Genomic DNA, 55915 nt, shown 5'->3' with positions numbered 1-55915 from the left:
CCGAGTTTAATCGTCAGCTTCGAAACTTTCCTCAGCTTCGGGGGCTGACCCTGATGACCCTGCAGGGGGAGGTGCGTTATGAGTACCGCCGCCAGGATACCGCTTTGGCTTGCCCCCGGGATCTGCCCTGGCTGGCTCCCCTGGCCGATGGTTGCATGGTGATACGGCAGAAGCTGGAGTTTGAATCGGCCCAGTGGCTCAACTACGCCATGGAGGTGGACACCAAGGAGTTGCAGACCCAGATCTTTCGACAGGCCATGATGGTGGTGATGGGCACTCTGTTCTGTTTCTGGCTTATCTACCGCAGCATTCGGCGCTGGGTGATTAGGCCGGTGGATGAGCTGGTGGCGGGATTGCCGCTGATGGGCAGCGGTCAGGTGAAGTTTCCCTATGCCGGGGTACACCGCAGTGAGCTGGCGATGTTGGCGCGGACTCTGGAGAGCAGTGACCGGCAACTCTATGAGCGCCAGTTGCAGGCCAAGGAACTCAACAGCCGCCTGGAAGCCTCTTTGCAGGCCAAGAGTGACTTTCTCGCCAATGCCAGCCACGAGATACGCACCCCGCTGAATGCGGTCACCGGTTTTATCGAGTGTCTGGAGGCCCAGCGAGCCCGGCTTACCCCAGAGGGGCAGGAGCAGTTAAAGTTGCTTCAGGGGGCGTCGCAGAGTCTGCTGCATATTGTCAATGACGTATTGGATTTTTCTCGCCTGGAGGCGGGGGAGTTGAAGCTGGATCCCCAGCCAGGTTGTCCCTCTGACTTTTTGCAGCGGGTCCACGCCCATTATCAGGGGATGGCCAGGTTGCACAAGGTGGAGTTTGGCCTTTGTCTGGATCCCAAGTTGCCTGCCAGGGTTGTCATGGATGAAGGCAGGCTGGAACAGATACTGGGCAACCTGCTCACCAACGCCATCAAGTTCTCTCCTGGCGGCCAGGTGGAGCTCATCTGCCGGGCACAAAGCGGCGACAGTGATTATTGCCAGCTGTGCTTCTCGGTTAAGGACACTGGTATCGGCATTGAGCCCCAGAAGCTGGCTGGCATTTTTGATGCTTACACCCAGGCGGATGGTTCTGTTACTCGCCGCTTCGGAGGCACTGGCCTGGGGTTGGCCATTTGTAAACGCCTGTCGCAACTGATGCAGGCCAACCTGGAGGTGGAATCCCAGCCACAACAGGGCAGCTGTTTCACTCTGTCACTGACGCTGCCTCTGAGCCAGCCGGGCAGCGCAGGCGAGAATAGGGGGGCAAGCAGCGAGCTTGAGCGCCCGCTGCAGGGGGTCAAGGTGCTGCTGGCGGAGGACAACATCAGCAACCAGAAACTGATGCAGGTTATGCTGAAGCGACTGGGGTGTGATGCGCTTACCCTGGCATCCAATGGTCAGCAGGCGGTGGATGCCTGTCAGCGGGAGAGCTTCGATCTGGTGTTTATGGACTGTCAGATGCCGGTGATGGACGGCTATCGGGCGACCCGCCAGATCCGGCTGGGCCCCTCGGCAGAGACCCTGATTCTGGCACTGACCGCCAATGCCACCGAGGAGGACCGACAGCGCTGCCTGGACAGTGGCATGGATGATTTTCTGGCCAAGCCTGTGACCTTGGCAACTCTGGGGGAGGGGATTTGTGCCGCTCGCAGGCGTCAGGGAAAACAGGCGTCTCAACTGCCCTAGGACTGGTTTGCTTCTCAGGAGACCCCCTTACCTCGTCCTCGCTGTGCTTGGCCCGGTTTCCCGGCAGCCCGCTACCGGCATAAACCTATAGTAAAAGAACACTATGCCCTAGACTTTCCGCCACTGGTCAGGGAGGGCTGGCTCAGGGTATTATGGGTCGGATTTCACAACCACAATTTGATACCAAGGGCATTAGATACTTGCTCATTCAGCTGAAATTTAACGGGCTGTAGGCAAGGCAGGCAGACGAAGCTCTAGTGGTTTTAAAGTGAGGTTGACTAACGCCGCATAGAGCCCGTTAAAATCAGCCCGGAGGGAACGCCTTACTGCTACTGACTCGTTGTTGTGACGGCTTGAAAGAGGATCACTATTCCGTCGCCGCCACGCCTAGATTCACTAGCAGTGACGCGTTCTGAATTGAACAAATATTTATTGCACTTGGTATAGCACAGGCATAGTGAGAAGAGGCTGGATGCCTCCGTGGAGTAAAAATAAATGGCCGTGATCAGCAAACAGGACTTCATCAGCTCAGTGGCTGATGCCCTACAGTACATCTCTTATTACCACCCCAAAGATTTCGTCGACGCAATGAACGCTGCCTATGAGCGGGAAGCCAACCCGGCAGCCAAGGACGCCATTGCGCAGATCCTGATCAATTCCCGCATGTCCGCCGAGGGGCACCGTCCCCTGTGTCAGGACACCGGAATTGTTACCTGCTTCGTTAAGATCGGCATGCAGGTCCAGTGGGACTCTGACCTGACGGTTCAGGAGATGGTGGATGAAGGGGTACGTCGGGCCTACAACGACGAAAGCAATCCCCTGCGGGCTTCCATCGTGGCCGATCCAGCCGGTGCCCGAAAGAACACCAGAGACAACGCCCCTGCCGTGGTGCACATCGACATGGTGGCCGGCGATCAGGTCGAGGTCTTCCTGGCCGCCAAGGGCGGTGGTTCTGAGAACAAATCCAAGATGGTGATGCTTAATCCCTCCGACGACATTGCCGCCTGGGTTGAGAAGACCCTGCCCACCATGGGTGCCGGCTGGTGTCCTCCAGGTGTGCTGGGCATCGGCATCGGCGGTACCGCCGAGAAAGCGGCGGTGATGGCCAAAGAGTCCCTGATGGAGCACATCGACATCCACGAGCTCAAGGCGCGCGGCGCCGAGACCACCGAAGAGAAACTGCGCCTGGAGATCTTCGAGCGCGCCAACAAGCTGGGCATCGGCGCCCAGGGTCTGGGCGGCCTCACCACTGTGCTGGACGTGAAGATTAAGAGCGCACCGACCCATGCGGCCTCCAAGCCTGTGGTGATGATCCCTAACTGCGCGGCCACCCGTCACGTTCACTTTACTCTGGACGGCACCGGTGCTGCCCAACTGCCAACCCCCAAGCTGGAAGACTGGCCTGAAGTAACCTGGGAGGTGGGTGATAACGTTAAGCGGGTGGATCTCAATACTATCACCAAGGAGGAGACCACCAGCTGGAAGGCCGGTGATACCCTGCTGCTCAATGGTAAGATCCTCACCGGCCGGGATGCGGCCCACAAGCGCATTAAGGATCTGCTGGATTCCGGTGAAGGCCTGCCTGAGGGTGTGGACTTCAGTGGTCGCTTTATCTACTACGTCGGTCCGGTAGACGCCGTGGGCGACGAAGTAGTGGGCCCCGCCGGTCCGACAACCGCCACCCGCATGGACAAGTTCACCGACATGATGCTGGAGAAGACCGGCCTGATGGGGATGATCGGCAAAGCCGAACGGGGCCCCGCGACCGTCGACAGCATCGCCAACCACAAGGCCACCTACCTGATGGCCGTGGGCGGTGCCGCCTATCTGGTGGCCAAGGCCATTAAGCAGGCACGTGTGGTGGCCTTCGAAGAGCTTGGCATGGAAGCGATCTACGAGTTCGATGTGCAAGATATGCCGGTGACCGTTGCGGTGGATTCCACCGGCAGCAACGTGCACCAGACTGGCCCTGCCATCTGGCAGGCCAAGATTGAGGAGCTCGATGCCGAGCTCAGCAAATAACAACACAGGTGCCATACTGGCACCACGATGACTTTGGCGGCCTGTGGCCGCCTTTCGCATTCAAGGGAATAGCAACGATGAAAAACAGCCTACTGCTGGGCGCCGCACTGACGCTTTGTGCGTCGGCCATCGCCAAGCCGGTGACTGCACCTTTCGACGTGAACCAGCTCAACACCCTGAGCAAACTGCACTCTACCGTGGTTCTGCCCGGTGGCGATGCGGTGGTTTATGGAGTGAAGAAGAAGACCGACAAGGGTTACCGCTCCGACCTCTACCTGCAGAAGCTGGGCGGCGAAGCCCGTCAGCTGACCAACCACAAGGGCACCGAGAACAACCTGGTGGCCTCTAAAGATGGCAAGACCCTCTACTTCCTCAGTGGTCGCAGCGGTTCCAGCCAGATCTGGGCACTTCCCCTGGATGGTGGCGAAGCGGTTCAGGTTTCCGATCTGCCCCTGGGCATCGACGGCTTCAAACTGTCCAATGACAACGGCCAGGTGGTGATGCAGCTGCGGGTCAACGTCGACTGCGACACCCTGCAGTGCAGCGCCGATAAGCAGAAAGCCAAGAAAGAGAACAAGCAGAAGGGTCGTCATTACGATCAGCTGATGGTGCGTCACTGGGACACCTGGAGCGACGGTCTGCGTAATCACCTGTTCGTTGCCAAACTCGAGGGCAATACCCTGTCCGAGCCTGTGGACGTGACCGCTGGCCTGGATACCGAGGTGCCGTCTCTGCCTTTCTCTGGCATGGAAGAGGTCTCCTTCACTCCCGATGGCAAGCATGTGGTGTACAGTGCCAAGGCTCCCAGCCGCGACCAGGCCTGGCAGACCAACTACGACCTGTGGCAGGTGCCGGTTACCGGCGGTGACGCCGTCAACCTGACCGCCGACAACCTGGCTTGGGACAGTCACCCGGTGTTCTCCGACGATGGTCGCTACATGGCCTACGCGGCGATGAAGCGCCCGGGCTTTGAGGCGGATCGTTTCGCCGTTATGCTCAAGGATCTGCAGACCGGCGAAACCCGTGAAGTGGCGCCCCTGTGGGATCGCAGTGCCCGTGGCATCGCCTTTGCGGAAGAGAGCCACACCCTGTATGTGAGTGCCCAGGATCTGGGGCAGGTGGCCATCTACGCCATGGACGTACGCTTCGGTGATAAGCGCACCCTGGTGGCCGAGGGCAGTAACGCCATGGTGAAGGTGACCAATGGCAAACTGTTCTATACCCACAACGACCTGTCCGGCCCCAATGACCTCTATGTGATGGGCCTCGATGGCAGCGGCAAGCAGCGTCTGACCGATCTCAACAAGGACCTGCTCAACAAACAGGGCCTGGGTGAGTTCCAGCAGTTCTCCTTCAAGGGCTGGAACAACGAGACCGTTTACGGCTACTGGATCAAGCCGGCAGGCTTTGAACAGGGCAAGAAGTACCCTGTAGCCTTCCTGGTGCACGGTGGCCCTCAGGGCAGCTTCGGCACCCGCTGGCACGGCCGCTGGAACGCCCAGCTGTGGGCCGCCGCCGGCTTTGGTGTGGTGATGATCGATTTCCACGGCTCCACCGGTTATGGCCAGGCGTTTACCGACTCCATCTCCCTGGACTGGGGTGGCAAGCCTCTGGATGACCTGCAGAAGGGCCTGGCCGCAGTGGGCCAGCAGCAGCCCTGGCTGGACACCAAGAACGCCTGTGCGGCGGGTGGCTCCTACGGCGGCTACATGATGAACTGGATCGCCGGTAACTGGAACGACGGCTTCAAGTGCCTGGTGAACCATGCCGGTCTGTTCGACATGCGCAGCTTCTACAACGTGACCGAGGAGTTGTGGTTCCCTGAGCACGAGTTTGGCGGTAGTTACTGGGAAGCCACCGAGACTTACGAGAAGTTCAATCCGGTGAACCACATCGATAAGTGGCAGACCCCCATGCTGGTGGTTCACGGTGCCAAGGACTACCGTGTGCCTCTGGAGCAGGGCTTGGCCGCCTTCACCGTGCTGCAGCGCAAGGGGATCGATTCCGAGCTTCTCGTCTACGACAACGAAAACCACTGGATCATCAACCCGGACAACCTGGTGCAGTGGTACGACGTGGTGCTGGGCTGGATGAAGCGCCACACCGGCCAGGAGCAGGCGATGGACGCCAATGAAGCCCTGCGTCAGGAGATGCTGGGCACTCAGGCGGAGTAATCCGCCCTGAACTCAATGAGGCCACCTAGCGGTGGCCTTTTTTGATCCTGGTTGCCAAAACAGAAGTCGCAAGGGTTTTTGATCTCTGAATAATTCCTTTAAAAACAGCATCTTGAATTTGGGCTTGGTTTTGGTTGATAAATTTCTTTAAGTTTTTCAAAGGATGGGGCGCCTATCTCTCAGTGACAGTACACAACGCATCTCACGGAGATAAATCAATGCTTTCAGTACATACTAACTTCCCTTCACTGGTTGCCCAGAACTCTGTAGGCAGCAGCAACAACGCCCTGAACAGCGCCATGGAGCGTCTGTCCACCGGTCTGCGCATCAACTCCGCCGCCGACGATGCTGCGGGCCTGCAGATTGCCAACCGTCTGAACGCCAACGTAACCGGCATGAACACCGCCCAGCGTAACATCGGTGACGCCACCTCCATGCTGCAGACTGCCGACGGTGGTCTGGACGAAGTGAACAGCATCGCCATGCGTATGAAGGAGCTGGCGACTCAGGCCGCCAACGGTGTGAACTCTGTCGACGATATGGCCGCCCTGGACGCTGAATTCCAGGAGCTGTCCGCTGAAGTGGATCGTATCGTGACCAAGACTGAGTTTGCCGGTAACACCCTGTTTGCCGGTACCGGCCTCTCCAGCGCTGCCGGTGTGAAGTTCCAGATTGGCGCCGACGCCTCTGAGACTCTGTCTGTGTCCATCGATGTGGCTACCGACAAGATTGACAGCAGCCTGTTTACTGCTGACCTGACTACCCAGGCCAACGCATCCACCACCATGGGTGAGATTGACGCCCTGATCGATAACGTGGGTACTCATCGCGCCACTCTGGGTGCCAACATCAACCGTCTGGAGCACACCGCCAACAACCTGGCTAACGTGTCTCAGAACACCCAGGCCGCTTCCGGCCGAATCATGGACGCCGATTTTGCTACAGAGAGCGCGGCCATGACCAAGAACCAGCTGCTGGTTCAGTCTGGCACCAACATCCTGGCCCGTGCCAACCAGAACACCAACCTGGTAATGGGTCTGCTGGGCTAATCACCAGCTCTCTCTGGAAAGCCGGGCTTCTTGCCCGGCTTTTTTTTGCCACTTCGTCACTGGCAAGGAAGTTGCTTAGCCTTGCTGAACTTTAGTCACTGAATGAGCCGAACATGTCCACTGAGAACAGAGTGCAGATTTTTGAGCCGACCTTTGTAAAGAACTTCAGCTGCGTGGGGGATCAGTGTCCGTCCAACTGTTGCCACTCCTGGTCGATTCATCTCGATAAAAAGAACTACAAAGAGATCAGAAAAACCCCTGACAACAACATCAAGGCTTTGGCTAAGAAGCATTTTAAGCGCTTCGCGGCTGATGCCGCAGTTGGCAGTGCGTACGGCTACATTCAGTTAAACAGGCATGGCCTTTGCCCAATGCTCGACGACAAGGGTTGGTGTGAAATTCATAAGCGCCTGGGGGAAAAGGCGTTGTCTTTAACCTGCCAACAATACCCGAGGGCGCCCCAGTATTTCGGTGCTCGGGTTGAGCTGAGTCTGTCATTATCCTGCCCTGCGGTGGCTGATGAGGTGCTCTTCAACCCTGACGCCATGGTGTTCAACCAGGTTAAGGCGAGCCCGGCTCTCAGACCCACTTTCCGCATAGGTGGCACGCCCTCAGGTTCTTTGCCCGCCTGGGCGCTGATTCTTCGAGACTTCAGTTTTCAGATTCTGGTCAACCCTCAACTGACCTTGGCGGAGCGGCTGTTTCTTCTTGGGCTTACCTACCACCAAATCGACTCTCACCTTGATAACCCTTTACTGGTTGAGTCTGTGCTTCGGAGGAACATCAACTGGGCTGATGATGGAACCGCAAGGAAGGGGTTTTCCTCCCTGCCGACCCTGTCGGGGCATAAATGGAACATCTTTTCCCATCAGCTGGGCACCATCCTGGCAGACTACAAGTGCGCAAAGGCGGCAAATGTGGGAGTAAGTCAGTCTGAGTCGAGATACTTGGGGTTGCAGATGCCTCTGTTCCGGCAGATGGCCAGTATCATCGGCCAAACTTCAGAGCATCGAGCTGTTGATGCGTCCGGGATCCTGAGGGGGGAGCTAGAGAGCGCCGTGGCTTCTCAGGCCTTTGAGGCCCTTCTTGAGAAGGCCAAGCCCATGCAGGGAGCTTTTTTCTCAGAGTATCCACAGGTACTGCTGAATTTCTTGCTCTACCAGGTTTATCACTATCAGTTCTTGCTCTCCCTTAAACGTTCCCCCATACAGTTTTTTCAGGTGATGATGGTCGACCTTCTGCTGCTGGAAGCCGGCCTGTCTGGCATTGCCGTGGAAGAGGGGGGCTTAGATCGGGAAAAGGTCGTGGCTCTGTTCTCGGCATACGCTAAGAAGCGTCAACACAACAGGGAGTTTGTAGACAGCATCGAGACATGCCTCGAACAGTCGGCGTCCGATAAGCTCGCGGCGGTCTTTGCCTTGCTTAAGTAGCGAGTCACTATCACCTGCTCGGTATTGGTGTGGTAGTCTGAACCCTCCAATCTAAGGAGGGGAAGATGGCTCAGGGAGTGAGTGAACGGCGCCAGTCTGCGGGGGTCATCGACGCGGCGCTGGTTATGGCGGCCCTGGAAGGTGCGGTGGTCAAGGGCGTGGAGGTAAACACCTTGTTGGCGGCTGTGGGCAGCAGCCAGCGGCGACTGCTGATGGGGGAGGGACTCTCCCCTGAGTGCTTCAGTGCCCTGCTGCGCAGCTTGTGGGATAAGCTGGATGACGAGTCTTCCGGCTTTGGATGCCGGCCTTTGAGGGGCGGGTGCTTCAGGATGATGTGCCACGCCACCATAGGCTGCCTCAATCTGCGGCGTGCCCTGATTCGAGTTGGGGATTTCTTTCGCCTGGTATCCGATGAATACCAGTGGTCCCTTGAGGAGAAGGGGGATCAGGCCAGCCTTGTTCTGGGGGGTGAGCAGGGGAGTGACCGAGCCTTCCTGCTGTTGAGCCTGTGCGTCATCCTGCATCGCTGGAGCGCCTGGATGATAGACGCTCCCATCCCCCTGGTCCGGGTTGATCTGCCCTTTGCCGAGGACAGATTGGATCTGCCTCTGGCGACTCTGCTTCAGGCGCCGATTGAGTTTCAGGCCTCTGTCACTCGATTGGTGTTCCCCAGGGACTTGCTGCTCAAGCCCATCAAGCAATCCCGAGACACTCTGGGCCCCTTCCTGGCCGATTCTCCCGAGCGCCTGCTCAGCCTCTACAGGCCCGATGATTCCCTGGCTCTTCAGGTGAGGCGTTACCTGGAGGAGCACCCGCAGTTGGAAAGCCTGACTCAGGAGCAGGTGGCGGCCCAGTTCAATATCAGTGTGGCAACGCTGGGCAGGCGACTGAAGCGTGAAGGACACCAGTTTCACAAGCTCAGAGACAGGGTCCGCCGGGCCCGTGCGGTCAGGCTGCTGCTGGGGAGTGAGTTGTCCATCTCTGATGTGGCCTTGAGACTGGGATACTCTGAGCCCTCGGTGTTCTATCGCAGCTTTCGCCGCTGGGTTGGCGTGACACCGGCTGAGTTCAGAGAGCGTCACCTCAGAAGTGGTATGACCTCTGATGCTGATTCATGAAATAATAAGATATAACATGAAGTTATATTGTTTGGGGGCCGGTGAAAGTCAGCAAGGGTTTCACCGGTCTCTTGCACCAGGGAATTGAACTCGGCAAGTTAACAGCAAACCAGCGATGACAGCGGCTGGCTGCGGCGCTGGGCGCCATATCAAGGATGAGAGATGAGATCACAAGGAACCCTGCTGGCCGCCTGGATTCGGCCCCTGCTTAATTACTTACACGCCGCCGGGCACGATCCGGACCCTATTCTCAAGAAGGTGGGCATAGTGGCCGAGCCTCTTGGCCTTCCGGGGGCGCGCCTGTGTGTTGACCAGTTGAGGGCCCTCTGGGGCGAGGCCTCAAAGCTGACCGGTAACCCCTATATGGGGCTGATGCTGTCCCGCTGGGGCGATCAGCTCAGGGGGGACACCATGCTGACGGCGATGATCACCAGCCGGGATATGGAGGAAGCATGCCGGCGCATGTGTCGCATCAGCCATCTGGTGTGTGATGCGGTGGACCTGACTCTGGAGGAGGACAGCAGGGACCTGCGTCTGGTCTATGAATTGACCGAGGAGGAGGGGATGGGCTTCTCCGACGCCGGATTGAATCTGGCCCTGCTGCCGGTGCTGACCATGATGGAACAGGGTGTGGTGGACAGAAAGAGCATTCGTCGCATCGAACTCAATCGTGCTCACCCGGGGCAGGAGGGCGCTCAGTACCTGGCCTCTCTGCTGCCCTGTAACATCATCTATGGCTGTGCCCGGGACAGTGTGGTGTTTGACCGGCTGGCCACCAAGCAGCAGAACCCCTTCTGGAACCCGGCGCTGGCTCAGGCCAGCGAGTCGCTGGCCCTGGACGAACTGGCGCAATTGGGGAAGCAGAGCATCGTCAATCGGGTTACTGGCCTGATCACCAAACACCTCTCCGGGGGCGAGCCCCATCAACAATTGGTGGCCCAGGAGCTTTCTATCACCCCCAGGCATCTCCAGCGGCGCTTAAAGCAGCAAGGCTACAGTTTCAGTCAACTGCTGGAGCAGGTACGCCGGGAGTTGGCCTGTCACCACCTGTGTCGCCAAGACCTGTCACTGGCCGAGATCGCCCGTCAACTGGGCTTTCAGGACCAGAGTAATTTCTGTAAGGCCTTCAAGCGCTGGCAGGGGGAGACCCCCAGTCAATATCGTCGCCGCCAGACTCCTCTGCATTAGGATCGTAGGATGTTAAGTTGCGACCAAATCCACTTTCCCTTAATAAAACTAGGTGAAATTTGCTAGAAAACACCTGGCTTTGTAGAATCGCTAATATTAGATATTTCTTTATGGGCTGGGTGTGTGAAGGGAAAGCTGAGCCAGACTCTGTTGGGGGCATCCATCATCGCGTTGGGGATGCTGGGCGTCTATCAGACCTTTAAGTCGACCCAAGGCGAAGTCAGCCAGAGTGCCCAGGCGATGGAGTCGCTGATTCTGGGTGAGAATGCCAAGCCCCAACTGAGCCTTAATCTGGAGATCTACACCGGCGAGTGTCGCTGGATCTATGGCATGTACTACAGCGCCCTCGGTCACAAGGGGGCTCAGCGCCAGATGGCGCTTATTGAGGTGGTTGAAGCTGCCTTGGAGGCCAATGATTTCAATATGGCGCTGCTGGCGGCGCAGCAGATTGAATCGCAGCGGATGCGCAGTCAGTTGCTCAGGCAGGTTGTCGAGCGGGCGATCAAGGTGGCCAAGCATATGGAATACGCCGCTTTGGCGGTCACCATGATACCCACCCCTTCGTTACAGGAAGAGGCGATGACCCGCTTGGTGGAGGCCTACGTTGAGGTGCTGTATCGAAGTGGTGGCAAGCGTCCTGGTGAGAAGATTGAGCTTTAGCACGCTCTGTATGAAGTAACGCAACTCATTAAATTTTATTAAATATTTTGAAATAACTATTGCCTTGACGCAGGCTCGCCCCTATCTTCATTGAATGAATATGCACTACTGACAGACATGACAAGGAGGTTCTATGTCAGTCCAAGAGCAGGAGTCAATGGATGATTTGCTGCCCTTTCCCCAGCGCAATGATATGGCACGGCTTGATGCCCAAATCTGCTATCTGTTGATGTGCGCCGCCCTGGTGATCTCTCTGGTGGGGGTTTTACACAGCTGGTTTTTCTTCTTCTCTCTCATCCTGTGGCTTTGTGGCGGCGGTTGGGGGGTATTGAAGAAACGGGAAGCCTCTCAAACCCTTTGGGAAGACCACTTCGACAACATCATCTTTGTATTGATGCTCAGCGCCTTTGTGGTCCCCGCGGGGGCGGGTCTGGTGTGGTACTTCGGGTCCTGGTGGCCTCTGGCACTGTTGTGGCTGTGGGGAGCTCTTCGAATGACCCTGGCGTTCTACCGCCTGTTGGATCACCGCCGTTTCCATGAGCGTTAACCCCCTTCCCAGGAGAGAGCCATGCCTGTAAAGATCACCGCACTCTATCTGTCGTTGACCGCCATACTGGCTCTGGTATTGGCTTTTCGAGTGGTGCGACTGCGCCGCAGCCGAAAAATTGGTGTGGGTACCGGCAAGGATACCGATCTCACCCTGAGCGTTCGTTGCCACGGCAATATGCTGGAGTACGCCCCCCTGGTATTGCTGATGCTGGGGACTGCGGAACTCAATGGTGCGGATCCGGCCCTGCTGCATCTTTGCGGAGGTCTGTGGATTCTTGCCAGAGTGCTCCACCCCTGGGGGCTGACCCAGGGGGGAGGCGGTTATCACCTGGGGCGCTTCCTTGGCACCCTGGTCACCTGGCTGGTGACTCTGGCCCTGGCCGGCCTCAACCTGGGGCTGATACTAATCTAAGGCATGCCAGCCGGTGAGCACCTGGTGGTGCATCTGCGCCAGTTTGCTGGCGCACTGGTGACCATCGCCGATCAGCAACAGCTCGACACCCAGGGCGTCAGCCACCTCCAGATCATGATCCGTGTCGCCCACCAGTATGGTGTGCTCCGCTTGGATGCCCGTGGTCGCCAGCAACTCTCTCCCCCGGTCAATTTTGCATCTCGCCTGGTTATCGGGCAGGCCATAGATGTGGTCAAACAGAGAGGCAATGCCGTGATGGGTCAGGCACTGCTCCAGAACCGGTTGTGAGCTGGCCGAGAGCAGGGATTGAGTCGCGCGTCCGGCAATGCCTCCCAGCAAAAACCGACTGCCCGGGTGCAGTTGCAGGCGCTCCCTGGCGGCACTGTAGTGTCGGCCAAACTCGTTACACAACTGGTCGAAGGGCAGGCGTTCGAAGTCAAAACCCAGGTTACGGTAGTATTCGATGACCGGGTGACAAAAATCCCGTCGATAACTGGCCAGGTCCGTACTCCCCAGGCTCTGGCTGGCCATCAGTTGGTTGACGATCTCCACCGCCAGGGGCGCATCATTGACCAGGGTGCCATTCCAGTCCCAGACCACATGTTGGTAGTCCCCCAGTTTGTTCAGCAGCGACAGGCGGCCGGTGACATGGCGAAACAGCACTGGCTGAATCTCGGCCCAGGTCAGCTCCTGGGGCAGGGTGTCCATGGCCACCACTTCGGCGATCTCTGACTGGGGGGAGAGCGCTTCCAGGGTTTTCACCTCTGCAAAACAGAGCAGCCCCTCACCGCTGAGCCCGGGTTGTGTCACCCGGTAGCCTTCAACCGGGTGCAACTGGTACTGCAGTGCGCCGGTTTCCTCCCTGAGCTCACGGTGGGCCGCCTCAAGAGGGGTCTCTCCAGGCTCAATTTTACCGCCCGGCAATTCCCAACTGCGGCGTTGGTGGTGGCGGACCAGTAGCCAGCGGCCCCGGTGACGGGTAACGATCACCACGTAGGCCATGGCGTGAGGGGTACTGGGGCTCCAGTTGAAGAAGCTGATGTCGGTAGACATGAAGACTCGGACTGCGGAAATTAGGAGGGAGAGAGTAAAAGTTTCTCCATGGGGATGCAATCCAGGGCGAAACCTCGCGGACTCTGATAGCGTGCGATCTGCTCGCCCCGGTATCCCTGGCTGCGATAGAAGGGGGCGGCATTGAGGGTGGACTCCAGAGTCAGCCTGGTCAGGCCCTGCTCTCTGGCTACCGCCTCCAAGTGTTTCAGTATTCGCTTACCCAGCCCCTGTCCCGAGCACCGAGGAGAGACAAACCGCCCCTCGATCTGGCCATCGATGATGGCGCCGCAGACCAGGGGAGAGCCCCCTCGCTCCAACAGATAGAAAGTTTTGCTCACCTCGTCGGCGAACGCCTGGGTGCACTGACCCGCTGTCCACAGATCCATGGCGGCATCGCTGTAATGACCCCGGCACTGGCCGTTGATGGCGTCGATGCGCAGTTGCCACAGGCCCTCAGCATCCTCAAATCTTGCCTTACGTATGACGGTCACTCTTCCTCACAGGTGCTGTTTCGACATTCTGTTATAGCACGGTTTTACTCCGGTTTACTCCCGATTCAGAAACCCGCGGCCCAGTTAAGAACCGGTTCAGAAACAAAATGTAACATGTGTTTCCAGAATCGGATTCGTCCTCTAGCCGGGCGGCAACAGATCAGTGAGGTGACCAAAAAAATGAGTTTAATCAGTACCCCCTTTGTCGGCACTGGCGCAGACACCGCGCTGCATGTGGTGGCGGCCGTGGTGATGGTCGGCACGGTGGCCGCAGCCCTGTACGGGTTCTGGAAGCTTCATGAGCTGCCCATCAGCAAGGCCCACAATCGCAAGCATCACCAGTTGGGGCTGATTACCGTCCTCACTTGGATAGGCTTTGTCTGGCACTGGGTCTGGGTGCTGGCGGTGATCCTCGCCTTTGTGGATGGGGAAGCGGCATTGCGTCGTATTCGCGACATCTGGCGTGAGCCTGCCCATGGAGGTGATCATGCTTGAGGGATTGGCGGTATGGGCGCTGTTTATCTACCTGCTCCGGCTGGTGGGCATGCCCTGGAACTCCTACACCAAGGGTTTTTCCTACCTGGGCGGGGCCGGCTGGTTGCTGTTCGTCTGGGTAGGCCTGCTTAACTACACCCCCATGGATCTGTCCGGTGGTTCTCTGGTGCAGTCGCCCCATGTTCAGCTTCGTCCCGGTAATACCCAGATTAAGGGGAAGGTGAAGGCGTTGCATGTGGAGCCCAACCAGTATGTTACCGAGGGGCAGCTGATCTATGAGCTGGATGACGAGCCCTATCGCATCACCCTGGCCAGCTCCGAAGCCAGTCTAAAGGCCAAACAGGCGTCCCTGGCCGTTGCCATAGAGGGGGTGGCCATTGCCGAAGCGGAGTTCCGTGAGGCGCAGAAGGACATCGAGATCAGTCAGAATGATCTGGTTGCCGCCAAAGAGGATCTCAGCTGGAAGCGCTCCCAACTGACCCGCTTCAATGAGCAGAACCGGGTGGTGCCTCAGTCGGTGACTGAGAGCCTGTTGGATGAGCAGAACAACAAAGTGGAGAGTGCCCGAGCCAAGGTGGTGGCCCTGGAGGCGGCCATCGAGCGCAATCAGGCCAGTGCTGAGAAAAAGCGCCTCAGCGTGGAGAAGCAGCGACTGTCGGTACAGTCCAGCGCCGCCGAGGTGGAGGTGGCCAGACAGCAGGTGTCCAAGGACAGCTGGAACCTGGAGTCTACCAAGGTGTATGCCCCGACCGATGGATTTATGACCAATTTTATCCTGCGTCCCGGTCAGTACATTGGCGCCGTGGCCAGAATCAACATGTTCACCAGCGAGAAGTACGTGCTGATGCGGGTCAATCACCAGGCGATGCGCAACCTCAAGGTGGGGCAGAGCGCCGAATTTGCCTCGGCGATCTACCCGGGCACCATCTTCCGCGCCGAGGTCACCGGCATCGTCAAGGCCACCGGGGAGTCGCAGGGCAACCTCATCGGTATGGAGGATCGAGTCCGACAGGTGACCGGTGCCAATGTGCAGAACAAGCACCACTTTGTCAGGCTGAAGATTCATGAGCCGGAGGGGACCAACATCCCGGTAGGCTCCGTCGGACTGGCCTGGGTCAGCGGTGAAAAGCCCATCGCCTTCCTCAACTTCCTGGATGTGATACGTGGGATCATCATCCGCATGAAGTCGCAGATCTACTACTTCTACTCCATGTAGCAAAACGGCTCCCTCGGGAGCCGTTTTTCATGGTGCGACGACGGCGTGGTGTTCCTCAGTCGGTTAGAGCCTCAAACAGCGCCGCGTCTTTCATCTGTAGCGTCAGTCCGACAAACTGACCGACCTGATGTTCCATGGAGGCACTGGTGCACAGTACCCGCTCGCCACTGGCCAGCTCCACTTCATACAGAGAGCCCGAGCCGCGAAATTGCCTGGAGGTGATCCTGGCTTTGAGCTCTCCCTCTTCGTCGATGCGCAGATCCGTGGGGCGAATCAGCATCTCCAGGTCGGTGCCCGGGGCAAAGGTGTGCTCCTGGTTCCAGGGGGAGCTGGTCAGTGCCGTCTGCACTCTGTGGTTGGCCATGGCCTGGGCCTTAATCAACCGACCCTGTCCCACGAAGCTGGCGACAAAGCGGGTGTTTGGCTTGTGATAGAGGGCGTAGGGGGTGTCCCACTGTTCGATCTGACCCCGGTGCACCACGGCCACGCGATCGGCAATGGAGAATGCCTCCTGCTGGTCGTGGGTGACCAGCAGGGCTGTGATCCCCTCCTGGGTCAGAATGCGGCGTACTTCGGGCACCAGTTCCTCCTTCAGGTGGGCGTCGAGGCCGGAGAAGGGCTCATCCAGCAGCAGCAGGTCCGGCTTGGGGGCCATAGCCCGTGCCAGCGCCACTCTTTGTTGCTGTCCTCCGGAGAGTTCATGGGGATAGCGTTCGCCATGACCTTCCAGGCGAATCAGGCTGAGCAACTCGTCGACTCTCTGCCGCTGCTCGGTCCGGGGGCGGCGATGGAGTCCATAGGCGATGTTCTGAGCCACGGTCAGGTGGGGAAATAGGGCGATGTCCTGAAAGACCATGCCGATGTTGCGTTTCTCCGGAGGCACCTGAACCTCAGTGGAGGAGAGCAATCGCTGCTCCATCCACAGCTCCCCTGCCATCAAGGGCTGGAAACCGGCGATCGCTTTGAGAAGGGTTGACTTGCCACAGCCACTGGGGCCAAGCAGGCAGGCGATCTCCCCCTTGAACAACTCCAGTTTGACCTGGTGAATCACCAGGGTGCCTGAGTAACCGGCACTGACGCCTGCGGCTCTGAGCTGAACTGCTTTGGGGGGGGAGATGGGCTCCTGGAGACCGGTCAGGGTGGTGCGGGTGGTGTGGGCCAGCATATCAGTGAGCCTCCGTAATGGATCGGTTGAGCAGGATCACCGGGATGATCCCTACGGCGACGATCATCAGCGATGCCGGGGCTGCATCGATGAGGCGTTCGTCTGATGCCAGCTCGAAGGCTCGCACCGCCAGGGTATTGAAGTTGAAGGGCCTGAGCATCAGGGTTGCGGGCAACTCCTTGAGCACATCCACAAAGACGATCAGCAGTGCGGTCAGGGCACTGCGGCGCAGCAGGGGTAGGTGAATCTTCCACAATACCTGGCCCGGGCTGTTGCCCAGCAGCCTGGCGCTGTGGTCCAGGCTGGGCTGTATGGTCTGAAGGCCGCTGTGCACCGCGCCGATGGAGACCGCCATAAAGCGTACCAAGTAGGCGAACAGCAGTGCAGCCAGTGAGCCTGAGAACAGCAGACCAAGATCCACAGACAACCCCAGTCTGGCCAGGGCGGTCTCGACCCCGGCAACCAGGTTGTGGTCCAGCCAGGTCAGGGCGCTGAGCACGCCGATGGCCACTATGGTGCCGGGAAGGGCATAGCCTAAAGACGCCAGTCTGACGGATAAGCGGGTCAGCCGGCGATGCTGAGCCCTCAGGGCATAAGCCAGAATCAGGGCCAGGGCCAGAGAGAGCAGCGCGGCCATGGCGGCCAGGGAGAAGGAGTTCCAGGCCAGCTGCAGAAACTGACTGGTGGCTCCCTGGTCACTGATGAGGCTCCAGCGCAGCAGCAGGCCGGCAGGCAACAGGAACCCCAGCAGCGGCGGCAGCAGACACACCAGGGACGCCAGCCAGCCCTGATAACCTGGGATCCTGTTGCGGCGAACCTGTCCTTGTGATTCCCCTTTGGCAAAGTACTTCACTCTGCGGCGGGAGTGGGACTCCAGGGTCAGCAATACCAGCACAAACCCCAGCAGCATCAGCGACAGCTGAGCGGCGGCATTGCCATCGCCAAAGCCGTAGTAGGTGCGAAAGATGCCGGTGGTGAAGGTGGGGACTCCGAAGTACTCCACGGTGCCGTAATCCGCCAGGGTCTCCATCAGGGCCAGGGCCACCCCAACGACGATGGCGGGGCGGGCCAGGGGCAGAACCATCCGGCGCATCTCGCCCAGGGAGGAGACCCCAAGGCTGCGACTGGTGTCCATCATCCGGTCGGAGAGGGAGAGGAAGGCGGCCCGGCTCATCAGGTACACGTAGGGGTAGAGCACCAGTGACAGCATGGCGATGGCACCGCCCAGGGAGCGTATCTCAAAAAACCAGTACTGGCCGTATCCCAGGCCGGTGAGGTCGCGGATCCACTGCTGAACCGGGCCGGCAAAATCCAGCAACCCGGTGTAGGTATAGGCGATGATGTAGGCGGGCATCGCCATGGGCAAGAGTAACAGCAGGCTTAGGGGGCGACGCCCGGGGAAGTCGCAGCGTGCGGTGAGCCAGGCGGTGGGGACACCAATGAGGGTGACCAGCAGGGCCACACCGAACGCCAGCAGCAGGGAGTTGACCGTGTACTCGGCCAGTACCGTCTGCCACAGATGGCGCCAGACCTCCAGAGAACCCAGCAGGCTTTGGCCGGTGACGGTCAGCAGGGGCACCATCAGCACCAAAGCGATGGTGATGGCGCCCAGAAGCAGCGGGTTGAGTCGGGAGAGGGTCATGGCGGCAACCTTGTCGACTTACTTCCAGCCAGCCCGGTCCATGATCTCAACCGCCTGGCGGTTGAGGGTGCCCAGACGGTTCAGGCTGATGTCGTCAGCCTTGAACTCACCCCAACTGGCCAGCACTTTCGACGGCGAAACTCCGGGCAGGACAGGGTATTCGTTGTTGACCTGGGCGTACCAGTTCTGGGCTTCCTCGGTGAGCATAAAGTCGATCAGTTTGGCGGCGGCCTCCTGGTTTTTGGCGGAGCGGGTAATGCCGATGCCACTGACGTTGACATGGGTGCCGCGATCGGCCTGATTCGGCCAGAACAGCCCCAGTTCCTTCACCACTTTCTGGTTGCTGGCGTCGTCGCTGTTGGCCAGGCGGCCATAGTAGTAGGTGTTGGCGATGGCGATGTCGCACACACCAGCGGCGGCGGCGCGCAGCTGGTCGGTGTCTCCCCCGGCGGGTGGGCGGGCCATATTACCCACCAGGCCTGAGGCGAAGGCCTGGGCTTTGTCGGCACCGTCGGCATCAATCAGGGACGCCATCAGCGACTGGTTGTAGATGTTGCTGGAGGAACGGATGCAGACTCTGCCTTGCCACTTGGCGTCGGTCAGAGCTTCGTAGGTTGACAGTTCCTCAGGGGAGACCTTGCCCTTGACGTAGAAGATGGGGCGGGCGCGCATGGTCAGCCCCACCCATTGATTGTCCTGGTCTTTGAGGTTAGCGGGGACTTGCTTCAGCGCATCGCTGTTGGCCATGGGCTGCAGCAGTTCACCGGCTTTGGCGCGATGCAGGCGTCCGGCATCGGCAGTGATCAGTATGTCTGCGGGAGAGCGATTGCCCTCTCTTTTCAATCGGGTGATCAGGGCATCGTCCTTGCCGGTCACCAGATTGACCTTGATGCCACTTTGCTCAGAAAACTTATCCAGCAGGGGTTTGATCAGCGCTTCCTTGCGTGAGGAGTAGATGTTCAGTTCCTCCGCCTGCAGCAGCGACGGCGTCAAAGCCAGGGGCATCAGCAGAGAGAGGGCCAGGAGCTTTTGCATGTCGTTGTTTCCTTGAGAGCGAATTGGATTGATTGGCAATGACAAGAGTAATGAGAGTGATTGCCATTAACGAGAATAGGTTAGCACTTACCAACACTCAAGGGTATGGCTTACGCAATCTGTTTGAGTCGATGCAGTCTTTGGTTATCAGGTCATCTGATTGACAGTGACTCTGGAATGGCGGGCCCGGTAGAAGGCGAACAGGAACACCAGCATAAACAGGGCGTCATTGGCGCCGTAGATGGTGAAGAACACCCCGGTCAGCCAGTCCTGCGCGAAGATGGATGACAGTTGCTGGCCCTGCTCCCTCATCCAAAGAATCCAGGCACCCACATAGAGGGCCTTTTCCGCGGCAAACACCAGTGACAGCCAGGGAAGTTGCAGATGGCGGTGACTGGCGGCGATGTAGGCGCCGCCCCAGAGCATGATCAGCACCAGGCCAAAGGGGGTGAAGAGTACGGGATCCCAGTGCCACAGCAGCTCATTGGTAAGGCCCTTGGAAAACAGTAGCACCCCGGCAATATTGATGATGCCCGCGGCAATAAAAGCCCTGCTTATCCATACGTTGCTCATGATCCCGTCCTTTGGAACTGTTTTGTCCTAACTTGCCTGATTGGGCGCCAGCCTACAAGTCGCTGCAGCTTTGGCCATTCGCTTTCTCTTCCCTTGGAGAATCTTGGCAGTGACGGTTAGGATTAGGGAACAGCCCCCTATGAGCATGCCTATGAACGCTGAACTGTTGGAGATTCAGGGATTTTTGTCCCAGTTTCCCCCCTTTGATGATCTGCCGGAGGAGACCCTGAGTGAGGTGGTCACCCAGGTTGAGATCGCCTATGTGCGTGAGTCCCAAGCGATCCTTGCGGTGGGGCAGGAGATTCACGATCTCTATGTGGTGCGCAGCGGCGCCGTGGAGCTGTATCGCCGTAATGGTGATCTCTATAACCGTCTGGATGAGGGCGGCGTGTTTGGACAGCTGGGTCTGTTGACCCACAACAAGGTGCGCTTTCCCGCCACTGCCATTGAAGACACCCTGCTCTATTGCATCCCGGAGGAGGTGTTTCACAGCCTGAATGACAAGTTCGACTCCTTCGCTGACTTCGTCGAGGTGGAGAACTCGGTGCGGCTCAGACAAGCGGTCTCCAGTGGTTTCGACACCAACGACATGACCACCTCCAAGGTGGTGACCCTGCTTAGCGGTGATCCGGTGTGGGTGGAGAGTAAGTGCAGCATTCATGCGGCGGCGGCCAAGATGGCGGAGGAGAACCTTTCCTCATTGCTGGTGTGGAACGAAAGCGTTGACGATGAGGGGGAGCAGCTACAGGGGATCATCACCGAGAAGGATCTCTGCAGCAAAGTGGTGGCCCAGGGGCTGGATATCACTCTGCCCATCTCCGAGGTGATGAGCACCGAGGTGATCACCCTGGACAACAACGCCTATGTGTACGAAGCGATGCTCTACATGCTCAGGCATAACGTCCACCACCTGCCTGTGGTCAAGGGCAGTAAGCCCTTGGGGATCATCTCCCTGACCGACATCGTCCGCTACGAGTCGCAGAACAGCTTGCTGCTGGTGAGCTCCATCTTCAAGCAGCAGAGTCTGGAGGAGCTGGAGCAGCTTTCCCATCAGGTGAAAGATTGCTTTGTGCGCCTGGTCAACGAGGATGCCAATGCCCATATGGTGGGCAGCGCCATGGCGGTGATTGGCCGCAGCTTTAAGCAGCGCATCCTGGAGCTGGCTGAGGAGCTGATGGGCCCTCCGCCTGTGCCCTACTGTTTCCTGGCATTGGGTTCCATGGCACGGGACGAACAGCTGATCGTCACCGATCAGGACAACGCCATCATCCTGGACGATGAGTATCGTCAGGAGCTGCACGGCGACTACTTCACCTCTTTGTCCGAGTGGGTGTGCGATGCCCTGGACAGGTGCGGATACCCCAGGTGCACCGGCGGCATCATGGCCACCAACCCCATGTGGCGCATGACCCGCGGGGAGTGGGAGGCGTGCTTCGCCGACTGGATTGATGATCCAAACCCCAAGGCACTGCTTAACTCCTCCATTTTCTTCGATCTCGAGGGGGTGCACGGCCGGGTTAAGTGGGCCGAGCAGCTCAATGGCTTTATCGTGCGCCGGGCCAGAAAGAACAACCGCTTCCTGGCCTGCCTGGCGCGCAATGCCCTGAATCGCACGCCGCCGCTGGGCTTCTTCAAGGAGTTTGTGATGGAGAAGGATGGTCGCCACAACAACTCCATCAACCTCAAGCGTCGGGGCACGGCGCCCCTGGCAGATCTGATTCGGGTCCATGCCCTGGCGGTGGGATCCCGGGCGCAGAACTCCTTCGAGCGCCTGGATGACATCATCGATGCGGGCATCTTGCCCAAGGGTAAGGCAGAGGACATTCGCGATGCCATGGAGTTTATCTCCATGGTGCGTATCCGCCACCAGGCCCGGGATGTGGAACTGGGTCAGGAACCGGACAACAACATCGAGCCTGAAAACATGTCGGACTTTGAGCGGCGCAACCTCAAGGACGCCTTCCAGGTACTGAGTAATGCGCAGAACTTCCTCAAATACCGCTATCAGGCCAGCAGTTTCGCTTAAGGAGTCCCAATGTTTGGCTGGTGGAAACGCCGAAAACGCAATAAGGACTGGGTGATGCTATTTGAGCAGGCCAGTCAACAGGTTCGAGATCCCAGGTTGAAACGCTTCTATGACAAGGGGATAGTGGCGCCGGACACCCCGCTGTCACAAGTGCCCTTTGTGGCCCTGGATTTTGAGACGACCGGACTAAACCCGGAAAAGGACGCCATTGTCTCTGCCGGCTGGGTGCCTTTCGATCTGAACCGGGTCTACTGCCGCAGGGCCGGCCAGTTTCTGGTGCAGCCTGAACATCCACTCAATGACGAGTCTGTGGTGATCCACGGCATCACTCACAGCGACGTGGATGAGGCGCCCGACTTTACCAAGGTGGTTGGCCCCCTGTTGGAGGCCCTGGGGGGCGCCATTCCTGTGGTGCACTTCAAGCAGATTGAGAGACCCTTTCTCGATCAGGCTCTGAAAACCCGGCTGGGGGAGGGACTGCAGTTTCCTCTGGTGGATACCATGGAGCTGGAGCAGACCATACTGCAACACCAGATGGGCAGTCGCTGGAATCGCCTGGTGGGCAAGAAGGCCCCCTCCGTGCGCCTTGGTGCCTGTCGCCAACGTTATGGGCTGCCGGTGTACCAGCCTCACCATGCGCTTACCGACGCCATCGCCACCGCCGAGCTGTTCCAGGCCCAGGTGGCCTACCACTTCTCTCCCCAGACCCCCATCTCAGAGATCTGGGACTGAGCACAAAAAAAGAGGCGCCTGATGCGCCTCTTGTTTTGCTTGTCACTGACGCTTAGCGGAAGCGGGACTCGGTACGCATACCCATCACCAGGCTGACACACATCATCAGCAGGATCACTGTGAAGGGCAGGGCGGTGGAGATGGCGCCCGCTTGCAGAGCCTGGATAGACTCGGTGCCGCCAATCCACAGCAGGGCTGCGGCGATGGCACCTTCGATGAAGGCCCAGAAGATGCGCTGAACCACAGGGGCATCCACCTTGCCGCCGGCGGTGATGCTGTCGATCACCAGGGAGCCGGAGTCGGAAGAGGTGATGAAGAACACCATCACCAGAATGATCGCCACGATGGAGAGCAGGTCACTCATGGGTAGGCTCTCAAACATCTCGAACATCGCCAGGGGCACTTCTCGCAGGCCGTTGGCACCCAGGACGCCCACCTGGTTGATCACCTGATCCAGGGCCAGACCGCCAAAGACGGACATCCACAGCAGGGTGACCAGAGTCGGCACAATCAGTACGGCGACGATGAACTCGCGCACGGTGCGGCCCTTGGAGACCCGGGCGATAAACATGCCGACGAAAGGAGACCAGGAGATCCACCAGGCCCAGTAGAACACGGTCCAACCGTGCATCCAGGCTTCGTCGGGACGGCCGTGGGGGTTACTCAGGGGCACCAGGTTCTCCAGGTAGGCCATCAGGGTGGTGGGGATGGCGCCGAGCACCACACCGAAGCCTAGCAGAGCCACGACCACCACCAGCAGCAGGGCCAGCAACATGTTGATGTTGGACAGTAGCTTGACGCCGCCTTCGATGCCGCGATAAACGGACACCACCGCCAACATGGTCACCACGGCAATCACCAGGATCTGCAGCCCCATACCGCCGTCGATGCCGAAGACATGGTTGATGCCGCTGGCGGCCTGTTGGGCGCCCAGACCCAGTGAGGTGGCGAGACCGAACAGGGTGGCCACTACTGCCAGGATATCGACGATGTGACCGGGCCAGCCCCAGGTGCGGTCCCCCAGCAGTGGGTAGAAGATGGCCCGCATGGAGAGGGGCAACCCTTTGTTATAGGTGAAAAACGCCAGAGAGAGGGCGACCACGCCATAAATGGCCCAAGGGTGCAGACCCCAGTGGAACATGGTGGCACCCAGGGCCAGCCTGGCAGCTTCCGGGGTGTTGGGCTCGACGCCCAGTGGCGTCTCATACCAGCCGGTGAAGTAGGCCACCGGTTCTGCCACACTCCAGAACATCAGGCCGATGCCCATCCCGGCGGCAAAGAGCATCGCCAGCCAGGAGAGGAAAGAGAAGTCCGCCTCCGCATTGTCACCACCCAGGCGAATCCTGCCGAAGGGGGAGACAACCAGAGCCAAACAGAAGATCACGAAGATGTTGCCAGACCAGATGAAAAGTCCGTCGAAGTTGTTGATGATCTTCCATTTGATTCCGTCGAGCGCTGCCTTGGCGGTGGCGGCGTCGGTGACCAGAGTCCCGATGAGAAACAGGATAATCAGGCCGGCACTGATGCCGAACACCGGGTTGTGGACGTCGATGCCCCACTTTTGAACGTTGTCCTGACCTATTGTGTAGTCAGTGCTGTCGATGCTGTATTTATCTATGCCTTTGGTCAAACCTTCCTCCCTAGTTGGGTTGCGATTTACCCTGTGGTGATTCCTGGAAAATCGCTAACGGCGGTTAAAACCAGACAGTCTAACAGTAGGAGTTGTCATCTTACACCGCCAGGATCACAAAACTATTTCGGTTGTTTCTGGCTGGGAATCTGGAGTGTTCTATGGGAACTTATCTGAAATAACACAAGGAGCTAGTAGCATCATGAGTGATAAGCCTTCGGTGTTGGTGCTGTTTGCCCACCCATCCCTTCACCGCTCAGAGATTAATGCGAAGATGCTCCGGGCAACTCAGCAGGTGCAAGGAGTGACAACGGTAGACCTCTACCGTGAATACCCGGACATGAGAATCGATGTGGACCGGGAGCAGCAGCGATTGCTGCAGCACGACGTACTGGTGTTTATGTTTCCCGTCTACTGGTATTCCACCCCGTCGATCCTCAAGGAGTGGCAGGACCTGGTGCTGGAGCACGGTTTTGCCTATGGAGAAGGTGGCACCGCCCTGCAGGGTAAGGGGTTTCTTTGTGCGGCCAGTGCCGGAGGCCCCCAGCACGCCTACCGGGAGCAGGGTTACAATCATTTCACCATTCGTGAACTGTTTCGTCCCTTGGAGCAGGCAGCCCTACTCACCGGCATGCACTATCTGCCTCCCTTTATGCTTTTCGGCGCCCGCACCGCCGTGGAGGAAGGTCGGCTGCCCGCTCACCTCGCCGCCTGGCAACAGATGCTCAGTCGCCTGGTGGCCAAGGAGATCCGTTGGGATTCTGACGATGCTACTCATACCAGTAACCATCTGGCGGAGGAGGCACAGTGACACTCTATTTCCTGCAAGCCTTTATCTATCTGTTGGCGGCGGTGATCGCCGTTCCCCTGGCCAAGCGGCTGGGCTTGGGGTCGGTGCTGGGTTACCTGATCGCCGGTGTGGTCATCGGTCCCATCACCGGCCTGGTGGGTGAAGAGACCATGACCATTCAGCACTTCGCCGAGTTTGGCGTGGTGATGATGTTGTTTTTGGTGGGGTTGGAGTTGCAGCCTAAGATGCTGTGGGAGATGCGCAACCGGCTGATCGGCCTGGGGGGACTTCAGGTGGTGCTGAGTACTGCCCTGGGATGGGGGCTGGCCCAGTACGCCGGCCTGCCCTGGCAGAGTGCCCTGACCATAGGGATGATCTTCTCCCTCTCCTCCACCGCCATCGTGCTGCAGACCTTCAGTGAGAAGCACCTTGGGAACACCGACGGCGGCCGCAGTGCCTTCTCCGTGCTGCTTCTGCAGGACATTGCGGTGATCCCCATGCTGGCCTTCATCCCGTTGCTGGCTCTGCCGGAACTGATCTCCGGGGCTGGTGAGGCGGGCCATGGTCATGACATCAGCCTGGTGGCCGGCTTGCCTGGCTGGGGTTATGCCCTGGTGGTGATCACCACCATAGGCCTGCTTATTGCTGCCGGCCACTTCTTCAGCCGACCTCTGTTCCGTTATGTGGCTTCCTCGGGTCTGCGGGAGATCTTTACCGCGACGGCGTTGCTGCTGGTGATAGGCATTGCCGCCCTGATGGGGCTGGTGGGCCTCTCTCCCGCACTGGGTACCTTCCTGGCCGGGGTGGTGCTGGCCAACTCGGAGTTCCGTCATGAGCTGGAGTCCAACATCGAACCCTTTAAGGGGCTGTTGCTGGGGCTGTTCTTCATCACTGTCGGCGCCGGGGTCAATTTCGGTGTGCTCTGGGCGCAACTGGGACTGGTGTTGATGCTGACCGCCGCGGTGATGCTGGGTAAGCTGGTGATTCTCTATCTGCTGGGTTGGATCTTCCAGGTTCGCGGCAGTGATCGCTGGCTGTTTGCCCTGAGCCTGGCCCAGGCCGGTGAATTTGGCTTTGTGCTGCTGGGGTACTCCCAGCAGAATCAGGTGCTGTCCCAGGATCTGGTGCAGTTGCTCTCCCTGGTGGTCGCCCTCTCCATGTTCCTGACACCCGCACTCTTTATCCTGTTTGAGCGGGTGATTCTCCCTCGTTATGAGCAGCGAAGTAACGAGCGGGAAGCGGATACCATCGATGAGAGAGGCACGGTGATCATTGCCGGGGTGGGTCGCTTCGGGCAGATCATCAACCGCATGTTGACGGTCAACGGCATCCCCACCGTGGTGCTGGATCATGAAGCGGATCAGGTGGAGAACCTGAGAAGCATTCGGGTCAAGAGTTACTTCGGTGACGCCACCCGTCCCGACATGCTGCACACCGCAGGCATCGAGGAGGCCAAGGCCCTGGTGATCGCCATCGATGAGCGGGAGGCGGCAGTAGAGCTGGTTCACTACGTGAAACAAGCCTACCCCAAGGTGAAGGTGCTGGCCCGGGCCTATGACCGCGGTCACCTCTACGCCTTGCGCAGTGCCGGAGCAGACGTGGTGATCAAAGAGACTCTGCACTCGGCCCTGGCCCTGGGCAGCGAAACCCTGGTGGCTCTGGGTAACCACCCCTTCAGGGCCAGGCAGCGTAGGCTGGCTTTCGAGGAGGTGGAGCGTGAACATGACAAGTTGCTGTATGACAGCTGGCTTCAGGGAGATGAAGGCGACAGATTCGGCACCCACTATCGGGATCTCTTTATGCAGCTTGAAGAGCTTCTCGGTGAAGCGATGCGGGGTCAGGACTCCGAGCGTCACTCCAGGGCGGAGCGTAGCTGGACGCCGCCACCAAAGAACTACCTGGATCATTGGAAGGAGGAGGGCTGAGTCCTCGCTCATTTAACGAGTGCTGGTCTGTCGTCATCAGGTGGCAACAAAAGCGGGGGCCATAAGGCCCCCGTATTACTCTCAGTGTTCCGTCAGCTAAGCTGGGTGAAGATCTCGGTCTCGGGCAGGCGTGATTTTGGTAGAGCGGCGTTGAAGTCGTTCTCCTTGCGATACCCCAGGGCAACCATGGCCACGGCGGTATAGCCCTTCTCCAGCAGACCAAACTCCTCGTTCAGCACCTTGGTATCCAAGCCTTCTATGGGCAGGGCATCAATGCCCAATGCTGCGGCACCCAGCAGCACGGTGCCCATATTCAGGTAGAGCTGCTTCTCCATCCAGTGCTGGGCATCTTTCAGATCGAAGCGGTGAATGTTCACAAAGGTGGAGCGGCCCATGTGTACCATCTCCCTGTGCTCTGGCTCGGCAAAGCGGCCATCGCGCTCTTCGGTGTCTAGCAGGTGCCGAGTGTAATCGTCATCGATGCCGGTCTTGGCACAGAACAGAACAACATGGGAGGCGTTCAGAACTTTGGCCTCGTTGAAGGCGAAGAAGCCTTGGGTGCCTTTGGCGATTCGTTGGCGCCCCTCTTCGGAATCAGCAATCACAAAGTGCCAGGGCTGAGAGTTGACGCTTGAGGGGCTGAAGCGCAGTAGTGCCTTAACCTGGTCAAACAGGTCGGTGGGGATGGTCTTATTGCCATCAAACTCCTTGGTGGAGTAGCGGGATTGAATGATCTCTTTCAGATCCATGGGAAGCTCCTAACAGCATCATAGGTTGGCGTATGCTGTGTATAATAGGGATACATTCTTTTTAAACAAGTACGCACAGAAATGTGCTATAGGCACAAAATGGATACTGTAAAACGCACAAGATACTCCTCCTATCAGGGCAAAGGCTGCCCGGTAGAAGCGACCCTGGAACTGTTCAGTGGCAAGGGGAAAGGGATGATTCTCTATCACCTGCTGGATGGGACCTTGAGGTTTAATGAACTCAAGCGACGGGTGGGATGCATTACCCAGAGAATGTTGACCAAACAGTTGCGTGAGCTGGAGTCTTATGGCTTGGTTCATCGTGAGGTCTATCCGGAAGTGCCCCCGAAGGTGGAGTACAGCCTGACCGATACCGGCCGAAGTCTGGAGCCGATTTTGCTCTCACTAAAACACTGGGGAGAGCAGCACGCCATGCCAATCTTACTGGAGCGCCAGCAGCAGGAAGAGCCTGTCGATTAAGGGGCTGGTTATACCCCAAAGTGTCTGGTGGCTTTGGGGGAGTCTGCTGTTTTTGGGTGTGTTGACCTTTGTTGAACGATTTTGTGGTGCAGTCACCTTGTCGGGACATCAAGGTGTTCAGAGATTGTTTGAGGTGGGCCTGCACCCAAGTAACGCATCGTCTGTTACGGCGACAGCCTGAACACATTCACTCGGCGTGGATCGATGCCGACGTAGGCTCTTGGTGCGGTAGTCTTTAATTTAAAAGAGTAAATACACTTAAGGTCTAACAGTTAAGGCTATTCTGGACGACGAAGAGAGAGGGAATGGCTGAGTGCCAGTGAGAAAATTTTTGGCCGGAGAAGTGGTGAGTACTTTGGTCTATATCGGTTGGATGAGCGAGAGTTGAATGGGCGCAGATGAGGGTATCATCTGCGCCGCAATCGATATTAGAGCACTACTACGTTAGCAGCTTGAGGGCCCTTCTGGCCTTGCTCTACATCGAAGGAAACTTTCTGACCTTCAGACAGGCTCTTGAAGCCGTCGGAAGCGATGGAGCGGAAGTGTACAAACACGTCAGAACCGCCGTTGTCTGGGGCGATGAAGCCAAAGCCTTTCTCGTCGTTGAACCACTTCACCTGACCAGTTGTTTTGTTAGACATAATGTGTCCCTCTTATATTGGATAAAAACTTTACAATTTCAATGCACTGAAAACTTGAATTATTAAAGATGACTATGAAGTTAAGGGAAACACTTAGGACTACAACAGCAATGAAGATGTTCTGAAGGTTTTGCTTTACATAATGTGTCATTAATAACCCTGATAACAGAGCGGCGTAAGTATGAGGTCTAATACCGGGGAAGTAAAGCTTTTTTGAAGTCTGTCCCCACCCATGAATTAAGGTTCTGAAAAATAGAGTTAAAACGGTATTCATCTGTGCCTTGAACTGGTTGCGGGGCGGGGGCCGAAGCCGAAGCCTCTGACCCGGTGAGAGGCGCCGCCGCCAACTGGTTAAGGTCATGAAAATTATAAAAAATAGCCAGATACAGGCCAGTCATTTTCTATCTCAGCGGTTCCTGGGGCAGAGGAATGGGCGCCAGGTAAGTGCCGGATGAAAGCGGCTGGCGTAGACGCGGCAGTAGGCGGGGGCCGTGGTCATCAGTTGGGTAGATCCTTCGATCATCAGCAGGGACTGGGTGAATTGAGACCGCCACAGAGAGATATTCCGGCTCAGTCCCATCTCTGTCAGTTTGTCGTCCAGGGCCCACAGGACCAGGGCGAAGCAGCAGAGCAGCATGGGGATCATGGGGCGTCCCAGTCGTAGAGAGTGACAACAATCTAACTGGCGGCATTGGCGTGAGCCCAGCGCCCCTTAGGACATGGGTGTTGTCCCAAATGGAAAAGGGTGTGTCTATCTAAGAAAAGAAAAGGGCGGCCCGGAGGCCGCCCTTGCTGTCACTGGAGTGAATTACCCGAGAGTAATTACATGGACTCAGTGAAGGTACGGGTGATGACGTCCTGCTGCTGCTCTTTGGTCAGAGCGTTGAAGCGTACGGCGTAACCGGATACACGGATGGTCAGCTGAGGGTACTTCTCAGGGTTCTCAACAGCGTCCAGCAGCATCTCGCGGTTCATCACGTTGACGTTCAGGTGCTGGCCGCCTTCGCGAGCCTGGGTGTTCTTGAAGTAGCCATCCATCAGGGCAGCCAGGTTGCCGCGGCGACCATCTTCATCTTTACCCAGGGCGCCAGGTACGATGGAGAAGGTGTAGGAGATGCCGTCTTTCGCGTGGGCGAAGGGCAGTTTGGCCACGGAGGTCAGGGACGCAACAGCACCGGACTCATCACGACCGTGCATGGGGTTGGCACCGGGCGCGAAAGGCTGACCGGCACGACGGCCGTCAGGGGTGTTACCCGTCTTCTTACCGTACACCACGTTGGAGGTGATGGTCAGGATGGACTGGGTCGGGGTGGAGTCGCGGTAGGTCTTCAGAGAACGGATCTTCTGCATGAAGCTCTCAACCAGCTCACAGGCGATCTCGTCTACGCGCTTGTCGTTGTTACCGAACTTAGGATAGTCACCCTCGATGGCGAAATCGGTAGCGATGCCGTCTTCGTCACGTACAGGTTTCACCTGGGCGTACTTGATGGCCGCCAGGGAATCCGCCGCGATGGACAGGCCGGCAATACCGCAAGCCATGGTGCGCTCAACGTCGCGATCCATCAGAGCCAGCAGAGACGCCTCGTAGGAGTACTTGTCGTGCATGTAGTGGATGCAGTTCAGGGCGGTGACGTACTGCTTGGCCAGCCAGTCCATCAGGGTGTCCAGGTTGGCGTAAACGGTGTCGTAGTCCAGAACGTCGTCGGTGATGGCGTCCATCTTGGGGCCGACCTGTGCCTTGGAGATCTCATCCACACCGCCGTTGATGGCGTACAGCAGGGTCTTGGCCAGGTTGGCACGGGCGCCGAAGAACTGCATGTGCTTACCCAGAACCTGTGGGGATACACAGCAGGCGATGGCGTAGTCGTCAGACTCGAAGTCCTTACGCATCAGGTCATCGTTTTCGTACTGGATGGAAGAGGTGTCGATGGATACCTTGGCGCAGTACTTCTTGAAGCCTTCTGGCAGGTGCTCAGACCACAGAACGGTGATGTTCGGCTCTGGGCTTGGACCCATGGTGTACAGGGTGTTCAGGTAGCGGAAACTGCTCTTGGTGACCAGGGTGCGGCCATCCAGGCTCATACCGGCCATGGACTCGGTGGCCCAGATTGGGTCGCCGGAGAACAGCTGATCGTACTCAGGGGTACGCAGGAAGCGAACCATACGCAGCTTCATGATGAAGTGGTCCACCATCTCCTGGGCTTGGGACTCGGTGATCAGGCCCGCTTTCAGGTCACGCTCAACGTAGATGTCCAGGAAGGTGGAGGTACGGCCCAGAGACATGGCAGCGCCGTTCTGAGACTTGATGGCCGCCAGGTAACCGAAGTAGGTCGCTTGAATCGCTTCCTGAGCGGTTTCGGCAGGCTTGGAGATGTCACAGCCGTATTTGGCCGCCATCTCTTTGATTTGGCCCAGGGCACGGTGCTGCTCGGCGATCTCCTCGCGCAGGCGCAGAGTGTCTTCCAGCTTGCCACCTTGCTCCAGCTCTTGCTGCAGGCTGTGGAACTGGTTCAGCTTGTCCTGCATCAGGAAGTCGATGCCGTACAGGGCAACACGACGGTAGTCACCGATGATACGGCCACGGCCGTAGGCATCTGGCAGACCGGTGATCACACCGGACTTACGGCAACGCAGGATGTCTGGGGTGTAAACATCGAAAACGCCAGCGTTGTGGGTCTTACGGTAATCGGTGTAGATCGCCTTGGTCACAGGGTCCAGCTCACGGCCGTAGGCCTTGCAGGAGCCCTCAACCATGCGGATACCGCCGTTGGGGATGATGGCACGCTTCAGAGGCGCTTCGGTTTGCAGGCCAACGATCGTTTCCAGATCCTTGTTGATGTAACCGGCGTCGTGAGAGGTGATGGTGGAAACTTTGGAGGTGTCGAAATCTACGGGGGCGTGGGTGGCGTTCTCTTGACGAACACCTTCCATCACCTTGGCCCACAGCTCGTCAGTCGCTGGGGTGGAGCCCGCCAGGAAGGACTCATCGCCTTCATAGGGGGTGTAGTTTTTCTGGATGAAGTCACGTACGTTAACTTCGGATTTCCAGTCACCTGCAACAAAGCCTTCCCAGGCCTTTGCAAATTGGGCGGTATTTTCACTCATAGACGTTAGCCTTAGATAGAATGTGAATAAAAGCCTCGCCAAACACGACAGGAATAGGGGCCGCTCTATGGCGAAGTTAGTATCCAGGCACCTGCCTTTGCTAGAAGGCGTGTACCCGGTTTTGCAAAATTGAGACTGAATTCACCACAGGACATACGTCCATGGGCTTATTAACCAGAGTCTTCGCTGGTTTCAGATTTTCGGAATCGGAAAGCTCAAATTTCACACCTTGGCTCAAGGTGCTTGGTAGCTTGCCGGCCCTTTAGGGTGGCGGCCTGTCGGCTCGAGGGGCAATTGGTCTTACCATTGCTTGAGCGCAGATCTAGCCATCCGTCATTGATGAAATACTTTTGATCATTCATGACTCTTAGTCAATAAAGAAACGGTAATTTGCGATAGTTTTTTATTACGAATGCACTGTTTTTGGCTTGTTAGGGTTTTGTATTGCGCCGGATGCATAAAGAGTATTTCTTTATTGCATTCAAACTTTGCTTGAATAGGGCTTTATTTTGCTGTGTTGATAAATAAGTTGGCTCAATGTTAAATGAAGCGCTTTATTTGAACGCATCGAATTAATTCATGCTTGGATTAATTATTGGCATTTATTTGCGCCGAGATGATGGCTTTGGCTTTCCATTACAGCTATTGCCCACAGCTATGCTGCTGCTGCCTGCCCCGGCCCAAGGTTGGAAGCGGTGTTCGGCAATACACAGCGGTTAAAGCGGTTGTTGTTGATCGCGCAGTGGATCACACAACTGAGAGCATCCGCTTGTTGCTACGATCCCAATTAGGCATTGTGGTACCACAATACCTAATTGGTTGTGGCTATGAACAGTCTGATCAACATCTCCGAAGGCACGTCGTTGGCCATTCATGGCCTGGGGTTGCTGGCTGAATGTGCTCCTGAACGCCTGAGCACCAAGGCGGCTGCCCAGCGACTGTCCGCTTCGGAGGCTCATCTGGCAAAAGTCTTCGGAAAGCTGCAGAAAAAGGGCTGGGTCAATTCTACACGGGGCCCGGCAGGCGGCTTCACCCTGTCCATCTCTCCCGACGAAGTGACCTTCTTGGACGTGTACGAACTGTTTCAGGAAAAGATTGAGATGCAAAGCTGTCCCCTGGGACGCTCCTCCTGTCCGTTTGACAACTGCATGTTTGATGGTCGTATCCATCAGCTGAACCTCGAGGTCTACAAGACCCTGAAGAACACCACCATTACCGATCTGAGATCCAAGAACTGAGGCAAAGATGATTGAACAACAAAGCACGCTGTTCGAGATAACAGAGAAGCACCCGGAGACCATTCCGGTGTTTGTTTCCAATGGTTTTCCTCAGATGGAAGATGCGGCCAAACGAGCGGCTCTGGGTAAGAGCATTACCCTCAGTGCCGCCGTTGCCATGAAGAAGCTGGATATTGATTCTTTTATCCGCTTGCTGGAGGAGGCGATAAGTCGGTACACCGATGATACCGACATTACCTTGGTTCAGACCACGGCGGCAGCGGCACAGAGTAAAGGGTCCAGTGTTGTGGGGATCTTGCCCTGTCCGGTGCGCATCCCTCTGATGGAGAAGTGGAGTGCCTATCTGGCCGGCCGTCAGCAGGCGGGCAAGTCGGAGGTGACCCATGAACTGAAAGCGGCATCCATGGGGCTGGATTGGGTTCAGAACAATATCGACGGTATCGAGGAGCCGAATAAGCTGCCGGATCTGTTTATGTCTGCGGGTTTTGATATGTTTTTCGACCAGCAGCGCTTCGGCCGTTTTCGCCGTGAGGGGGTGTTTACCGACCTGACGGGCATGGACAGTTACAACTCGGACTTTGCTGAGCTGGGCATCAAGGATCCCCTGGGGCACTACTCCATTCTGGCGGTGGTGCCGGCGCTGTTCCTGGTTAATGGCGACGAGCTTGGTGACAGAGAGCCACCGCGATCCTGGAAGGACTTGCTGGACCCCAGGTTTGAGAAGAGCGTATCGCTGCCGGTGTCCGACTTCGATCTCTTCAATGCCATTTTGCTCAACATCCACAAGATGTATGGAGATGATGGCGTTCAGGCGTTAGGCCGTAGCCTGCTGGAATCGATGCATCCTGCCGAGATGGTCAGAAGTGAGCAGCGTAAACAGAATAAGCCGGCGGTGACCATCATGCCCTACTTCTTCTCCAAGATGGTGAAGGAGGGGGGGCCATTGCAGGCTGTCTGGCCGGAGGATGGCGCCATCGTCAGCCCCATATTCATGTTGGCGAAAAGCGCCAAGGCCGATGAGCTGAAAGAGATCGCTGATTTCTTTGCTTCCGAAGAGATTGGCAACCTGCTTGCCCGCCAGGGGCTCTTTCCCAGCACCCACCCGGATGTGTTCAACATTCTTCCTGAGCACAGCCGTTTTATGTGGCTGGGGTGGGACTACATCCAGCAGCACGACTTGTCAGAGCTCATCAACCATTGCAAAGGGCTGTTTAACGACTCCAGCTGTGCCGCTCAGGCCGTCTGCGGTGGAGGGTGTTGCCAATGAATCTGGTGACCGTGTCAGGTCCTCCCTCGTCGGGAAAGACCGCCGTTATTCTGAAAACCGCCAATGCTCTGATGGAGCGGGGCCTGAAAATCGGGGTGGTGAAGTTCGACTGCCTCTATACCGATGACGACGAGCTGTATCGCAAGGCGGGCATTCCGGTGAAAAAAGGGCTCTCTGGCTCCATGTGCCCGGACCATTACTTTGTCAGCAACATCGAGGAGATTGTTCAGTGGGGGCTGTCCGAGGGGATGGACCTGCTGATCAGCGAGTCCGCCGGGCTGTGCAACCGCTGTTCTCCCTACGTCAAAGAGGTCAAAGCGGTGTGCGTCATCGATAACCTCAGTGGCATCAATACCCCGAAAAAGATTGGCCCGATGCTGAAATCTGCGGACATTGTGGTGATCACCAAAGGAGACATCGTCAGCCAGGCCGAGCGCGAAGTGTTTGCCTCCAAGGTGAACCTGGTCAATCCGGCGGCCACCATCATGCACATCAATGGCTTGACGGGGCAGGGCTGCTTCGAGCTCAGTACTCTGTTGCATCAGGAGCAGAAGGCGGTGACCACCCTGGTAGGCAGTGAACTGAGGTTCACCATGCCGTCAGCGCTGTGTTCCTACTGCCTGGGTGAAACTCGCATCGGAGACAGCTACCAGATGGGCAACGTGCGCAAGATAGATATGGAAGACAAGGCATGATTGAACTCAATCAGATAGAAAGGCGCACCATAGGCTCGCTTCTGCAGGATTACCCCTTTCTGGAGGGCTTCTTCAGTGACAACCGGCTGGACATCAGCGGTGCACACCACAGCTCCGTTGCCGATTACCTGGACAGTTTCGACTCCCTGACCCAGGAGGAGACAGCGCTGGATCCCTCGGCGATAAAGCAGCAGATGGTGGGCTTTATCAATCAGATGCTGTTGTTTCTCGGTGAGGACGATGAGGTTCGCGCCATTACCCTGCTGCCCGGGACGGACAAGTCCGGCACTCCGGAAGGCTTTGATTCGCTGATTATCCGCAGCGGAGAGGTGATCTCCATTGTCGGCCCTACAGGCTCTGGCAAAAGCAGGCTGCTGGGAGACATCGAGTGGGTGGCTCAGTGCGACACTCCCACCGGACGGCGAATCCTGATTAACGGTGACACGCCGGATAACTCCTGGCGTTTCTCCACCTCCAAAAAGCTGGTGGCTCAGCTGTCCCAGAACATGAACTTTGTGATGGATCTGGAGGTAAAGGAGTTTGTCTCTCTCCATGCGGAGAGTCGCCTGGTGCAGGATGCCGATGAGGTGGTGGACAGAATCATCGCCGAAGCCAATGAGCTTGCTGGCGAGCCCTTCAGTGCCGAAACCCCCATCACCAGCCTTTCAGGAGGTCAGTCGCGGGCACTGATGATCGCCGATACCGCGATTCTGAGCAGCACCCCCATAGTGCTGATTGATGAGATTGAAAACGCCGGTATTGACCGGAAGCGGGCTCTTGAGCTGCTGCTGTCAGAGGACAAGATCGTCCTGATGGCCACTCACGACCCCATACTGGCCCTGATGGCGGACAGGCGTCTGGTCATCAAGAACGGGGGCATTGCCAAGGTTCTGGAAACGACCACGGAAGAGCGCAAACTGCTTGGCACCCTCGAACAACTGGATCAGACCCTGATGGGCTATCGCAATCAACTTCGCTTCGGGGACTCGCTGACCCTGATCGACAACGAAAAATAGAGGTACTCACTATGCATGACGGATGCTCTGCTCAATTTGAAAACGGTAAGCAGGTGGTTGATAAGGTGCGGATGATGGGGTTTGCTTCAGCGCCCATGCCGATGCCCCTGACACCAAACTGCAAAAACTGCGGCAAGCCGTTCGAGATGGAAACCTTCGAGACAGCCTGCCCCGAATGTGGCGCAGTACACGCGGTGACCCCCTGCCACGCTTTCGATCCTGAAAACGTTCAGTCAGCCGGAGTCGGCTACTAGACGCTGGCCATGACGGCAGTCAATCCAGGTACAGCAAAGCCCAACAGCCCTTTTCTGGGGCTGTTGGGCTTTGAGTTTTCTCCTAGGGCCAGGAACCTCTCTGGGGCTGAGCTCCCTGTTTATCTCAGTGTGTCCAGCATGTCGGCACTGTAGCTGATCAGAGGCTGGTTGCTGCGCACCTTCTCAATGTAATCCGGATTGGCGATAAGTGGCCGCCCGATGGCAATCAGGTCGGCGTCTCCTTGTTGCAGGGTCTGGCGTCCGCTGTCGGTGTCGTAGCCACCACAGGCGATCACTGTGCCGTCATAAAGGCGGCGAATGTATTGGGTGACGGTGCCGCCCAGGTGAGGGTATGGGTTGTCCTCAAACATGCCAGTGTGAACATAGGCGAGGGGGTATTGATTCAGTCTTGGTAACAGGTAGTCGAAGACCGCCCTGTCTCGCTCGTCGTGTTCCAGATGAAGGTAGGCTACCGGTGACAGCCTCAAGCCCACCTGAGGGATCTGCTGGGTGACTGCATCCAGCACCTCCAAGAGAATACGGGCCATGTTTTCTTCTGTTCCACCCCATTGGTCCTCGCGACGGTTGGTGTCCCAGTGGAGGAACTGATCCAGCAGGTAGCCATTGGCGGCGTGAACCTCCACACCATCAAAACCGGCCTCACGAGCATTGATGGCTGCCTGGGTGAAATCTTGAATCATCTGTCGGATCTCAACCTCGCTCATCTCTCTGGGGATTCCGTATTGCAGGTCATCGGTACGGGGCACACGACCTGACAGGGCAACGGCGGAGGGGGCGTAGGGTTTCTCTCCGTTGAGATAGATGGGGTGGGACACCCGGCCGGTATGCCAGATTTGCGCAAAGATCTTGCCGCCCTGGTCATGGACCCGTTTTACCACTTTTCTCCAGCCGTCGATTTGTGCCCGGGTAAAGATGGCTGGGGTATTGGGGTAACCCTGGGCAGTGGGTGAGATCATCAATGACTCTGTGATGATGAGGCCGGTGCCCGCTCGCCGGGCATAGTATTCGGCCATGGCCTCTGTGGGGACCAGGTTGTCGTCTGCCTTGCTGCGATTCATGGGGGCCATGACAATGCGGTTGTTCAGGGTCAGGGTGTTCCCGAGTGTCATTGGGTCAAACAGGATATCTTGGCTCATTTAACGCTTCTCCTAATCTCTTATCAGGTTGTAAACCGCTGGCGCTCAATGGTTGGTTGCCGGCGGAAAGTGGGGCTGCTTGCCATCGATGGTCTGGCTGTGGGTTTAGCGCTCATTGACTGGTACCCAACGTTGATTCATTGCGAAGCCGTCAAGATCGGTGCCTACCAGGTGGTTGGTGTAATTGCTCATGGTTTTGAGGGCGATAAGGGCAATGACTTCGAGGGCATTGCGCCTGCTATAACCTGCATTGAAGAAGTCGCTGACCAGTGCTTGAGACACCACCCCTCGAGCCTCAACCAGTTTGAGAGTGAAGTTACGTAGCACCACAAATTTGGGGTTACTCAGGGGGCGGTCATCGCGAATGGCGTCGATCACCTCCATATCGACGCCATGGGCTTCTGAGAATTGGCTGTGGCCCGCCATGCAGTAACGGCACTCGTGGAAGCGATTGACCGTCATCAGTACCACCTGGCGTTCCGTCTGGGTCAGATCCGTATGGTTTACCTGTTCTGACAGAAAGAGGTAACTGCCCAGCAGGGAAGGTGACTCAGCCATGTAACCGAGCAGGTTTGGCAGGAATCCGTGCAGCTCTTGCGCTTTATCAAGATGAGGCAGTGACTCCTGAGGTGCGTTGTACCGGTTGTATTTGGTGAACCGACTCACAGAGCCTCCTCGTTAAATGGTTTGTAGATGATGGAGGAGGTTAACCAAGAGGATTTGGGAATAGAACGTAGGGCGATTGAATACTAACTATTCCAAATGGGAACTTTTAAATGGCCGGTAAAAAGGTGCAAGGGCAGAGGAACTCTGCCCGGTTGCTTGTGTGACTGAGGGGCTGAACGTCACTGGAACATTGGGTTGTCGCTGATTTTCTGCCTTAGAAAGTCGATGAAACACCTCACCTTGAGGGGGACATATCGGCTTTGGGGGTAGATGGCATTCACCGGCAGGGGGTGGCCTTCATAGTTGGGTAGCACCTGTTTCAACAAACCGCTCTTCAGATGATCATTCACCATCCAGATGGGCAGTTGCACAAGCCCGACACCATCCAAAGCCAGCTGCAAGAGGGCGTCGCCGCTGTCACTCTGGAAGTTGCCGCTGACCGCCACCGCATGGTTTTGGTCCTGTTGGCTGAAGTGCCAGATATTGATGCTTTTCAGCATTGAGTAGATCAAGCAGTTGTGCCGTTTCAGATCCTCAGGCTCCTTGGGTTCGCCATGATGCTCGAGATAGCTGGGTGCCGCTATCAGCAGCAGGGGGTTATCGAACAGGTGCCTGGCAATCAGCGAGGAGTCTTCCAACTCCTTGGCACGGATAGCAACGTCGACACCTTCGCTGATGAGGTCCACGTGTTTGTCGGTCAGTGCCAGGTCCACCTTGATGTCGGGATAACGAGTCAGAAATTCGGACAGGATGGGGGCGAGAATCTGGCAGCCAAGGGCCACGGGGGCTGAAACTCTGAGTACTCCCTTGGGGGAGGCCACTTCGGCGCGTGCCAGCGCATCTGCTTCGTCCAACTCTGCAAGAATGGCCACGCACTTATCATAATACTCGGCTCCGACCTGAGTCAGCGCCAGTTCGCGGCTGCTGCGGGTCAGCAGTTTGCCAGTCAGTTTGGCTTCCAATGCGGCAACTTTCTTGCTGATGGTTGCCTGCGTGGTGTTCTGTTCTCGGGCTGCAGCGGAAAAGCTGCCGGTCTGTACCACACGAACGAAGGCCCTCATTGCACTGAGCTGATCCATTCTGATTCCTTCATCTCTCTACTGTATTCCCACTGGGAATTCATGCTATTCAAATTGAGCTTCTTATATTCCACAGTGACCGTATCTATCATTGCCATCAGTGTCAACGACCGAAGGGGCTGACAGTCTGCCCTGGCAGAGGATCTTGCTTAAGTCGTTGCCGAGTCAGATTGCAGCTGAAAGCCCGAAAGAGCGGGCTCCGGCGAGCAGGCCAAATGAGCATTTTGAGAGGTACTGAACCATGACTAAGCAGCTTGTTTTCTACGTGGAGTTCGACGTTAAACCCGAGTGCGTCGAGCAGTTTGTCCAGGGCGCGACAGGCGTCCTCGAAGCGATGTCCAAGGAGGATACTTTCGTGTCCACCTATTTCCACCGGGATGCCAACAATCCCAATAAATTCACTCTGTATGAGCGCTGGAATGAGCCCTCTATGGATGACTTCATGAAGAACCAGTTGCAGGGCAAGTCCTATCGCGATGAGTACGAAGCCTATCTGCCGGACCTGTTGGCCAGCCCGCGTAAGTTCACCGTTCTGGACCCTGTAAACCAATGGGAAAGCAAATAGTTTTCTCAGCCCAATTTGACCATAACCCACCTTGGCGTCGGCCAGGGTTGAAAGAATAGGAGTTGACCATGGATATGCAGCAGAAATTGCAGCAGTTGCTTGATAAGCAGGAGATGACCGAGGTGATGTACAAGTTTGCTCGGGCCCTGGACCGGGTGGACGGCGAACTGATGAAGTCCACCTACTGGGAGGATGCCATCGAAGAGCATCAGGACCCCATCTTTCCGGACCTGTTTTTCTACAATGATAACGCCCATGCCTTTGTTGACCCGGCGATGGAAGGGTTTCGCGCCCTTAAGGTGACCCAGCATCGCATCAGCAACCCCTTGATAGAGATTGATGGCGATAGCGCCACTGCCGAATGTTATGTCTGGGCATACCACGTTCATCAAGAGGACGGGGTGGATAAAGAGGGGATCCTGGGGGGCCGTCACCACTTCAGGTTTGAGCGTCGCAATGGGGTTTGGAAGATCAAGCATCGCTCCACCACCTTTGACTGGAACCAGAACCAGAATGCCACCGCCGTCTGGGCTGAGAACTACAGCGACAAGCTGCGTGGCAAGCGCGATAAAGCGGACGACAGCTACAACTACCTCAGCTTCTAATGACCCATAACGGGCAGCCCCCAGTTAGTGACCTGTCGCTGCGGTTGAGTGCGCTGCCTGTACTCTTTAACAGCCTGCCGAAAGGGGGCAAAGGTAATCTCTATGAGTTCTAAGAAAATTGCAGCTGGACAGCTGTTTCCGGCCATTGAAGTGACTACCACAGGGGGGGAACTTATCACTCTGGGTGTTCCCCAGAGTGGCGCTGACTGGCAGATGGTGGTGGTCTATCGCGGTCGGCACTGTCCGCTGTGTACCCGCTACCTCAATGAGATAGAGAAACTCAAACAGGAGTTTTTCAAACTGGGCGTCGACATAGTCGCAGTGTCCGCAGACAGCAGGGCCCAGGTTGCCGCCCACCTGCCTGAGCTTAACGTCAGCTACCCCATCGCGTTTGGTCTGAGTGTAGAGCAGATGCAGCAGCTGGGGCTGTATATCTCCCACCCCCGTTCAGCTCAGGAGACGGATCACCCCTTCGCCGAACCTGGCCTTTATGTGGTGAATGAACAGGGGCAGATACAGGTGCTCGATCTGTCCAATGGTCCTTTTGCCCGCCCAGAGCTGGGCATCCTGCTGTCCGGGCTGGCTTTTATCCGCAATCCGGACAATAACTACCCGATTCGCGGCACCTACGACTGACGCCGACACAGACAGGGAAGGGATGACGAAAATCCATTCCAAGTTAAGGCAAATCTATTGTCGGCCGCTTGAGAGACAACGGCTGACTCTTCGAATGATGAGGATGTTATGAAACCAGTTTCGCCGAAAAAGTGGTTGGTTACCGCCTTGGCGCTGACCGCTCTGACTGGGTGTGCCGCCGAGCACAGCGACATGGCAGAGAGTGATTCAGCTGCCAGCCTGTCCCACAACGTCAGGTCATTTATCGATCCTGAGATCCGTGCTCCCCTGCAGCATTTGCCGCCAGAGCTGGCGGTGATCACTGAAGAGACGGTTCTTGACGCCAGAGCCACGGTGCACAGCATGTTGAAATTTCCGGATACCCCGGGAGTCACAGTGGAGCGTAGGCCGGTGGTCACCCCGGAGAGGGAGGTACCTGTGTTTATCTACCGCCCAGAGCATGCTCCGGCAGTTACCCCGGCCATCCTGTGGATTCACGGTGGTGGCTACATCATGGGGCGGGCCGACAGCAATGATTTTGCCGGGGAGTTTGCCCAGGTCCTGGGGGCGACCGTTATCTCGGTCGACTACCGGTTGGCGCCGGAGCATCCATTCCCTGCTGGGCATAACGACGTTTATGCGGCGTTTCTCTGGGCTGTAGAGAACGCTAAGGAGTTGGGAATCGATCCCACTCGGATCGCCGTCGGCGGTGACAGCGCCGGCGCTGGTATGGCTGCGGGAATGGTACTGCGCAACCGTGATGAGCAGGGGCCGCAGATAGCACTGCAGCTGCTGATCTACCCCATGCTGGACAACCTGCATGCCACCCCTTCTGGCGCGGTGGAGGATTACCCGGTGTGGAACCGTCAAACCTCTTTCAACGCCTGGGAGATGTACCTTGGTGGCACACCTGGCCTGGAGGCCTCCCCCTACGCCGCTCCGGCCAGGGCAAAAGCGATGGCTGGGCTTCCGCCGACCTACCTGACCATTGGCGCCGTCGACCTGTTTCGTGACGAGGTGGTTGATTATGCCCAGCGGCTGATGGCTGAGGGAGTGCCCACGGAACTGGCCGTATTCCCGGGCATGTATCACGGTGGCCAGGTCTTTGTGCCCGGTGCTGCCGTGAGCCAGAAGATGCGGCAGGGTTACCTGTCAGCTCTGAAACAGGCAATTTCCGACTAGTGCAAATATGCCCCCCCAGTCATTCAAGTGGCTGGGGCCAAACAGTTTTTTTGAGGCTCGGCTTCAATACGGAAAACAATTTAAGGAAACTCATTCGATGAAATTAGCTAATCGATTCTCCAGCCTACAGGGTTTGGCTGGTGCGGCTCTGCTGTGCCTGACTATGGGAGCCAGTCACTTGGCTGTGGCAGGTGAAACCGCTGCAGGTGGCGGGTTTGACCGGGCATTTACCGACAAGAGTGCCAACGGCAAACAGTGGCGTCGAAGCACGGAAAATCGCCTACAGGACCTGCTCGATAAGCAGGCCATTACCGAAGTGATCTATCACCTTGGGCGCTCTTTGGATCGCATGGACCGCGGCCTGATGCGCTCTGTGTATTGGCCGGAAGCCATTGAAGAGCATCAGGACCCCGAATTCCCGGTGTTCTTCACCGATGCCGAGAGCAACCCGGCACCAGGGACCTATAATAACTTCCCCTGTCAGGCAATGGCTGGCTTTGCCGGCCTCAGAATGACGCAACACCGCATCAGCAACATCCTTATCGACTTGCTCGATGAAAATACCGCCAAGGCCGAAAGTTATGTTTACGCCTATCACCTGGCCGGTGAAGGGGATAAAGCTCGGGAAGTTACCCTGTATGGCCGGATGCTGTTTGATTTCGAGAAACGCGGTGACGAGTGGCGGGTGATGCGCCGGTTGACGGTGTTTGACTGGTTCACCAATGTACCGGCGACTGGACACTTCAGCGACGATTACATGGATAAGTTCAAGGGCGGTCGTGACAAAAACCAGGATGGAAGATCCAGCGAATGGCACGATGGCAGCGATATTGGCGGCAATGATCCCAGCTATGAGTTCCTGAACCTGCCTTCCGACCCCGATCCCATGCCGGGCAAAGGAACCTGTAAGTTCCCATTGAGCAATTGATGGTCGTGGTTTAGCTACAGCGCCAGGTATGCTGAATACCACAAAGCAAAAAGCCCGCACTAGGCGGGCTCCTTTATGTATGTCGGAGGCAGTTAGAAAGGGCGGATTGATACCCTGATTTCGTTCGGCCGCCTGCGGCGCTACTCACTGCGCTCGTTGCGAGGCCAGACTAGGCTTACGCCCTCGTGGACTCGGTTACCCTTCGGGTCGTCGCAGGCTCCTTGCTGCATTATCTCTCGTTTTCTTCGAGCACAGAAAAGCAAAAAGCCCGCACTAGGCGGGCTTCTTTATGTATGGCGGAGAGATAGGGATTTGAACCCTAGAAGGGCTATTAACCCTTGCCGGTTTTCAAGACCGGTGCTTTCAACCACTCAGCCATCTCTCCAACGGGGATGCATGTTAGTGAACCGGCGGGATGCTGTAAAGGGGCAGGGCGTTCAACCGCCTAAGCAGTGAACAAAACCCGACGGCGAACGGGTTGAGTGCTCTAACTTTGTCCACCTGAGCCAAGGGACTGTCTACACTTTAGCCTCAGATTGCCCCCTTTAAGGAGAGAATCATGAGCTCACCCTTTGAGACCCACGGTGCCCATAGCTGGCAAGAGTTGTCTACTTCTGATCCGGCAGGTGCGATGGCGTTCTATGGCCCCCTGTTTGGCTGGACCTTTAAGGAGCAGCAGATGGAGATGGGCGCCTATCACATCATCGAGAATGGTGGTGCCGGGGTCGGTGGCATCATGCAGACGCCCGAACCGGGCATGCCTGCGGCCTGGACCGGTTATGTCACGGTAACCGATGTGGACGCGTTGGCCGCCAAGGCGACGGAGCTGGGCGGCGAGCTGCTCTACGGGCCCCAGGACATTCCCGAAGTGGGGCGCTTCTGCTGGATAAAGGATCCTCAGGGGGCGGTGATTGCCGCCATCAGCTATGTGATGGGATAGTGCGTCTGGCGGCTCTCTGGGTGAGAAGATACACTGGCTCACTCAGTAGATTTATTGATGGAGCCGATGTGAACCCGGTTGAATTGACCAAGGAGCAGCGCGAGGCGCTGGTTGAAGCGCTGCAAGAGTACAGCGAACAGGAGATGGACCAGGAGTTGGGTCAGTTTGAGGCGGGCTTCTTGCTGGATTTTATGCTGCAGCGCCTGGGAACCCTGTGTTACAACAAGGGGCTGGAGGATGCCAGGGTGGCCATCTTGGGCAGAATGGAGTTGGCCACCGAGGTGGTGTATGAAATGGAGCAGCCCTGCGATTTATAAAAGAAAACCCGCCAGCTGGCGGGTTTTGCTTATTTACGGCGTTTGCGCTTTTTGGCGGCGCGAAGCTCTTCCTTGATCTTTTTCTCTTCGGCGGCCTTGGCGGCGCGAACCTCCTCTTCGGCCTTCTCCTTCTCTACCAGTTCCGGGGTTTCCAGGGTCAGGGCACCCAGGGAGCCGGCGCGCAGCTCGTGCAGCAGGATCTCGGAGACCTTGTGCAGGTCGGCAATGCCGCCTCGGCGCAGGAAGCCGCGCTTGGCGGCAATGGCGTCCAGGACACCGATGTCGTCTTCCGGGAGCTCTTCCAGGTTGTAGCGTTTGCACAGGGCTTCAGGGTAAGTGGTGCGCAGGTACTCGGCGGCAAACATGGCCACCTCTTCATACTCCACCACCGTGTCTTTGATGGCACCTGTGGTGGCCAGGCGATAGCCACACTCCTCCGGGCTCAGCTTGGGCCAGAGGAAGCCTGGGGTATCGTGCAAGACGATGTGGTCTTCGAGACGGATGCGCTGCTGAGCCTTGGTGACCGCGGGCTCATTGCCGGTCTTGGCTATGGTACGGCCAGCCAGGGTGTTGATCAGGGTGGATTTGCCCACGTTGGGGATCCCCAGGATCAGGGCGCGCAGCGGGGTCTTGGGCACCATCTCTTTGGCCAGGATCAGCAGGCTTTTTACCTGGGATTTGTTTTTCTGGGTCAGGGCGATGGTTTTCACACCATTCTCCTGCTCCAGGTAGGCCTGCCAGCGCTCGGTCATCTCCGGGTCGGCCAGATCGCTTTTGTTGAGGATCTTGATGCAGGGGGTGTCGCCTCTGAGTTGGGGGACCAGAGGATTTTCGCTGCTGAATGGGATGCGCGCATCCAACACCTCGATGATGAGGTCAATTTGCGGCATCAGCTCGGCGATCTCTTTTCTCGCCTTATGCATATGGCCCGGGAACCAGTTAATCGCCATGGGTCATGCTCTTGTTAATGGGTCAAAGGCGCCATTTTACGTGATCCCACATCAGTTTGCTTGGTCAATTGTCCGCCATAAAAAAGCGCGCCATCCCAGGCGCGCTTGATTGGACCGGGCAGGATTAGAACAGGTCTTCGTGGTAGCGGCCCTGTTCGATCAGCTGGTTGAGCTGCTGTTGAGCTTGCTCTGGCCCGGCTCCCTGAGAGACAAAGGCGGACAGCAGTGCCTGGCGAACTCCTTCACCCAGGGCGAGATGGCCGCAGACATAGACATGGGCTCCCAGCTCCAGCCAGGCGCATACCCGCTGGGGGCTTTGCTCCAGTCTGTCCTGGGCGTAGATCTTCTGCTGCTGGTCCCGGGAAAAAGCCAGGTCCAGGTGATCCAGGGCTTTGCTCTCCTGGTGCTGGAGCAACTCCTCCCCATAGAGGAAGTCGCCCTGCTGATGGCGATTGCCAAACAGCAACCAGTTGCGCAGCTGTGGACGCTGACGAATAAAGCCCATGAAGGGGGCAATGCCGCAGCCAGCGGCCACCATGATGATGGGGGAGGAATCCTCCGGCAGTCTGAAGCCGGGGTGGGCGGCGATGCGGCCTTCGAGCGTATCGCCCACCTGTGATTCATGACACAGCTGTCCGGACATCAGGCCGGTGCGGGTTTCACCATCGTGCTGCCACTGGTGCAGGGTCACGCAAATCTCCAGGTCGTTGCCATTTGGTGCCGAAGCGATGGAGTAGGCGCGCTCAGTGCCGCCCTGGGCTGGGCGCAGCTTCAGCAGATCGCCGCAGCGATAGTTGAGGGGCTCCGCGCTGCTAAAGCGCAATCGCCAGGTCTCCCGGGTCCGTTCCTGGCCCTCATCCAGTCGCTGCCTGGCCTCCAGGCGCAGTGATACCGTATTGGCCATAGATTGGGGCTGTTCATTGTCGGCTGCACCGATCCAGCTTTGCCACACCTGGGTGGGGTCGCCGTCGGCCAGAGCCAGTCCGCCCACCAGTGAGGCGCCGCTGTGTCTCAAGGCACTGTCCAGGTCATGGGCCGCCTGGCAGAATTTGGCATAGCGGCTGTCACCCAGACCCAGCAGTTGATAGCTCACCCCCTTGAGGCTGACCCGCTTCAGGCTCTCCAGGAAGCCCTGTCCCTGAACTGGCATCTCGCCGTCACCACAGGTGGAGACCAGCAGTCGCACCGACAGGTACTGGGTGAGATCTTCCGCCTTGAGCTGGGCCAGGGAGCACAGATGCACCTTGTCACCGCGGGATTCCAGCAGAGAGCCGGTGTCTTTGGCCAGTTCGGCGGCGCCGCCGGTCTGACTGGCGTAGGCTACCAGGTGGCAGGCCCCTTCCGGTGCCTTGGTTGGTCTGCTCAACCGGGCACGGCGTAGCCAGTTGTAGAAGCCGGTGCCCCAGAGCACCAGGGCGCTGATACACAGCAGGGCATAGATAAAGGCCACAGGCCGACCGCCAAAGCTGCCGTCATGAAGAATGCGGGTCCAGCGAGTGGGTTGGGTGACCGCATTCTCTTGCTGATCCGGTTGCCACTGCCAGCGGGTGCCCTGGTCGTTTTCCCAGTAAAGGGTGATGCCCTGAGGCGTGCGCCGCACCATGCGCATCGCAGCCACGTCGATCTCATCCAGTTTATCGAAGGCCTGGTCCAGGCTCATGGGGGAGGGGTGAGGTTCCTGCTTGGGCCGCTCACCGCCCATGGGGTGGAGCATCAGCAGGCCGGTGACGGTGACCACCAGCATCAGGGGCGCACCATACCAGCCCAGGGCGGTGTGCCAGCCCATGACTCCCTTGGGGGATTTGGGTCGGGCCAGGAACAATCCGGAGAGGCTGAGGAACAGCATCACCCAGGTGCTCAACTCCACCAGCCAGTTGGCGTCCACCAGCAGGTTGACGTGCAGTCCTTTAGCGAAGCGGCTGAGCTGAAACTGCCAAGGCAGCTCGGCGGGTTCCCCGCTGTAGAGGTCGAGAAACTGGCGCCCCTTCTTGCCTTCGAACGCCACCATCACCAATTGGTGCTCGGGCAGGGCGAAGGCGAAGCGGATGGGGCCCTGCTGCTGTTCCAGGATCTCCAGGGTCTGCTGATACTGGGCCGGCGTCGGCTTGGTTTCAGCGTCTGGAGTGAGCAGGGGAGTGAGTGCCAGCAGCAGGCCCGAGAAGATCACCAGCAACAGGGGCAGGGCGACCAGGGCAGCCAGGTAGCGATGGAGTTTGGCCAGCATGGGTAGGTTCCTTTAACGCAAACAGGCAGGCCACCTTGGGCCTGCCTTTATTGGGGTAAAAATCAGTAGTTGAACTGGGCGGACAGGCGGAAGCTGCGCTCGGCACCGATGCTCAGATCGGAGTAGGAGCCGCCGGCCTTATAGTCTTTATCAAACAGGTTTTCAACGTTGAGCCTGAGGTTCATCTCCACCTGTTTGATCATCACCTTGAAGGAGGCGCCGGCGTCGAAGCGGACGTAGCCATCTTTGGTGATGGTGTTGTTCAGATCGGCGTAGCGATCGCCCTCGTAGAAGGCGCCTAGGTTGAATGCCCATTGGTCGTTCATTTTGTAGCGGGTCCAGGCGGAAGCGGACCACTCTGGCGCATCGATAGGACGTTTGCCCTGGTAGGTGTCGTGGTGGGTGTACTCTGCATCCAGATACATCAGGGAGGTCATCACAAACCAGCGCTCGGAGGCCTGGCCCTGGGCGGAGAACTCAAAGCCGCGGTGTTGCTGCTCGCCTCCCTGGGTGGTCTTGGTCTGGCCGTTACCCAGGTCTTCGGTTACGGCGATGTCGGTCTTGGTGATGTCAAACAGGGCGCCGTCCACCATCAGGCGACCATCGGCCAGCTCCCATTTGGTGCCCAGTTCCCAGGATTTGCCGGTTTCAGGATCCAGATCCATGCCGTCGTTGACGTCATCCTCCTTGGCCACCACACCCTGGGGCTCGAAGCTCTCGGAGTAGCTCAGGTAGATGCTGCTGTTCTCCTGAGGGTGATAGATGGCGCCCACCTTGGGCACAAAGGACTCGTTGTTGTTACCGGGGCCATCCTTGCGCTGGATGTCGAAGCGGCCGCCGAGCAGCAGTTGCCACTGTTCGTTCAGGGTGATCAGATCCTGCAGGTAGAAGCCGTAGTACTTGTACTCGGACTCATACAGGCTGGTGTCGCGGTTGTAGTCCAGGTCGGGGCGAGGCGGCAGGGGCTCGCCGGGCACATAGGTCTGGGTCTGGTCCTTGTCGCGCAGTTGACCATAGTAGTAATCCAGCATGTTGGCGCCGATAAGGATCTGGTGCTCCATGCCGGCGATGTCCAGGTAGCCATTGAAGTCGGCGTAGTAGGTCTTGTACTGCCAGTCGTCATAACGGTCGAAGGCGGTGTAGTCGTAACGACCGTCGGTATAGCCCGCTTCCTGGTAGGCCACGTAGGAGTCGTAGCTGGGGCTGGAATCCAGGCGCTGGCGGGAGAACATCTGGTGGTTGAAGCCCAGAGTCAGGGTCCAGTCGCTGTTCAGGTAGAGGTCCATATCCAGGCCGTAGTTCTCCACCTCGTTATCGGTGAAGGCCCAGGGCATGTCCCAGATGGTGTCCTTGTCACCGATGATGTTGCCGTCGCTGTCCAGCCAGGCACCGCGATCAATGCCGGTTTTATCCTGGGTCATGTCGTAGTGGGCGGATAGTTTACCCCAGTTGCCCAGATCGTATTCCAGGGCCAGGGCGCCCAGGAAGCGGTCTCGCTCCTGACTGCTGCCATCCTGGTACTCGCGCCAGTATTCCGCGTCCTGTTTTACCAGAGTGGCGCGATAGCGCAGGGTCTCGGCCTGGTTCAGAGCGCCGCCTGCGTCCGCCTGGAAGCGGGTAGAACCGTGCTCATCCACATCGAAGGCGAACTCAAACATGGTGTCGTAGGTGGGTTTCTTGGTCACCATGTTGATCAGGCCACCTGGGGCGGACTGGCCATAGAGCATGGAGGAGGGGCCCTTGAGCACCTCGATGCGCTCCAGCGTCTCGATGGGGTGCACGTAGTGAGACCAGGCCTGCTGACCGTTTCTAAGGTAACCGCTGCCGGAGGAGAGTTCGAAGCCGCGCAGGCTGAACACCTCCCGGTTCCATTTCTGGGAGCCTGAGGTGACGCTGGCGTCGTTGATTAGCACTTCACTCAGGGTGGTGGCCAACTGCTCATCGGCGATCAGTTCGGGAATCACCGTGATGGACTGCGGGGTGTCCAGCAGTGGAATGTCGGAGCGCATGGCGCCTTTGGCAGAGTCGGACTTGTAGTTGTCAAAAGAGATGGCGGTTATCACCATTCGCTCATCGACCCGTTCAATGGAGGAGGTGTCCGGGGTTTGAGCAAAAACGGGAGCGGAGCCCAGGGCGACGAGTACGGCGAACGCCAGGGGGCGAAGAGGGTGAGACATTGAGATCTCCTGACAACGAAACAGTAGGTTAAATGCGGAACGCAGCGAAATTTAAATGAGAATCACTGTTATTTAAACTCTGTGCTCGCTAGTGGATGCACGCTTGTGATCGAGATCTCAAAAACGATACTGATACCCATTCGCATTTACATTTGTGAAATGCGAAAAGGTGATGAAAGCTGGAAAAATCGAGGGGGAACAGTGAAAAAGACGAGCTCTGCCGGAGGAGGCAGAGCTCGGTTAACGGTCAGCTCATCAGAGATTCGATCTCTTCGCGGGTTTTGGGGGCACTCTTGGAGAGGACTTGGTTACCATCGGCGGTGATCAGGATGTCATCCTCAATGCGGATGGCGATGCCGCGCCAGCGTTCTGGGACGCGCAGGTCGGTGGCGCCAAAGTAGAGGCCGGGCTCGATGGTAAGCACCATGCCGGCTTCCAGGGGCCGCCACCGTCCCTGCTCGTCTTGATAGGGGCCCACATCGTGAACATCCAGCCCTAACCAGTGCCCGGTCTTGTGGACGCTGAAGGGCTTATGAGACCCCTGTTTCAGCACCTGCTCCCAGGACCCCTGGAGAATGCCCAGTTCGACAAGGCCTCTGCTGATCACTTCCATGGCGGTGTCATACAGTCTATTCCACGGAGTGCCTGGCTTAGCCTGCTCGATGGCGGCATTGAGGGCATCGAGAACCAGGTCGTAGATGATCGCCTGCTCTTCCGTGTATCGGCCGCTGACCGGGTAGGTGCGGGTGATGTCCGCCGCGTAGTGCCGATATTCTCCGCCAGCGTCGATCAGCAGCAAGGTTCCGGCATCCAGTGGCTGGTTATTGTGGTCATAGTGCAGGCACATGGCGCGCTCGCCGCCTGCAAGGATATTGGGGTAGGGATCGCTGACACAGCCGTGACGGGCCAGTTCCAGGTTAAACAGGCTGGAGAGTTCCGCTTCGTTCATCTCGGGTTTCAGGTGGGTAATCACCTGACGGTGGGCCAGGCAGCTGGCGGACACCGCATGGCGAATGCGGCCAATCTCCATCTCATCTTTAATCACCCGCATCGGGTGCAGCACTTCGGCCAGGGGGCGCAGGCGGCGATACACCTTGGGTTGGTCGAATCTGGTGTTGCGCCTCTGGTAATTACACCACTGCCACACCTTATGTCCCAGCCGTTCCTGCTCATCGCCCAAGAGAATGTCAGTGCGCTGGTCCAACAGTTCCGGCAGCCTGACATCCAGCTCATCGAGGGAGTAAGCCGCATCGGCTCCGAAGTCGTTGATGGCGCCCTCTATGCCGGCTCGTGCACCGAAGCTGGTCTCCTGATCCGGGTCCTTGGGGCGGCTGAACAGTATGAATGATTGCGGATGGCCGGGGCGAAGCAGGGCTACGGCGTCTGGCTCTTCGAAGCCGGTCAGGTAGTAGAAGTCTTTGTCCTGGACAAAGCGGTAATGGATGTTCTTAGAGCGGGTGCGTTCAGGGTAGGCGGTCAGGATCACTGCGGCATCGCTGCCCAGTGCGTCCATCAGCCGTTGCCGGCGCTGCTGATAATGATGTTGTTGGTTACTCATGGTGGTTACTCGGTTGTACTGTGCTGGCGACCAGTTTGGCGGCGGCCAGGTCCTCTAAAGCGTGGCCCACAGACTTAAACAGGGTGGTCTGCTGAGCGTCGGTTCTGCCCGGGTGCTGCCCCCGGCAGAGATCAAACAGATCGGCCTCGATCGATTCTGGGACTATCAACCCCTGGGCCAGTGGGATCACCAGGTCCCCGGTTTCCTTCAGCGCACCTTGTCGGGTGTCCACAAACAGCTGGCATCGGCGTATCACGTCGTCATCGGCTTCGCGCATGTCGGGACGGTATGCACCCACTAGATCCAGGTGTTGGCCGCTCTGCAGCCAGCGACCTTTAATCAGCGGTTCCTTAGACAGCGTGGCGACGGAGATGATCTGGGCTTTTTGGCAAGCGGCTTCCAGATGAGAAACCGCGCAGGCCTCAAGCCCCAGTTGGCGAGCTTGTTCGGCCACGGAGCTGGCCTTTTTGTGCTCGCGTCCCCATACCATTACTTCACTGATGGGGCGCACGGCGCAATGGGCCTGGATCAGTTCCAGAGACAGGGCGCCGGTGCCCACCATCAGCAGGGTTGAGGCATGGGTGGGTGCCAGATGGCTGGCGGCCAGGGCAGAGGCGGCGGCGGTACGTCTTGCGGTTAACACCGGCGCGTCCATCATCAGTTCCGGGGTGCCGGTGGCCAAGTCCATCAACAGATAGATACCCTTGATGCTGGGGGCATGCTCCGGTGCCACTGTGACTATTTTGACGCCGGCCTTGCCGCCACTCTCCCAGGCAGGCATCAGCAGCAGGGTAGTTTCCCGCTGGCCTGGATTGACCATGTCGTGGTGGTGGCGCATGGGCACAGTCAGCTCGCTGCAGAAGGCGTGAGACAAGGCGTCTATCAATTTGGGGTAGGGCAGGGCCTTGCGAATGGTGTGGCCGTCGATGATGTCCATGGTAATTGTATACAATATCCGTTTTCTCGAGGGTAGAGTAAACCATGGCCAATGTCACGGCTTTTGCTCCTGGACTTCGGCGGGGCGTGGCTCGGTTCTCAGTTAAGGTCGCTTCAGGGAAGGACTCAGGGTGTGAAGAGCGAAAAAGAAAATGGGAGCCGAGAGGCTCCCCAAAGGGCCGTACAAGATTTTGCGCTAACAAAGATAACTGACTGGTATTGAATCTAGTTTCGATTCCTATTGCCGTCATCTACCATCTGGTATAAAAAACAAACAATGGATTGTGCTAAGGCGGGCAAGGATGAAATCGGAACTGATCAGGATGATCTATCAGGCTGTTGAGGAGCCTCACTTATGGATCGAAGTGCTGAAGGGGGTAGCTGGGTTCAGTGAGTCCAATCACTGCTTCCTTTTAGCCCGGGAGGGGCTGCACTCCCAGCCCCTGGGATTTTACGATTATGGGTTCGATGAGCGCTACTTTGAGCGGTATAACCAGTACTTCTACCAGGTGGATGTGTGGAGTCAGGCTCTGCTGCCCCACGCTCCAGGCCAGTTCCATGCAAGTCATTGGGTCTATGAAGACAACCTGTTTCTGAACTCAGAGATCTACAATGACTTTGCCCGCCCCTCCAGGATTCGCCACTCCATAGGTTGCCTCATTACCCATGATGATGGGTTGATCACTGAATTGGGGTTTATGCGTAGCCAGGATCAGTCTCACTACACCGATGAGCAGGTAAGAACCTCCAACCTGTTTGTGCCTCACATCGAGCAGGCCATCACCATGGCGCGGCGCCGGGAATTTCTGGAAACCCAAAGGGCGCAGCTCATCGGCTTGTTTGACAGCAGCAGCATCCCGACTTTTATCTGCACACCCGGTGGTAAGCTTCTTTACCGTAATCATCAGGCAGAGCTGTTTGCCAAGGGCGCGGGAGTGTTGGCGGGGCGAGAGAGTGAATTCCGCTTCACCGAGACGGATCACCAGTTGCTGTTCAACCGCCTACGCCATGAGTCGATGCAGTTTATGGATGGCAAGGGAAATGAAGCCCCTGGCCGTGAGTTGCTGACGTGGCCGAAAGGCCGGGTATGGTTGCATGTTCGTCCCTGGAACTGGAGCACCGGTGGAATCTGGGGAGAGCAGAGCGGTTGTGCGCTGTTGGTGACCTTTGAGCCTTGCAGTGGTGGCAGGGTTCCCCAAACAGAGTGGATTGCGGAGCTGTTTGCTTTGACTCAGGCGGAGGCAGGGATCTGTCACTCTCTGTGCAGCGGCATGACCAGCGAGCAGATCGCCGTGGCTCGGGGTGTCTCGGTGAAAACCGTCAGGCAGCAGATAAAGAGCTGCCTGAAGAAGACGGGCACCAGCAGTCAGGTACAGTTGGTGTCCACCATGCTGCTGGCATCCATGGAGCCAAACCGGGCGTATTGACTCTGACTAACTGGAGGAAGAGGCCTCTATATATTGTACTCCTCGAGTGCCAGGTCACCGGGGGCGAAGTTACGACTGAGGGTCAGCAGTGCGTCGGCAGCGGGAGTCAATGGCAGAGATTTGCGCCAGATTAGGGCCAGGTCCCAATACAGGGCAGGCTCCATGGGGCGGAAGGTCAACTTGGCGCTGTTAAGCTTCTGACAGATGGGGGCGGGCAGCAGGGCCAGGCCCATTCCGTTCTCCACCATGGTTGCCAGGAAGTCCCACTGACCGCTGCGGAATGCCACCTTAAGTTTCACGCCATTTTGCTGACTGAGCCGGCTGATCAGTTGGGCCAGGGAAAAGTCCTCGTTGTAGAGGACAAAGGATTCGTTGTGGAAGTCCTGCCACTGAATGGAGGTCTTTTCGGTCAAGGGGTGAGAGTGAGGCAGGCACACCCACAGGGGGTATTGGGCCAGTTGCTTGTAATCCAGCTGCTCTGAGTGGGTGACCGGCAGGGCGGTGAAGGCGATATCCAGTTTATCGGCGATGAGTGCCTGCTCACAGCCATAGCCACCATACTCAGACATCTTCAACACCACCCCGGGATAGCGTTGGCGAAACTGGGACAACAGTTCGATCATCAGGCTGCTGAGCATGGGGCAGATGCCCAGGCGCAAGGTGCCTGACGTGAGGTCGGTCAAACTTCCCAACTCTTGTTGCAGCCTATGCCACTGGCCGACGATGCTCTCTGAGGTCTGCTTCAGGTGCTCTCCGGCGGGGGTCAGCCGAATACCCTGATTGCTTCGAACCAACAAGGGCGTCCCAAGACTCTCTTCAAGTCTTTGAATCATCTTGCTTAGCGTCGGCTGTGTCATGAACAACTGGTCAGCTGCTTTGGTGTAGTTGCCACATTTCACCAAAGCCAGGAAACAGTTGAGGGAGCGTATGGTTGTGTTCATGCCAAAATGGAATCTACTTCATGGTGTCAATTCATTTTACTCATTTGCCAGGGCTCCGTACAGTTGGTGCCTGTATGAGAGCACGTTGGGATTTGCACACAGAGGCCCCTTTCCCTACGTAATGGCTCCCCCATCAACAAAATGACTGCTTTGTGTCTGGTGGTCTGATGGGAGCGGAGCCTTACGGCAGCGATGGTATCTTGGAAAGAACTCTCCCCAATTGTGATTGAGCCCGCGCTAAGCGGGCTTTTTTTTAACCTCAATTCCTGCCCCTATCCCTTGAGTTCACAAGGGCTTTATCGATAATACCCCCATTGAGATTTGAGCAGACAGGTATGCCTGTGCGTAAAGCAGTGTTTTTGGATAGGGACGGCGTGATCAACCTGGATCACGGCTATGTCCATGAGATCGATGAGTTTGAGTTTGTTCCTGGCTCACTGGAAGCCTGCGCCCGCCTGTATAAGGCAGGTTATCAGTTGGTGGTGGTAACCAATCAATCGGGCATCGCCCGAGGCTATTACACTGAGGAGCAGTTCCATACCCTGAGTCAGTGGATGAGCGAGCGTTTTGCCGAGGCGGGGGCGCCCCTGCTGGGAGTGTACTTCTGTCCTCATCATCCCGAGAAGGGGCTGCCTCAATACGTAGGAGAGTGCCAGTGCCGCAAGCCCAACCCTGGCATGCTGCTGCAGGCGGCGCAAGAACATCAACTGGATGTGGCTGCTTCTGTCATGGTGGGTGATAAGCCAGGTGATGTAGAAGCGGGACGAAATGCCGGCGTGGCGACCTGTATCCAGGTGCGCAGTGGCAAACCGGTGGATGGGTCCAGTGGCGCAGACTGTATTGCCGATGATCTGGCGGGTGCTGCACAGTGGCTGTTGGGTAAAAATTAACCAAACGATTCAAGGGGGGGATTTTCCTGTTGCCAACAGAAATTCCCTCCCTATAATGCGCTTCCTGTCGACGGGGCAAAGCGGAAGGAAAACGGACGCTGAGCAAAACTTCGACACTCGGCGCCAAGGCAGCGAATTAGCCCTTGACCGCCGGAGAGGGTCGCGTAGAATGCGCCTTCTGTCTCGATGGGAGACACGCTCTTTAACAATTAGTCAGACAATCTGTGTGGGCACTCGCGCAGGATTGATATCTCATATATCAATGTTGCACTGA

51 protein-coding genes and 1 tRNA gene (1 of these 52 cut by a window edge) are annotated in these 55915 nt (G+C 57.5%); 31 read left to right on the top strand and 21 right to left on the bottom strand.

The features are described 5' to 3' along the window. The 10 genes from ACN0RV_RS15275 to ACN0RV_RS15230 all read left to right on the top strand — a co-directional run. Window positions 1-1664: the 3' portion of an ATP-binding protein gene (locus tag ACN0RV_RS15275; protein WP_417348864.1), read on the top strand. 193 nt of this gene lie to the left of the window's left edge; only the last 1664 of its 1857 coding nucleotides appear in the window; the start codon falls outside the window, past its left edge; it ends in the stop codon at window positions 1662-1664. Between the two features lie 495 nt (window positions 1665-2159). Next, window positions 2160-3686: a fumarate hydratase gene (locus ACN0RV_RS15270; RefSeq protein ID WP_417348863.1), complete on the top strand. Its 1527-nt coding sequence runs from the start codon at window positions 2160-2162 to the stop codon at window positions 3684-3686. 77 nt (window positions 3687-3763) lie between these two features. Further along, window positions 3764-5860, top strand: a complete 2097-nt coding sequence (locus ACN0RV_RS15265; protein WP_417348861.1) for a S9 family peptidase — start codon at window positions 3764-3766, stop codon at window positions 5858-5860. 218 nt (window positions 5861-6078) lie between these two features. Further along, complete coding sequence (locus ACN0RV_RS15260; protein WP_417348859.1) at window positions 6079-6909, top strand: flagellin; 831 nt, start codon at window positions 6079-6081, stop codon at window positions 6907-6909. A 113-nt stretch (window positions 6910-7022) separates the two neighbouring features. After that, window positions 7023-8339, top strand: a complete 1317-nt coding sequence (gene fliB, locus ACN0RV_RS15255; protein WP_417348858.1) for a flagellin lysine-N-methylase — start codon at window positions 7023-7025, stop codon at window positions 8337-8339. 65 nt (window positions 8340-8404) lie between these two features. Then, window positions 8405-9457, top strand: a complete 1053-nt coding sequence (locus ACN0RV_RS15250; RefSeq protein WP_417348857.1) for an AraC family transcriptional regulator ligand-binding domain-containing protein — start codon at window positions 8405-8407, stop codon at window positions 9455-9457. A 162-nt stretch (window positions 9458-9619) separates the two neighbouring features. Beyond that, entirely contained in the window at window positions 9620-10645 is a 1026-nt protein-coding gene (locus ACN0RV_RS15245) for an AraC family transcriptional regulator ligand-binding domain-containing protein (RefSeq protein ID WP_417348855.1), read from the top strand. Between the two features lie 123 nt (window positions 10646-10768). Continuing rightward, the gene (locus ACN0RV_RS15240; protein ID WP_417348853.1) at window positions 10769-11305 is read left to right on the top strand and encodes a hypothetical protein; all 537 of its coding nucleotides are present in this window, start codon (window positions 10769-10771) and stop codon (window positions 11303-11305) included. 133 nt (window positions 11306-11438) lie between these two features. Continuing rightward, window positions 11439-11852 carry a hypothetical protein gene (locus ACN0RV_RS15235; RefSeq protein WP_417348852.1) on the top strand — a complete coding sequence of 138 codons (414 nt, stop codon included), beginning with the start codon at window positions 11439-11441 and terminating at the stop codon, window positions 11850-11852. Window positions 11853-11873: 21 nt separating this feature from the next. After that, the gene (locus tag ACN0RV_RS15230; RefSeq protein ID WP_417348851.1) at window positions 11874-12266 is read left to right on the top strand and encodes an MAPEG family protein; all 393 of its coding nucleotides are present in this window, start codon (window positions 11874-11876) and stop codon (window positions 12264-12266) included. On the opposite strand, the gene ACN0RV_RS15225 is transcribed toward ACN0RV_RS15230, so the two are convergent. Continuing rightward, the gene (locus tag ACN0RV_RS15225; RefSeq protein WP_417348850.1) at window positions 12258-13319 is read right to left on the bottom strand and encodes an NUDIX domain-containing protein; all 1062 of its coding nucleotides are present in this window, start codon (window positions 13317-13319) and stop codon (window positions 12258-12260) included. The two genes, ACN0RV_RS15230 and ACN0RV_RS15225, sit on opposite strands and share 9 nt — an antisense overlap. A gap of 20 nt (window positions 13320-13339) precedes the next feature. Continuing rightward, window positions 13340-13810 carry a GNAT family N-acetyltransferase gene (locus tag ACN0RV_RS15220; protein WP_417348848.1) on the bottom strand — a complete coding sequence of 157 codons (471 nt, stop codon included), beginning with the start codon at window positions 13808-13810 and terminating at the stop codon, window positions 13340-13342. 180 nt (window positions 13811-13990) lie between these two features. Between ACN0RV_RS15220 and ACN0RV_RS15215 the strand changes: the two genes are divergently transcribed. After that, entirely contained in the window at window positions 13991-14305 is a 315-nt protein-coding gene (locus ACN0RV_RS15215) for an MFS transporter (protein ID WP_417348847.1), read from the top strand. Then, window positions 14298-15521: an HlyD family secretion protein gene (locus tag ACN0RV_RS15210; protein WP_417348846.1), complete on the top strand. Its 1224-nt coding sequence runs from the start codon at window positions 14298-14300 to the stop codon at window positions 15519-15521. Before ACN0RV_RS15215 ends, ACN0RV_RS15210 begins: the two co-directional genes overlap by 8 nt. Window positions 15522-15576: 55 nt before the next feature. Here ACN0RV_RS15210 and ACN0RV_RS15205 read toward each other — a convergent pair whose 3' ends face one another. The 4 genes from ACN0RV_RS15205 to ACN0RV_RS15190 form a co-directional block, all read right to left on the bottom strand. Further along, window positions 15577-16686: an ABC transporter ATP-binding protein gene (locus ACN0RV_RS15205; protein ID WP_417348844.1), complete on the bottom strand. Its 1110-nt coding sequence runs from the start codon at window positions 16684-16686 to the stop codon at window positions 15577-15579. 1 nt (window position 16687) lies between these two features. Continuing rightward, window positions 16688-18328: an ABC transporter permease gene (locus ACN0RV_RS15200; RefSeq protein WP_417348842.1), complete on the bottom strand. Its 1641-nt coding sequence runs from the start codon at window positions 18326-18328 to the stop codon at window positions 16688-16690. 18 nt (window positions 18329-18346) lie between these two features. Further along, on the bottom strand, window positions 18347-19363 hold the full coding sequence (locus tag ACN0RV_RS15195) for a Fe(3+) ABC transporter substrate-binding protein (protein WP_417348841.1): 1017 nt from the start codon (window positions 19361-19363) through the stop codon (window positions 18347-18349). Window positions 19364-19510: 147 nt separating this feature from the next. Continuing rightward, window positions 19511-19936, bottom strand: coding sequence for a hypothetical protein (locus ACN0RV_RS15190; protein ID WP_417348839.1), 426 nt, complete (start codon window positions 19934-19936; stop codon window positions 19511-19513). Between the two features lie 151 nt (window positions 19937-20087). Here ACN0RV_RS15190 and ACN0RV_RS15185 point away from each other — a divergent pair, with 151 nt between their 5' ends. Next, window positions 20088-21962 carry a putative nucleotidyltransferase substrate binding domain-containing protein gene (locus ACN0RV_RS15185; RefSeq protein WP_417348838.1) on the top strand — a complete coding sequence of 625 codons (1875 nt, stop codon included), beginning with the start codon at window positions 20088-20090 and terminating at the stop codon, window positions 21960-21962. Window positions 21963-21971: 9 nt separating this feature from the next. After that, window positions 21972-22694 carry a 3'-5' exonuclease gene (locus tag ACN0RV_RS15180; protein WP_417348836.1) on the top strand — a complete coding sequence of 241 codons (723 nt, stop codon included), beginning with the start codon at window positions 21972-21974 and terminating at the stop codon, window positions 22692-22694. 52 nt (window positions 22695-22746) lie between these two features. On the opposite strand, the gene ACN0RV_RS15175 is transcribed toward ACN0RV_RS15180, so the two are convergent. Continuing rightward, window positions 22747-24324 (bottom strand): BCCT family transporter, encoded by a 1578-nt coding sequence (locus ACN0RV_RS15175; RefSeq protein WP_417348835.1) that lies wholly within the window; start codon window positions 24322-24324, stop codon window positions 22747-22749. A 202-nt stretch (window positions 24325-24526) separates the two neighbouring features. Between ACN0RV_RS15175 and ACN0RV_RS15170 the strand changes: the two genes are divergently transcribed. Then, on the top strand, window positions 24527-25135 hold the full coding sequence (locus tag ACN0RV_RS15170; protein ID WP_417348833.1) for an NAD(P)H-dependent oxidoreductase: 609 nt from the start codon (window positions 24527-24529) through the stop codon (window positions 25133-25135). Further along, window positions 25132-27039: a monovalent cation:proton antiporter-2 (CPA2) family protein gene (locus tag ACN0RV_RS15165; RefSeq protein WP_417348831.1), complete on the top strand. Its 1908-nt coding sequence runs from the start codon at window positions 25132-25134 to the stop codon at window positions 27037-27039. Before ACN0RV_RS15170 ends, ACN0RV_RS15165 begins: the two co-directional genes overlap by 4 nt. A 92-nt stretch (window positions 27040-27131) precedes the next feature. Here the strand turns inward: ACN0RV_RS15165 and nfsB are convergent, their stop codons facing one another. Continuing rightward, entirely contained in the window at window positions 27132-27788 is a 657-nt protein-coding gene (nfsB, locus tag ACN0RV_RS15160; protein ID WP_417348829.1) for an oxygen-insensitive NAD(P)H nitroreductase, read from the bottom strand. A 99-nt stretch (window positions 27789-27887) separates the two neighbouring features. On the opposite strand from nfsB, the gene ACN0RV_RS15155 reads away from it, so the two are divergent. Further along, window positions 27888-28268 (top strand): winged helix-turn-helix transcriptional regulator, encoded by a 381-nt coding sequence (locus tag ACN0RV_RS15155; protein WP_417348827.1) that lies wholly within the window; start codon window positions 27888-27890, stop codon window positions 28266-28268. A gap of 428 nt (window positions 28269-28696) precedes the next feature. On the opposite strand, the gene ACN0RV_RS15150 is transcribed toward ACN0RV_RS15155, so the two are convergent. From ACN0RV_RS15150 to pflB, 3 genes are all read right to left on the bottom strand, one after another. Further along, the gene (locus ACN0RV_RS15150; protein WP_286342323.1) at window positions 28697-28909 is read right to left on the bottom strand and encodes a cold-shock protein; all 213 of its coding nucleotides are present in this window, start codon (window positions 28907-28909) and stop codon (window positions 28697-28699) included. Between the two features lie 406 nt (window positions 28910-29315). Next, window positions 29316-29555, bottom strand: a complete 240-nt coding sequence (locus ACN0RV_RS15145; protein ID WP_417348825.1) for a hypothetical protein — start codon at window positions 29553-29555, stop codon at window positions 29316-29318. A 176-nt stretch (window positions 29556-29731) separates the two neighbouring features. After that, window positions 29732-32014, bottom strand: a complete 2283-nt coding sequence (pflB, locus tag ACN0RV_RS15140; RefSeq protein WP_417348823.1) for a formate C-acetyltransferase — start codon at window positions 32012-32014, stop codon at window positions 29732-29734. Between the two features lie 827 nt (window positions 32015-32841). On the opposite strand from pflB, the gene ACN0RV_RS15135 reads away from it, so the two are divergent. The 5 genes from ACN0RV_RS15135 to ACN0RV_RS15115 are packed head-to-tail and all read left to right on the top strand — an operon-like array spanning window position 32842 to window position 36484. Then, window positions 32842-33252 (top strand): RrF2 family transcriptional regulator, encoded by a 411-nt coding sequence (locus ACN0RV_RS15135; RefSeq protein ID WP_417348822.1) that lies wholly within the window; start codon window positions 32842-32844, stop codon window positions 33250-33252. Between the two features lie 7 nt (window positions 33253-33259). Beyond that, a complete protein-coding gene (locus ACN0RV_RS15130; RefSeq protein WP_417348820.1) occupies window positions 33260-34519 on the top strand; it encodes an ABC transporter substrate-binding protein in 1260 nt (419 codons plus the stop codon). Beyond that, window positions 34516-35214, top strand: coding sequence for a GTP-binding protein (locus ACN0RV_RS15125; protein ID WP_417348818.1), 699 nt, complete (start codon window positions 34516-34518; stop codon window positions 35212-35214). The genes ACN0RV_RS15130 and ACN0RV_RS15125 overlap by 4 nt, the downstream gene beginning before the upstream one ends. Next, on the top strand, window positions 35211-36230 hold the full coding sequence (locus tag ACN0RV_RS15120) for an ATP-binding cassette domain-containing protein (protein WP_417348816.1): 1020 nt from the start codon (window positions 35211-35213) through the stop codon (window positions 36228-36230). The genes ACN0RV_RS15125 and ACN0RV_RS15120 overlap by 4 nt, the downstream gene beginning before the upstream one ends. A gap of 11 nt (window positions 36231-36241) precedes the next feature. Beyond that, window positions 36242-36484, top strand: a complete 243-nt coding sequence (locus tag ACN0RV_RS15115) for a hypothetical protein (RefSeq protein ID WP_417348815.1) — start codon at window positions 36242-36244, stop codon at window positions 36482-36484. 119 nt (window positions 36485-36603) lie between these two features. Here ACN0RV_RS15115 and ACN0RV_RS15110 read toward each other — a convergent pair whose 3' ends face one another. From ACN0RV_RS15110 to ACN0RV_RS15100, 3 genes are all read right to left on the bottom strand, one after another. Continuing rightward, window positions 36604-37641, bottom strand: coding sequence for an alkene reductase (locus ACN0RV_RS15110; protein ID WP_417348813.1), 1038 nt, complete (start codon window positions 37639-37641; stop codon window positions 36604-36606). Window positions 37642-37746: 105 nt separating this feature from the next. After that, entirely contained in the window at window positions 37747-38307 is a 561-nt protein-coding gene (locus ACN0RV_RS15105; RefSeq protein ID WP_417348811.1) for a carboxymuconolactone decarboxylase family protein, read from the bottom strand. Window positions 38308-38486: 179 nt separating this feature from the next. Beyond that, complete coding sequence (locus tag ACN0RV_RS15100; protein WP_417348810.1) at window positions 38487-39386, bottom strand: LysR family transcriptional regulator; 900 nt, start codon at window positions 39384-39386, stop codon at window positions 38487-38489. A 241-nt stretch (window positions 39387-39627) separates the two neighbouring features. Between ACN0RV_RS15100 and ACN0RV_RS15095 the strand changes: the two genes are divergently transcribed. From ACN0RV_RS15095 to ACN0RV_RS15075, 5 genes are all read left to right on the top strand, one after another. Further along, window positions 39628-39951, top strand: a complete 324-nt coding sequence (locus ACN0RV_RS15095; protein ID WP_417348808.1) for a putative quinol monooxygenase — start codon at window positions 39628-39630, stop codon at window positions 39949-39951. A 68-nt stretch (window positions 39952-40019) separates the two neighbouring features. Next, window positions 40020-40556 (top strand): nuclear transport factor 2 family protein, encoded by a 537-nt coding sequence (locus ACN0RV_RS15090; protein WP_417348806.1) that lies wholly within the window; start codon window positions 40020-40022, stop codon window positions 40554-40556. A gap of 102 nt (window positions 40557-40658) precedes the next feature. Beyond that, window positions 40659-41192, top strand: coding sequence for a redoxin family protein (locus tag ACN0RV_RS15085; protein ID WP_417348805.1), 534 nt, complete (start codon window positions 40659-40661; stop codon window positions 41190-41192). A gap of 108 nt (window positions 41193-41300) precedes the next feature. Continuing rightward, window positions 41301-42353 (top strand): alpha/beta hydrolase fold domain-containing protein, encoded by a 1053-nt coding sequence (locus tag ACN0RV_RS15080; protein WP_417348803.1) that lies wholly within the window; start codon window positions 41301-41303, stop codon window positions 42351-42353. Window positions 42354-42450: 97 nt separating this feature from the next. Beyond that, complete coding sequence (locus ACN0RV_RS15075; RefSeq protein WP_417348801.1) at window positions 42451-43281, top strand: nuclear transport factor 2 family protein; 831 nt, start codon at window positions 42451-42453, stop codon at window positions 43279-43281. Window positions 43282-43575: 294 nt separating this feature from the next. Here ACN0RV_RS15075 and ACN0RV_RS15070 read toward each other — a convergent pair. Next, window positions 43576-43666: transfer RNA gene (locus tag ACN0RV_RS15070), tRNA-Ser, on the bottom strand. A gap of 174 nt (window positions 43667-43840) precedes the next feature. Here ACN0RV_RS15070 and ACN0RV_RS15065 point away from each other — a divergent pair. Both ACN0RV_RS15065 and ACN0RV_RS15060 read left to right on the top strand, forming a co-directional pair. Next, on the top strand, window positions 43841-44221 hold the full coding sequence (locus ACN0RV_RS15065) for a VOC family protein (protein ID WP_417348799.1): 381 nt from the start codon (window positions 43841-43843) through the stop codon (window positions 44219-44221). A 68-nt stretch (window positions 44222-44289) separates the two neighbouring features. Beyond that, window positions 44290-44538, top strand: coding sequence for a DUF2164 domain-containing protein (locus ACN0RV_RS15060; RefSeq protein WP_417348797.1), 249 nt, complete (start codon window positions 44290-44292; stop codon window positions 44536-44538). 29 nt (window positions 44539-44567) lie between these two features. Here ACN0RV_RS15060 and ylqF read toward each other — a convergent pair whose 3' ends face one another. The 5 genes from ylqF to ACN0RV_RS15035 form a co-directional block, all read right to left on the bottom strand. Then, window positions 44568-45488, bottom strand: coding sequence for a ribosome biogenesis GTPase YlqF (ylqF, locus tag ACN0RV_RS15055; protein ID WP_417348796.1), 921 nt, complete (start codon window positions 45486-45488; stop codon window positions 44568-44570). A gap of 124 nt (window positions 45489-45612) precedes the next feature. After that, window positions 45613-47712 carry a PepSY domain-containing protein gene (locus ACN0RV_RS15050; RefSeq protein WP_417348794.1) on the bottom strand — a complete coding sequence of 700 codons (2100 nt, stop codon included), beginning with the start codon at window positions 47710-47712 and terminating at the stop codon, window positions 45613-45615. 62 nt (window positions 47713-47774) lie between these two features. After that, window positions 47775-49889: a TonB-dependent receptor gene (locus tag ACN0RV_RS15045; protein WP_417348792.1), complete on the bottom strand. Its 2115-nt coding sequence runs from the start codon at window positions 49887-49889 to the stop codon at window positions 47775-47777. Between the two features lie 247 nt (window positions 49890-50136). Further along, complete coding sequence (locus ACN0RV_RS15040; protein ID WP_417348791.1) at window positions 50137-51447, bottom strand: aminopeptidase P family protein; 1311 nt, start codon at window positions 51445-51447, stop codon at window positions 50137-50139. Next, complete coding sequence (locus tag ACN0RV_RS15035) at window positions 51440-52399, bottom strand: ornithine cyclodeaminase family protein (RefSeq protein WP_417348789.1); 960 nt, start codon at window positions 52397-52399, stop codon at window positions 51440-51442. The genes ACN0RV_RS15040 and ACN0RV_RS15035 overlap by 8 nt, the downstream gene beginning before the upstream one ends. 286 nt (window positions 52400-52685) lie before the next feature. On the opposite strand from ACN0RV_RS15035, the gene ACN0RV_RS15030 reads away from it, so the two are divergent. After that, complete coding sequence (locus tag ACN0RV_RS15030) at window positions 52686-53810, top strand: helix-turn-helix transcriptional regulator (protein ID WP_417348788.1); 1125 nt, start codon at window positions 52686-52688, stop codon at window positions 53808-53810. Between the two features lie 26 nt (window positions 53811-53836). Here ACN0RV_RS15030 and ACN0RV_RS15025 read toward each other — a convergent pair whose 3' ends face one another. Further along, window positions 53837-54751 (bottom strand): LysR family transcriptional regulator, encoded by a 915-nt coding sequence (locus tag ACN0RV_RS15025; RefSeq protein ID WP_028108359.1) that lies wholly within the window; start codon window positions 54749-54751, stop codon window positions 53837-53839. Between the two features lie 341 nt (window positions 54752-55092). Here ACN0RV_RS15025 and gmhB point away from each other — a divergent pair, with 341 nt between their 5' ends. After that, the gene (gene gmhB, locus ACN0RV_RS15020) at window positions 55093-55641 is read left to right on the top strand and encodes a D-glycero-beta-D-manno-heptose 1,7-bisphosphate 7-phosphatase (protein ID WP_417348904.1); all 549 of its coding nucleotides are present in this window, start codon (window positions 55093-55095) and stop codon (window positions 55639-55641) included. Window positions 55642-55915 lie beyond the last annotated feature (274 nt).

The sequence above is a fragment of the Ferrimonas sp. genome (genome assembly GCF_048263965.1).
GTDB lineage: Bacteria > Pseudomonadota > Gammaproteobacteria > Enterobacterales > Shewanellaceae > Ferrimonas.
Note: the sequence above shows the minus strand (reverse complement) of the source record. Positions and strands in the feature narration are given on the sequence as shown.

What these genes read in the sequence shown, in the direction of transcription:
- ACN0RV_RS15270 (WP_417348863.1), top strand. Translation starts at nt 2,160, where the DNA reads ATGGCCGTGATCAGCAAACAGGACTTCATCAGCTCAGTGGCTGATGCC.
- ACN0RV_RS15265 (WP_417348861.1), top strand. Translation starts at nt 3,764, where the DNA reads ATGAAAAACAGCCTACTGCTGGGCGCCGCACTGACGCTTTGTGCGTCG.
- ACN0RV_RS15260 (WP_417348859.1), top strand. Translation starts at nt 6,079, where the DNA reads ATGCTTTCAGTACATACTAACTTCCCTTCACTGGTTGCCCAGAACTCT.
- fliB (WP_417348858.1), top strand. Translation starts at nt 7,023, where the DNA reads ATGTCCACTGAGAACAGAGTGCAGATTTTTGAGCCGACCTTTGTAAAG.
- ACN0RV_RS15250 (WP_417348857.1), top strand. Translation starts at nt 8,405, where the DNA reads ATGGCTCAGGGAGTGAGTGAACGGCGCCAGTCTGCGGGGGTCATCGAC.
- ACN0RV_RS15245 (WP_417348855.1), top strand. Translation starts at nt 9,620, where the DNA reads ATGAGATCACAAGGAACCCTGCTGGCCGCCTGGATTCGGCCCCTGCTT.
- ACN0RV_RS15235 (WP_417348852.1), top strand. Translation starts at nt 11,439, where the DNA reads ATGTCAGTCCAAGAGCAGGAGTCAATGGATGATTTGCTGCCCTTTCCC.
- ACN0RV_RS15230 (WP_417348851.1), top strand. Translation starts at nt 11,874, where the DNA reads ATGCCTGTAAAGATCACCGCACTCTATCTGTCGTTGACCGCCATACTG.
- ACN0RV_RS15225 (WP_417348850.1), bottom strand. Translation starts at nt 13,319, where the DNA reads ATGTCTACCGACATCAGCTTCTTCAACTGGAGCCCCAGTACCCCTCAC.
- ACN0RV_RS15215 (WP_417348847.1), top strand. Translation starts at nt 13,991, where the DNA reads ATGAGTTTAATCAGTACCCCCTTTGTCGGCACTGGCGCAGACACCGCG.
- ACN0RV_RS15210 (WP_417348846.1), top strand. Translation starts at nt 14,298, where the DNA reads ATGCTTGAGGGATTGGCGGTATGGGCGCTGTTTATCTACCTGCTCCGG.
- ACN0RV_RS15205 (WP_417348844.1), bottom strand. Translation starts at nt 16,686, where the DNA reads ATGCTGGCCCACACCACCCGCACCACCCTGACCGGTCTCCAGGAGCCC.
- ACN0RV_RS15200 (WP_417348842.1), bottom strand. Translation starts at nt 18,328, where the DNA reads ATGACCCTCTCCCGACTCAACCCGCTGCTTCTGGGCGCCATCACCATC.
- ACN0RV_RS15195 (WP_417348841.1), bottom strand. Translation starts at nt 19,363, where the DNA reads ATGCAAAAGCTCCTGGCCCTCTCTCTGCTGATGCCCCTGGCTTTGACG.
- ACN0RV_RS15190 (WP_417348839.1), bottom strand. Translation starts at nt 19,936, where the DNA reads ATGAGCAACGTATGGATAAGCAGGGCTTTTATTGCCGCGGGCATCATC.
- ACN0RV_RS15185 (WP_417348838.1), top strand. Translation starts at nt 20,088, where the DNA reads ATGAACGCTGAACTGTTGGAGATTCAGGGATTTTTGTCCCAGTTTCCC.
- ACN0RV_RS15180 (WP_417348836.1), top strand. Translation starts at nt 21,972, where the DNA reads ATGTTTGGCTGGTGGAAACGCCGAAAACGCAATAAGGACTGGGTGATG.
- ACN0RV_RS15170 (WP_417348833.1), top strand. Translation starts at nt 24,527, where the DNA reads ATGAGTGATAAGCCTTCGGTGTTGGTGCTGTTTGCCCACCCATCCCTT.
- nfsB (WP_417348829.1), bottom strand. Translation starts at nt 27,788, where the DNA reads ATGGATCTGAAAGAGATCATTCAATCCCGCTACTCCACCAAGGAGTTT.
- ACN0RV_RS15155 (WP_417348827.1), top strand. Translation starts at nt 27,888, where the DNA reads ATGGATACTGTAAAACGCACAAGATACTCCTCCTATCAGGGCAAAGGC.
- ACN0RV_RS15150 (WP_286342323.1), bottom strand. Translation starts at nt 28,909, where the DNA reads ATGTCTAACAAAACAACTGGTCAGGTGAAGTGGTTCAACGACGAGAAA.
- ACN0RV_RS15145 (WP_417348825.1), bottom strand. Translation starts at nt 29,555, where the DNA reads ATGATCCCCATGCTGCTCTGCTGCTTCGCCCTGGTCCTGTGGGCCCTG.
- pflB (WP_417348823.1), bottom strand. Translation starts at nt 32,014, where the DNA reads ATGAGTGAAAATACCGCCCAATTTGCAAAGGCCTGGGAAGGCTTTGTT.
- ACN0RV_RS15135 (WP_417348822.1), top strand. Translation starts at nt 32,842, where the DNA reads ATGAACAGTCTGATCAACATCTCCGAAGGCACGTCGTTGGCCATTCAT.
- ACN0RV_RS15130 (WP_417348820.1), top strand. Translation starts at nt 33,260, where the DNA reads ATGATTGAACAACAAAGCACGCTGTTCGAGATAACAGAGAAGCACCCG.
- ACN0RV_RS15125 (WP_417348818.1), top strand. Translation starts at nt 34,516, where the DNA reads ATGAATCTGGTGACCGTGTCAGGTCCTCCCTCGTCGGGAAAGACCGCC.
- ACN0RV_RS15120 (WP_417348816.1), top strand. Translation starts at nt 35,211, where the DNA reads ATGATTGAACTCAATCAGATAGAAAGGCGCACCATAGGCTCGCTTCTG.
- ACN0RV_RS15115 (WP_417348815.1), top strand. Translation starts at nt 36,242, where the DNA reads ATGCATGACGGATGCTCTGCTCAATTTGAAAACGGTAAGCAGGTGGTT.
- ACN0RV_RS15110 (WP_417348813.1), bottom strand. Translation starts at nt 37,641, where the DNA reads ATGAGCCAAGATATCCTGTTTGACCCAATGACACTCGGGAACACCCTG.
- ACN0RV_RS15100 (WP_417348810.1), bottom strand. Translation starts at nt 39,386, where the DNA reads ATGGATCAGCTCAGTGCAATGAGGGCCTTCGTTCGTGTGGTACAGACC.
- ACN0RV_RS15095 (WP_417348808.1), top strand. Translation starts at nt 39,628, where the DNA reads ATGACTAAGCAGCTTGTTTTCTACGTGGAGTTCGACGTTAAACCCGAG.
- ACN0RV_RS15090 (WP_417348806.1), top strand. Translation starts at nt 40,020, where the DNA reads ATGGATATGCAGCAGAAATTGCAGCAGTTGCTTGATAAGCAGGAGATG.
- ACN0RV_RS15085 (WP_417348805.1), top strand. Translation starts at nt 40,659, where the DNA reads ATGAGTTCTAAGAAAATTGCAGCTGGACAGCTGTTTCCGGCCATTGAA.
- ACN0RV_RS15080 (WP_417348803.1), top strand. Translation starts at nt 41,301, where the DNA reads ATGAAACCAGTTTCGCCGAAAAAGTGGTTGGTTACCGCCTTGGCGCTG.
- ACN0RV_RS15075 (WP_417348801.1), top strand. Translation starts at nt 42,451, where the DNA reads ATGAAATTAGCTAATCGATTCTCCAGCCTACAGGGTTTGGCTGGTGCG.
- ACN0RV_RS15065 (WP_417348799.1), top strand. Translation starts at nt 43,841, where the DNA reads ATGAGCTCACCCTTTGAGACCCACGGTGCCCATAGCTGGCAAGAGTTG.
- ylqF (WP_417348796.1), bottom strand. Translation starts at nt 45,488, where the DNA reads ATGGCGATTAACTGGTTCCCGGGCCATATGCATAAGGCGAGAAAAGAG.
- ACN0RV_RS15050 (WP_417348794.1), bottom strand. Translation starts at nt 47,712, where the DNA reads ATGCTGGCCAAACTCCATCGCTACCTGGCTGCCCTGGTCGCCCTGCCC.
- ACN0RV_RS15045 (WP_417348792.1), bottom strand. Translation starts at nt 49,889, where the DNA reads ATGTCTCACCCTCTTCGCCCCCTGGCGTTCGCCGTACTCGTCGCCCTG.
- ACN0RV_RS15040 (WP_417348791.1), bottom strand. Translation starts at nt 51,447, where the DNA reads ATGAGTAACCAACAACATCATTATCAGCAGCGCCGGCAACGGCTGATG.
- ACN0RV_RS15030 (WP_417348788.1), top strand. Translation starts at nt 52,686, where the DNA reads ATGAAATCGGAACTGATCAGGATGATCTATCAGGCTGTTGAGGAGCCT.
- ACN0RV_RS15025 (WP_028108359.1), bottom strand. Translation starts at nt 54,751, where the DNA reads ATGAACACAACCATACGCTCCCTCAACTGTTTCCTGGCTTTGGTGAAA.